General features: G+C 64.8%; 54 protein-coding genes (1 of these 54 running past the window's edge). 27 read left to right on the top strand and 27 right to left on the bottom strand.

Annotated elements, in window-relative coordinates; genetic code table 11:
- From HH308_RS24445 to HH308_RS24435, 3 genes are all read left to right on the top strand, one after another.
- Positions 1–545, top strand: the 3' portion of a protein-coding gene (locus HH308_RS24445; RefSeq protein WP_376767270.1) for a glycerophosphodiester phosphodiesterase family protein. The gene continues 259 nt to the left of window position 1, outside the view; 545 of the gene's 804 nt are visible here — the last part of the coding sequence; the start codon falls outside the window, past its left edge; its stop codon occupies positions 543–545.
- Between the two features lie 51 nt (positions 546–596).
- Positions 597–1,535 (top strand): DUF5926 family protein, encoded by a 939-nt coding sequence (locus HH308_RS24440; protein ID WP_170196873.1) that lies wholly within the window; start codon positions 597–599, stop codon positions 1,533–1,535.
- Between the two features lie 94 nt (positions 1,536–1,629).
- On the top strand, positions 1,630–2,166 hold the full coding sequence (locus tag HH308_RS24435) for a ferritin (protein WP_170196872.1): 537 nt from the start codon (positions 1,630–1,632) through the stop codon (positions 2,164–2,166).
- Positions 2,167–2,755: 589 nt separating this feature from the next.
- Here the strand turns inward: HH308_RS24435 and HH308_RS24430 are convergent.
- Positions 2,756–4,045 (bottom strand): LCP family protein, encoded by a 1,290-nt coding sequence (locus HH308_RS24430; protein ID WP_312870840.1) that lies wholly within the window; start codon positions 4,043–4,045, stop codon positions 2,756–2,758.
- Positions 4,046–4,308: 263 nt separating this feature from the next.
- Between HH308_RS24430 and HH308_RS24425 the strand changes: the two genes are divergently transcribed.
- Both HH308_RS24425 and HH308_RS24420 read left to right on the top strand, forming a co-directional pair.
- Complete coding sequence (locus HH308_RS24425) at positions 4,309–5,211, top strand: AurF N-oxygenase family protein (RefSeq protein WP_170196871.1); 903 nt, start codon at positions 4,309–4,311, stop codon at positions 5,209–5,211.
- Complete coding sequence (locus HH308_RS24420; protein ID WP_170196870.1) at positions 5,208–5,894, top strand: DUF4873 domain-containing protein; 687 nt, start codon at positions 5,208–5,210, stop codon at positions 5,892–5,894. The genes HH308_RS24425 and HH308_RS24420 overlap by 4 nt, the downstream gene beginning before the upstream one ends.
- A 364-nt stretch (positions 5,895–6,258) precedes the next feature.
- Here HH308_RS24420 and HH308_RS24415 read toward each other — a convergent pair whose 3' ends face one another.
- The 4 genes from HH308_RS24415 to crcB (HH308_RS24400) form a co-directional block, all read right to left on the bottom strand.
- Positions 6,259–7,011, bottom strand: coding sequence for a CPBP family intramembrane glutamic endopeptidase (locus tag HH308_RS24415; RefSeq protein WP_312870839.1), 753 nt, complete (start codon positions 7,009–7,011; stop codon positions 6,259–6,261).
- 71 nt (positions 7,012–7,082) lie between these two features.
- Positions 7,083–7,835, bottom strand: coding sequence for a DUF2470 domain-containing protein (locus HH308_RS24410; RefSeq protein WP_170196868.1), 753 nt, complete (start codon positions 7,833–7,835; stop codon positions 7,083–7,085).
- A gap of 106 nt (positions 7,836–7,941) precedes the next feature.
- The gene (gene crcB / locus HH308_RS24405; RefSeq protein ID WP_170196867.1) at positions 7,942–8,295 is read right to left on the bottom strand and encodes a fluoride efflux transporter CrcB; all 354 of its coding nucleotides are present in this window, start codon (positions 8,293–8,295) and stop codon (positions 7,942–7,944) included.
- A complete protein-coding gene (gene crcB / locus HH308_RS24400) occupies positions 8,292–8,720 on the bottom strand; it encodes a fluoride efflux transporter CrcB (protein ID WP_170196866.1) in 429 nt (142 codons plus the stop codon). The genes crcB (HH308_RS24405) and crcB (HH308_RS24400) overlap by 4 nt, the downstream gene beginning before the upstream one ends.
- 54 nt (positions 8,721–8,774) lie before the next feature.
- On the opposite strand from crcB (HH308_RS24400), the gene pheA reads away from it, so the two are divergent.
- Positions 8,775–9,758, top strand: coding sequence for a prephenate dehydratase (gene pheA / locus HH308_RS24395; protein WP_170196865.1), 984 nt, complete (start codon positions 8,775–8,777; stop codon positions 9,756–9,758).
- The gene (locus tag HH308_RS24390) at positions 9,758–10,423 is read left to right on the top strand and encodes a histidine phosphatase family protein (RefSeq protein ID WP_170196864.1); all 666 of its coding nucleotides are present in this window, start codon (positions 9,758–9,760) and stop codon (positions 10,421–10,423) included. Before pheA ends, HH308_RS24390 begins: the two co-directional genes overlap by 1 nt.
- Before the next feature lie 1,064 nt (positions 10,424–11,487).
- Here the strand turns inward: HH308_RS24390 and HH308_RS24385 are convergent.
- From HH308_RS24385 to HH308_RS24370, 4 genes are all read right to left on the bottom strand, one after another.
- Complete coding sequence (locus tag HH308_RS24385) at positions 11,488–14,349, bottom strand: hypothetical protein (protein ID WP_170196863.1); 2,862 nt, start codon at positions 14,347–14,349, stop codon at positions 11,488–11,490.
- A gap of 94 nt (positions 14,350–14,443) precedes the next feature.
- A complete protein-coding gene (locus HH308_RS24380) occupies positions 14,444–15,475 on the bottom strand; it encodes a DNA polymerase III subunit beta family protein (RefSeq protein WP_170196862.1) in 1,032 nt (343 codons plus the stop codon).
- 34 nt (positions 15,476–15,509) lie between these two features.
- The gene (locus HH308_RS24375) at positions 15,510–15,860 is read right to left on the bottom strand and encodes a metallopeptidase family protein (RefSeq protein WP_170196861.1); all 351 of its coding nucleotides are present in this window, start codon (positions 15,858–15,860) and stop codon (positions 15,510–15,512) included.
- Positions 15,861–15,868: 8 nt separating this feature from the next.
- Complete coding sequence (locus HH308_RS24370) at positions 15,869–17,029, bottom strand: septum formation family protein (RefSeq protein WP_170196860.1); 1,161 nt, start codon at positions 17,027–17,029, stop codon at positions 15,869–15,871.
- A gap of 100 nt (positions 17,030–17,129) precedes the next feature.
- Between HH308_RS24370 and serS the strand changes: the two genes are divergently transcribed.
- Together serS and HH308_RS24360 are read left to right on the top strand one after the other, a co-directional pair.
- A complete protein-coding gene (gene serS, locus HH308_RS24365; RefSeq protein WP_170196859.1) occupies positions 17,130–18,392 on the top strand; it encodes a serine--tRNA ligase in 1,263 nt (420 codons plus the stop codon).
- Positions 18,393–18,535: 143 nt separating this feature from the next.
- Positions 18,536–19,381 carry a DMT family protein gene (locus HH308_RS24360; protein ID WP_170196858.1) on the top strand — a complete coding sequence of 282 codons (846 nt, stop codon included), beginning with the start codon at positions 18,536–18,538 and terminating at the stop codon, positions 19,379–19,381.
- A gap of 12 nt (positions 19,382–19,393) precedes the next feature.
- Here HH308_RS24360 and HH308_RS24355 read toward each other — a convergent pair whose 3' ends face one another.
- From HH308_RS24355 to HH308_RS24345, 3 genes are read right to left on the bottom strand one after another with little or no spacing between them, the layout of a single operon-like run.
- Complete coding sequence (locus HH308_RS24355; RefSeq protein ID WP_170196857.1) at positions 19,394–21,058, bottom strand: tetratricopeptide repeat protein; 1,665 nt, start codon at positions 21,056–21,058, stop codon at positions 19,394–19,396.
- Positions 21,059–21,076: 18 nt separating this feature from the next.
- Positions 21,077–21,499, bottom strand: coding sequence for a PaaI family thioesterase (locus tag HH308_RS24350; protein WP_170196856.1), 423 nt, complete (start codon positions 21,497–21,499; stop codon positions 21,077–21,079).
- A 60-nt stretch (positions 21,500–21,559) separates the two neighbouring features.
- On the bottom strand, positions 21,560–22,327 hold the full coding sequence (locus tag HH308_RS24345; RefSeq protein ID WP_170196855.1) for a helix-turn-helix transcriptional regulator: 768 nt from the start codon (positions 22,325–22,327) through the stop codon (positions 21,560–21,562).
- Between the two features lie 217 nt (positions 22,328–22,544).
- On the opposite strand from HH308_RS24345, the gene HH308_RS24340 reads away from it, so the two are divergent.
- From HH308_RS24340 to HH308_RS24320, 5 genes are all read left to right on the top strand, one after another.
- Positions 22,545–23,711, top strand: a complete 1,167-nt coding sequence (locus tag HH308_RS24340; protein WP_170196854.1) for an LLM class flavin-dependent oxidoreductase — start codon at positions 22,545–22,547, stop codon at positions 23,709–23,711.
- A 5-nt stretch (positions 23,712–23,716) separates the two neighbouring features.
- Positions 23,717–24,223, top strand: a complete 507-nt coding sequence (locus HH308_RS24335) for a flavin reductase family protein (protein WP_246284813.1) — start codon at positions 23,717–23,719, stop codon at positions 24,221–24,223.
- 84 nt (positions 24,224–24,307) lie between these two features.
- Positions 24,308–25,864, top strand: coding sequence for an AMP-binding protein (locus HH308_RS24330; RefSeq protein WP_170196853.1), 1,557 nt, complete (start codon positions 24,308–24,310; stop codon positions 25,862–25,864).
- Between the two features lie 25 nt (positions 25,865–25,889).
- Positions 25,890–26,981 carry a helix-turn-helix domain-containing protein gene (locus HH308_RS30560; RefSeq protein ID WP_312870838.1) on the top strand — a complete coding sequence of 364 codons (1,092 nt, stop codon included), beginning with the start codon at positions 25,890–25,892 and terminating at the stop codon, positions 26,979–26,981.
- A 94-nt stretch (positions 26,982–27,075) separates the two neighbouring features.
- Positions 27,076–27,861 (top strand): SDR family NAD(P)-dependent oxidoreductase, encoded by a 786-nt coding sequence (locus tag HH308_RS24320; protein ID WP_170196851.1) that lies wholly within the window; start codon positions 27,076–27,078, stop codon positions 27,859–27,861.
- Positions 27,862–27,951: 90 nt separating this feature from the next.
- Here HH308_RS24320 and lipP1 read toward each other — a convergent pair whose 3' ends face one another.
- Genes lipP1 through HH308_RS24295 form a run of 5 tightly spaced genes read right to left on the bottom strand, consistent with a single transcriptional unit; the run spans position 27,952 to position 34,830 of the window.
- On the bottom strand, positions 27,952–28,890 hold the full coding sequence (gene lipP1 / locus HH308_RS24315; protein ID WP_170196850.1) for a LipP1 family hormone-sensitive lipase: 939 nt from the start codon (positions 28,888–28,890) through the stop codon (positions 27,952–27,954).
- Positions 28,891–28,929: 39 nt separating this feature from the next.
- Entirely contained in the window at positions 28,930–30,543 is a 1,614-nt protein-coding gene (locus HH308_RS24310) for a flavin-containing monooxygenase (RefSeq protein WP_312870837.1), read from the bottom strand.
- 58 nt (positions 30,544–30,601) lie between these two features.
- Entirely contained in the window at positions 30,602–32,083 is a 1,482-nt protein-coding gene (locus HH308_RS24305) for an aldehyde dehydrogenase family protein (protein ID WP_170196849.1), read from the bottom strand.
- Between the two features lie 52 nt (positions 32,084–32,135).
- Entirely contained in the window at positions 32,136–33,671 is a 1,536-nt protein-coding gene (locus HH308_RS24300) for a class I adenylate-forming enzyme family protein (RefSeq protein ID WP_170196848.1), read from the bottom strand.
- Between the two features lie 34 nt (positions 33,672–33,705).
- Entirely contained in the window at positions 33,706–34,830 is a 1,125-nt protein-coding gene (locus HH308_RS24295; RefSeq protein ID WP_170196847.1) for an NDMA-dependent alcohol dehydrogenase, read from the bottom strand.
- Between the two features lie 287 nt (positions 34,831–35,117).
- On the opposite strand from HH308_RS24295, the gene HH308_RS24290 reads away from it, so the two are divergent.
- Positions 35,118–35,885 (top strand): SDR family NAD(P)-dependent oxidoreductase, encoded by a 768-nt coding sequence (locus HH308_RS24290; protein WP_170196846.1) that lies wholly within the window; start codon positions 35,118–35,120, stop codon positions 35,883–35,885.
- Positions 35,886–35,932: 47 nt separating this feature from the next.
- Complete coding sequence (locus HH308_RS24285; protein ID WP_170196845.1) at positions 35,933–36,274, top strand: DUF4286 family protein; 342 nt, start codon at positions 35,933–35,935, stop codon at positions 36,272–36,274.
- Here the strand turns inward: HH308_RS24285 and HH308_RS24280 are convergent.
- From HH308_RS24280 to HH308_RS24270, 3 genes are read right to left on the bottom strand one after another with little or no spacing between them, the layout of a single operon-like run.
- Positions 36,256–37,650 (bottom strand): phosphotransferase family protein, encoded by a 1,395-nt coding sequence (locus HH308_RS24280; RefSeq protein WP_312870836.1) that lies wholly within the window; start codon positions 37,648–37,650, stop codon positions 36,256–36,258. The genes HH308_RS24285 and HH308_RS24280 overlap by 19 nt on opposite strands.
- Entirely contained in the window at positions 37,641–38,825 is a 1,185-nt protein-coding gene (locus HH308_RS24275; protein WP_312870835.1) for an acyl-CoA dehydrogenase family protein, read from the bottom strand. Before HH308_RS24275 ends, HH308_RS24280 begins: the two co-directional genes overlap by 10 nt.
- A 47-nt stretch (positions 38,826–38,872) precedes the next feature.
- On the bottom strand, positions 38,873–39,496 hold the full coding sequence (locus tag HH308_RS24270; protein WP_170196844.1) for a TetR/AcrR family transcriptional regulator: 624 nt from the start codon (positions 39,494–39,496) through the stop codon (positions 38,873–38,875).
- An 87-nt stretch (positions 39,497–39,583) separates the two neighbouring features.
- Here HH308_RS24270 and HH308_RS24265 point away from each other — a divergent pair, with 87 nt between their 5' ends.
- Both HH308_RS24265 and HH308_RS24260 read left to right on the top strand, forming a co-directional pair.
- Positions 39,584–40,147 carry a VOC family protein gene (locus HH308_RS24265; RefSeq protein WP_170196843.1) on the top strand — a complete coding sequence of 188 codons (564 nt, stop codon included), beginning with the start codon at positions 39,584–39,586 and terminating at the stop codon, positions 40,145–40,147.
- A gap of 14 nt (positions 40,148–40,161) precedes the next feature.
- Positions 40,162–40,800, top strand: a complete 639-nt coding sequence (locus HH308_RS24260) for a carboxymuconolactone decarboxylase family protein (protein WP_170196842.1) — start codon at positions 40,162–40,164, stop codon at positions 40,798–40,800.
- Between the two features lie 11 nt (positions 40,801–40,811).
- On the opposite strand, the gene HH308_RS24255 is transcribed toward HH308_RS24260, so the two are convergent.
- From HH308_RS24255 to HH308_RS30555, 6 genes are all read right to left on the bottom strand, one after another.
- The gene (locus HH308_RS24255; RefSeq protein WP_246284812.1) at positions 40,812–42,185 is read right to left on the bottom strand and encodes a lipase family protein; all 1,374 of its coding nucleotides are present in this window, start codon (positions 42,183–42,185) and stop codon (positions 40,812–40,814) included.
- Between the two features lie 441 nt (positions 42,186–42,626).
- Complete coding sequence (locus HH308_RS24250) at positions 42,627–43,244, bottom strand: TetR/AcrR family transcriptional regulator (RefSeq protein ID WP_170196841.1); 618 nt, start codon at positions 43,242–43,244, stop codon at positions 42,627–42,629.
- 13 nt (positions 43,245–43,257) lie between these two features.
- On the bottom strand, positions 43,258–44,835 hold the full coding sequence (locus HH308_RS24245; RefSeq protein WP_170196840.1) for a Rieske 2Fe-2S domain-containing protein: 1,578 nt from the start codon (positions 44,833–44,835) through the stop codon (positions 43,258–43,260).
- Positions 44,836–44,948: 113 nt separating this feature from the next.
- Entirely contained in the window at positions 44,949–45,950 is a 1,002-nt protein-coding gene (locus HH308_RS24240) for an NADP-dependent oxidoreductase (RefSeq protein WP_211188801.1), read from the bottom strand.
- Positions 45,941–46,885: a polysaccharide deacetylase family protein gene (locus HH308_RS24235; protein ID WP_170196839.1), complete on the bottom strand. Its 945-nt coding sequence runs from the start codon at positions 46,883–46,885 to the stop codon at positions 45,941–45,943. The genes HH308_RS24240 and HH308_RS24235 overlap by 10 nt, the downstream gene beginning before the upstream one ends.
- A gap of 74 nt (positions 46,886–46,959) precedes the next feature.
- Positions 46,960–47,910, bottom strand: a complete 951-nt coding sequence (locus tag HH308_RS30555; RefSeq protein ID WP_170196838.1) for an AraC family transcriptional regulator — start codon at positions 47,908–47,910, stop codon at positions 46,960–46,962.
- An 87-nt stretch (positions 47,911–47,997) separates the two neighbouring features.
- Here HH308_RS30555 and HH308_RS24225 point away from each other — a divergent pair, with 87 nt between their 5' ends.
- The 7 genes from HH308_RS24225 to HH308_RS24195 all read left to right on the top strand — a co-directional run bounded on the left by HH308_RS24225 (position 47,998) and on the right by HH308_RS24195 (position 55,499).
- Positions 47,998–48,777, top strand: a complete 780-nt coding sequence (locus HH308_RS24225; RefSeq protein WP_170196837.1) for a lysophospholipid acyltransferase family protein — start codon at positions 47,998–48,000, stop codon at positions 48,775–48,777.
- 5 nt (positions 48,778–48,782) lie between these two features.
- Positions 48,783–49,553, top strand: coding sequence for a lysophospholipid acyltransferase family protein (locus tag HH308_RS24220; RefSeq protein ID WP_170196836.1), 771 nt, complete (start codon positions 48,783–48,785; stop codon positions 49,551–49,553).
- Positions 49,550–50,413: an HAD family hydrolase gene (locus tag HH308_RS24215; RefSeq protein ID WP_170196835.1), complete on the top strand. Its 864-nt coding sequence runs from the start codon at positions 49,550–49,552 to the stop codon at positions 50,411–50,413. The genes HH308_RS24220 and HH308_RS24215 overlap by 4 nt, the downstream gene beginning before the upstream one ends.
- Before the next feature lie 137 nt (positions 50,414–50,550).
- Positions 50,551–51,423 carry a TIGR03560 family F420-dependent LLM class oxidoreductase gene (locus HH308_RS24210; RefSeq protein ID WP_170196834.1) on the top strand — a complete coding sequence of 291 codons (873 nt, stop codon included), beginning with the start codon at positions 50,551–50,553 and terminating at the stop codon, positions 51,421–51,423.
- A 614-nt stretch (positions 51,424–52,037) separates the two neighbouring features.
- The gene (locus tag HH308_RS24205) at positions 52,038–53,540 is read left to right on the top strand and encodes a SpoIID/LytB domain-containing protein (RefSeq protein ID WP_211188800.1); all 1,503 of its coding nucleotides are present in this window, start codon (positions 52,038–52,040) and stop codon (positions 53,538–53,540) included.
- A 116-nt stretch (positions 53,541–53,656) separates the two neighbouring features.
- On the top strand, positions 53,657–53,806 hold the full coding sequence (locus tag HH308_RS24200; RefSeq protein ID WP_170196833.1) for a hypothetical protein: 150 nt from the start codon (positions 53,657–53,659) through the stop codon (positions 53,804–53,806).
- A 64-nt stretch (positions 53,807–53,870) separates the two neighbouring features.
- Positions 53,871–55,499, top strand: a complete 1,629-nt coding sequence (locus tag HH308_RS24195; protein WP_170196832.1) for an FMN-binding glutamate synthase family protein — start codon at positions 53,871–53,873, stop codon at positions 55,497–55,499.
- 3 nt (positions 55,500–55,502) lie between these two features.
- Here HH308_RS24195 and HH308_RS24190 read toward each other — a convergent pair whose 3' ends face one another.
- Positions 55,503–55,946, bottom strand: a complete 444-nt coding sequence (locus HH308_RS24190; protein WP_170196831.1) for a MarR family winged helix-turn-helix transcriptional regulator — start codon at positions 55,944–55,946, stop codon at positions 55,503–55,505.
- Positions 55,947–56,010: 64 nt separating this feature from the next.
- On the opposite strand from HH308_RS24190, the gene HH308_RS24185 reads away from it, so the two are divergent.
- Together HH308_RS24185 and HH308_RS24180 are read left to right on the top strand one after the other, a co-directional pair.
- Positions 56,011–56,850: an alpha/beta fold hydrolase gene (locus HH308_RS24185; protein WP_170196830.1), complete on the top strand. Its 840-nt coding sequence runs from the start codon at positions 56,011–56,013 to the stop codon at positions 56,848–56,850.
- Between the two features lie 69 nt (positions 56,851–56,919).
- Entirely contained in the window at positions 56,920–57,123 is a 204-nt protein-coding gene (locus HH308_RS24180) for a hypothetical protein (RefSeq protein ID WP_170196829.1), read from the top strand.
- Positions 57,124–57,359 lie beyond the last annotated feature (236 nt).

Genomic DNA, 57,359 nt, shown 5'->3' with positions numbered 1-57,359 from the left:
TTCGCGAATTCGACTTCGGGTCGTGGCACTCCGGTGAACCGGCGTCGGTGCTCACCCTGGACGAACTGCTGACCCTCACCCTCGATTGGCGCCGGCCGGTCCGGCTGTTCATCGAGACCAAACATCCCGTCCGCTACGGCAGCCTCGTCGAGACGCTGCTTCTCGAAGAGCTGCAACGGTTTTCCGTGGCCAGCCCACCGTCGGCCGATCACAGTCGTGCGGTCGTGATCTCGTTCTCGTCGGCCGGTGTGTGGCGCATCCGTCGCAACGCTCCGCTGCTGCCGACCATCCTGCTCGGCGATACCGCCCGAGTCCTCGGCGGCAGTGCGGCCACCGCCGTCGGCGCCACGGGAATCGGGCCGTCGGTGCAGACGCTGCGCACCCATCCCGAACTCGTCGACCGGGCCGCGGCGTCGGGTCGGGTCACCTACTGCTGGACCGTCGACGAGCAGGCCGACATGCAACTGTGCGCCGACCTCGGGGTCCGTTGGCTCGCCACCAATTATCCCGCCCGCGTGCGTGACTGGCTGGTCACCGTCGACTGACGGCCCGCGCCCGGCGCCGGTGCCGGCGCAACGCCATGAGAAGGTGTAACGATGGCGAAGAAGAGCAAGCGCGGCAGCGGCCCACGTCCCGGAAGCAACCGATCCGAGCGAGTCGCGGCGCGCAAAGCTCGAGCGTTGGCGGCCGTCGCCGCACCGCCGCGGCCGTTCGCCGGACTCGCCGCAGAGTGCGACCTCGTCGCCCTGCGCGCCTTCGTCGCATCGGCCACCGCCGAACTCGACCTCACGTCGGACCCCACCAACCGCGTCACCCTCGCGACCATCCTGCCCGGAGCCGTGTCGGCGATCGTCCGGGAGATCGATGCCTCGTCCGACGCCGACGGCCGCACCGTCGAAGGGCTCGTCGCGATGCAGACGACCAGCGAACTCAGCGTCGCCGACGCCGCGACGAATCTCGCCAACGCCATCGCCTGGGCGACCGACGCCGAGGTCGGCGACGAGTACGAGCTCTCCGGTGACGAGAACGTGCTGACCGACCTACTCAAGGCCGACGAACCGCTGAAAATCATTGTCCACGAAGACTTTTCGTGGTGGTTCCCGGACGGTTCCGCGCTGCCGCCGGAGATCGCCCAGATGCTCGGGCGAGCCAACGACACCATCATGCCCACCGCGCGTCTCACCGCTACCAGCGGGATCGGTGCGCCCTGGTGGGTCGACGCCGGGGACCGCGCCCATCTGCGTTGGGTTCGCCCCGAAGACGAGGACGACGTGATGCGCGCACTGGCCCGACTGCACGCCGCCGGCCACCTGACCCTCGGTGAGGGATCGCGCTTCGCCGGCTCATTCCGCACCCACGGACTGCTCGTCCCGGTCTTCGACCTCGACAACGAGAAACACCATGAAGAGTGGTACGACGCCGTGAATGAATTCGACGAGCGCCTGGTCGAGGCGCTGGGCAATACGGCCGAGTTGACCGCTGATGAACGCCGCTCGCGTGACGGCATCCGCGGGCGACAGATCACCTTGCGGTAGCGCGGGTTCGACGCCGGTCACAGTTGCCGACCCTCACCTTAGTTAGGCGTCGCTGGGGCGAACAGTGTCTGACGTGCCCATTACCATGAGATGCATGACTGAACTGACCAAATTTCAGCAATTGCTCCTCGACCAGATCAGCAATGAGTTCTCGTCGTCGCAGCAGTACATCGGCATCGCGGTCTATTACGACAACCACGACATGCCGCAGTTGGCCAAGCACTTCTATCAGCAGGCCGTCGAAGAACGTAATCACGCGATGATGATCGTGCAGTACTTCCTCGACCGCGACATCGCCGTGCAGATTCCGGGTGTGACGACGCCGCTGAACAATTTCGCCGGGTACATGGAGCCCATCGACCTGGCTCTGCAGCAAGAGCAGACCGTCACCCAGCAGATCATCGACCTCGCCAAGGCCGCTCGGGACGAGGGCGACTACCTCGGCGAACAGTTCATGCAGTGGTTCCTCAAGGAGCAGGTGGAGGAGGTCGCGACCATCTCGACCCTCCAGACCATCGCGGTGCGCGCCAAGGGGAACCTCTTCGACCTGGAGAACTTCGTCGAACGCGAACTCAACGGTGTCACCGAAGGCGACACGACGTCGCCCGCCGCCGCAGGCGGCAACTTGTAGGACGCTCTCCGCTGGGTGGATGCGGCCGCGGCTAGCGCCGCGGGCGGGCAACCTCCCGCTCCCCGAGTGCCGAAGCGAGGAGCGAGCCGCGGCACCCCTCGCTCCCCGAGTGCCGAAGCGAGGAGCGAGTGGGTGGGGACCTCCGCTCCGCGAGTGCCGAAGCGAGGAGCGAGTGGGTGGGGCCTCCGCTCCGCGAGTGCCGAAGCGAGGAGCGAGTGGGTGGGGCCTCCGCTCCGCGAGTGCCGAAGCGAGGAGCGAGTGGGTGGGGCCTCCGCTCCGCGAGTGCCGAAGCGAGGAGCGAGCGGGTGGGGCCTCCGCTCCGCGAGTGCCGAAGCGAGGAGCGAGTGGGTGGGCAACCCCTCGCTCCCCGAGTGCCGAAGCGAGGAACGAGCTTCGGTGTAACGAGGGGTTTGGTGAGACGAAGAACCCAACTCGCCCCGAATCGCCCTACAGGAGTACGGCTTTCGCGCCATCAGACCGAAATCACCATCAATCGAGTCCTGCTCACCGCACCTCAGAATCCAGTCGACGCTCGACGCTCGACGCTCGACGCTCGACGCTCGACGCGCGGGGCCCAGCGTAGCGTCGCCTACTTCACCACGCCGCTCTGATCGCTGATCAGGTCGTTGTCGACGCCGTGACCGGCGGCGAGTGCGGCGAAGAATTGCTTGGTCTTCGTCCCGACGGCGAGTGAATCGCCGTCGTCGGTGGATACCGGGCCGCCGGTGGGCAGGGTGGTGGTGATCGGGTCGCTGTGCAACGCCCAGGCGAGGCTCATGAGATCCCAGATGTGGTCGTTCTGATCGACGGTCAGCGCGTCGATCGCGCCGTTGATGAACGGGAACAGCTTGAACGGATTGAGGAGTACGCCGGGGCTGATTGCCTTGGACATCAAAGCGCTCAAGAACTTTCGCTGATTCACCACCCGCTCGAGGTCGGCGTTGGGGAACGCGCGGGTGCGCACGAGACCCAGTGCCTGCTGACCGTTGAGGTCGTGGCAGCCGGCCGACAGACGCAGGCCCGCTTTCGGATCGTTCAACGCCTGGGTGATGCAGATGTGTACCCCGCCGATAGCGTCGACCAGCGTGTCGAAACCGCCGAATCCGATCTCGCCGAAGTGATCGATGTGTACCCCGGACAGCGTCTCCACGGTCTGCACCAGCAGGTGGGGGCCGCCGAAGTTGAAGGCCGAGTTGATCTTGTGCGAGCCCTGCCCCGGAATCGGGACGTAGAGGTCGCGCGGAATGCTGATGATCATCGCCTTGCCGCTGGTCGGCTTGTGCACCAGCATGATCGTGTCGGTGCGTGAACCGTCGCTGTCGCCGGTGGCGAGCTCGTTCTTCTGCGCTTGCGACAGATCGGCACGCGAGTCCGTGCCGACGATCAACCAGTTGGTGCCGGGCGTATCGGCGACGCGGCCGGCGTAGTCGCTCAGCGCCGACACGCGGTGCAGCTTGTGGTCGTAGTAGAACACCGCTCCTACGCTCGTACCGACCAGCAGAACGACGAGCACCAGCGCGATCTTGCCGAAGGGGAATCGTCGACGCCGCTTGGTGCGCGCGGGCTTACCCGGTGCCGGTGCGGGTGCCGCCGACTGCCGACCGCGGTTCGGGCCGTTGCCACCGGGACCGTGCGGTCCGTTTCCGTTCGACGGCGGGCGCGGCGACGGTTCTCGGCGTGGCCCGCCGGGGACCGGTTCCGGACGCTGGGTGGGGGCATAGCGGCTCACACCGGGCCCTTGCGCACGCACATCCGGCTGCGCGGGTCGCGTCGACGCGGGCCGCGGCGACCGCTGGACGTTCGGTTGCTCCGACCACGCCTGCGGAGGCTGGTAGGCGTTCGGGCGCGGTCCGCGCGGCGCAGGGCCCCCAGGTGCCATTCGGGGCATAGGACCCGGAGGGAACTGCTGCCGCGGACCACCTTGGCGTGGCGGCGGGTTCTGGGGCTGCCCGGCGGGCCGCCGGCGCGGCGGCATCGGCTGGTCAGTCATGACAGTCAATTTACGTTGGCACGACTGAAATTCCGATGAGTCCGCCCAAAAGTACTACGGTCCCACCAGTCAATGTAACAGTGATCGTTGACACTATTCGGGCGTCGGAATAGTGTCGGAAGTCATACCCGTAGCAACACCCGGAGGTTGGAATGACTGCCCTGGCCTACGACGCCGACGGTCGTGCGGCGATCGCCACACGCCTTATCAACGGATCTGCCAAACGCTCCTACGACCCCATCGTCGACCTCGACTGGGACGCCCCGCTCGACCCCGACAAATACTTCCTACCGCCCCGGTTGCTCACGCTGTACGGCACCGACCTGTGGGAGTCGATGACCGAGACACAGCGCATCGAGCTGTCCCGCCAAGAGATGGCGAACATACTCTCCACCGGAATCTGGTTCGAGAACCTGCTGAACCGCGCTCTGCTGCAACGACTCATGAAGCAGGACCCAGCCGCCGCGACCACCCACTACGCCCTCACTGAGATGGGTGACGAGTGCCGGCACATGCTGATGTTCGGCCGGGCCATCGAACGCAGCGGCGCGCGGGCCTACGGGATGAAGTGGTGGCAGCGGATCACCATGTACTGGCTGGCCGACGCCCTGCGCGGCAGTGTGCTGTGGGTGGCGGCCCTCGTCGGCGAGGAGATCTTCGACGCCCTGCAGCGCGAGATGCTCGACGATCCGCAGCTTCAACCGCTGGTGTCGCGGTTGATGCAGGTCCACGTCGCCGAGGAGGCACGGCACATCGGCTTCGCCCGTGATGGAGTGATGCGCCGCAAGGCGACTCGGTCTCGCACAGAGACGCTGATCGCGTCCACGGTGCACGGCTTCGCCGCGACGCCGTTCCGCATAGTCTTCACCAATCCGGCGATGTACAAGCGTGCCGGACTCGACCCGCGTGAGTCCGCGCGAGTCGCGCGGCGAAATCCGCATTTCCGTGAGGCGCAGATCGCCGGGTTCGCGTCGCTGGCGGAATTCCTCGAAGAGGCCGGACTGATGAATCGATTCTCCCGGATGTGTTGGCGTCGAGCAGGTTTCCTCGCGTGACTGCAATCTCGGAAGCCCGGTCCGGCCAAGACCTCCGGCCGACCATCGCAATCGACGGTCGCAGTGGCGTCCTCGATCAATTGCGACGTCGCGCGTCTCGTCTGGGAATCCACGTCGACAGTGGAGAGTCAACGCGGGGACAGTTGGTTGTCGTCGAAGGTGTTGCACCGCAACCGAACTACCTCGGTGTGATCGCACAGTCCGAGCCGGGCCGGATCTACTGCTCCGACGACACTCTCGACTACGTCGTCGCCCTCGTCGCGGAGTACACGGCGTCGGGAGCTACCGGTGTGCGCGTTCGTGGGCCGGTGCTCAACGAGTGGGCGGCGATCGGGACCGAGCGCAAGCGCAGGCGCCGCCTGCGGAAGTTCGACTCCGTCGATTTCGACTGGGACACCGGCGAATCCACCGATTCCGATGTCTTCGACGAGACCGTGACGCTGCTCGCCGACGGCGAGCAGGTCTCCGGACGTATCCGGGTGCAGGGTTACCTCAACCCCAGTGACGGTCAATTCCACTGGGCGGGAACGGCTTACGGTGACGACGTGCGTCGCTGGCGAGACGAGCGGATCCGCAACGTCGAGGTCGTCACCTCGTCGGGTCAGGTCTGCGAAGCGCGACTCACGGACGTAACCCCCTGGGGCACAGTTCGACTAGTGGGGGAGGGCATGCCGCCGAGGTGACTGTCGGCGGCCCTCGTTTCGCTGATTGAGGAGTCGGCGGCGCCGGCCGTCTCTCCGAAGGTTGAGTGGGTGCGGAGCGTCAGCGAGCGCAGCTCTTTCCGCTGGTTGAGCGAGCGCAGCTCTTTCCGCTGGTTGAGCGAGCGCAGCGAGTCGAAACCAAGCAACTGACGCCGACAATCCACGACGATGCGACAACCGGCCCGATGTGCGAAACCGATTGTGTCACCGTGATTTCGACACGGACCGCGGCTAGCTGTAGCGCTCGGACCGGCTCAACCAGCCAGATGGGTCCACCATCGGAGGGTCCAGCTGAACCAGCGATATGAGCCACCGCCAGAAGCCCACAAGCCGAAAAGTCACTACCTCACTTCAAGAACCCGAGGTGATCGGCGAGCAATGCGTAACCCACGAACGCGACGACGTCGATTGTCGCGTGCGCGATCACCAACGGCCAGGTGCGATCGGTTCGCTGGAAGTAGCGGCCGAAGATCAAGCCCATCAACAGATTTCCCACACCGGCGCCCACGCCCTGATACAGGTGGTAGCCACCTCGCAGCACCGCACTCGCGGCCAGCGCCGAGTTCTCGCCAGCGCCCAGCTGACGCAGCCGCGTGATGAAGTATGCGACGACGACGACTTCTTCGGCGACGGCATTGCCGATTGCGATCAGAATGAGCACCGGCAGCTGCCACCACGGACCGTCGGTCGGGCTGGCAATCAATTGTGCGTTGATTCCCAGCAGCCGGGACAGTGCCAGCAGGCCGATTCCGGGTAGTCCGATGACGGCCGCGAGAATCAATCCGGGCGGAACGTCGGCGCCCGCCGGCCGCCGCGCCAGACCTACCCGATTGAGGCGGATCCCGCTGCGCCACAACAGGTATATGCCGAGCGACGCGATGGCGCCGAGTCGAATCGCACTCATCACCTGGCGAGTGAAGTCGATTGCGCCGTTGGTCGACCGGGTTGGATTGAGCGCGACGGTGGTGTGGGCGATCCCGGCGCCGAGTTGCGCTTCGATCAGTGACAGGATCGCGTAGACAGCAGAGAAGCCGAACGTCAATATTCCGACGATGACCAGTTCGATGACGAGCCCACGACGCTGGGTCGGATCCCGCACGACGTCGACTGTGGTTTGGGGCGGAGGGACGAGCAGGGCGCGCAGCACCGTGCCAGCCTAAGCCCCAGGGCTCACATGAAGCTGTTGATGTAGGGGCATCCGGCGAGTGCGCGCAGTGCCGTCGACAGCTCCCACACGGTCTCGACCGGCTGCGGGAAGGACATCCGGACGTCGGAGTCGCCGTCGGGCCCTTCGATGCGGAACCGAAGGCCGAAGCGGTCGAGGCCGAGGGGGCGTACCCGCCCGGTTCGCAACTCGGTGGGAAGCTTACGGGCCAGCTGGCCCACGAGATCACCGTGATCACTGTCCAGATGAGCGATCCAGCCGCTCTCGTACTCCCAGAACGGGTCGGGCTCGGCGTCGGCGAGTACCGGCGCCGGGACCGACGCCGCACCGCTGCTGTTGGCGATGACGGCGCTGTCGACCTGCAGGCGCAGCAGCGAGTAGCCGTGGCCGATATCGAGGAGTCCGTCGTCGGGGTGGTCGGTGGCGATCTCGACGGCGAGGTCGCGCTGCAGTTCGTCGGGCACGGGGTAGAGGGTGCCGCTCAGCCAAATCAGCGCGCGTACTTGTTCGCGCAGGTCGATGGGCGCGTGATCGGTGATCTCCAGTAGTGCCGCGACACCGTTGGGGTCGTCACCGGCGACGACGGCGGCAGCGCGGTCGGACGGCACGAGAACGAATGCCTGCGACTCGAAGAGATGTACGACGTTGACGGTGAACGGTCCGGAAGCGCCGACGGCGAGGGTGGCGCTGCTGACTCGACGGCACGCGGTCTGGATTGCCTCGGCATCGGAGGGCTGGGAATGCGCGACGTGGGTCATGGGCTCCTCATTCGATGAACTCGTGCGGCGGATCCGCTAGGAAGGTAACCCTAACCTAAACGCGAATGAAGCGCGCGTCAATGTTCCCGTTCAGCGCGAACCTAACTCACACCAGCAACATGCCCGCCGCGCACGCCAGGACCGACCCGACGACGGAGACGACCGCATACGCGACCGACCGCCATTGGCGACGCTCCCGCGCGAGAGTCATCGTCTCCAGGCTCGCGGTACTGAAAGTCGTGTAACCGCCGCAGAATCCGGTTCCGATGATCGTCGTCACCGCGCTCGGGGCGCCGTGGAACATGACCAATCCCGCCAGCACGCCGAGCAGGGCGGAACCGGTGATGTTGATGAAGAGTGTCGCGAGCGGAAAGATGACCCGCGGGCGGACCGCGGCGTCGACGATGAATCGCGTCACTGCGCCGAGCGCGCCGCACAGGATCGCGGCGACGGCGATCACTGCTCGCTCCAGGCGCTCACGACGTTGCCCAGGGAGAAGCCGGCCCAGGCGGCCAGCACACCGCCGGCGACCGACACCGCCGCATACGTCACCGCGACCACCGGAGCGCCGTGTCGCCACAGATTGGTCTGTTCGAGGGCGAAGGTGCTGTAGGTGGTGAAGGCGCCGCAGCAGCCGGTTGCGGCGAAGAGTCGTAGCCGCTGCCGGACCGGCGAGTCGTCGGCTCCGGCAACCAGAATCGCTGAGATGAGTCCGAGCAGTGCGGCTCCGCCGAGATTGATGCAGAACGTGGCCCACGGCCAGCCACCCTGTGCCGGCGGAAACGCCAACTCGAGGAAGTAGCGGGCGGCGGTGCCGACGACTCCGCCGGCGAAGACCGCAGCCAGCGCGGTGGGCTGCCGATGTAATGGACGGGTTGACGGCATAGCCGAAGCCTAAGCCACGACCCTGGCAGTTGGTGACCGGCTACCCTGAACGTCGTGCCTGTCATCGCCTATTTCGGTCCCGCTCGAACCTTCACCGAGATGGCACTCGACGCGATCCTGGCGGGTCGTCGACCGGTCGCGTTGCTCGACGCCGCCGACGCGGACATCGAGCGGGTCGCCGCGCCCAATCCGCCCGCGGCCATCGCGATGGTGCGCTCGGGGGCCGCGGATTTCGCCTGCGTGCCGATCGAGAGTTCCCTCGAAGGATCAGTTCCGGCGACGATGGATGCGCTCGTGCCGGTCGACGGCGTACGTGTCCAGGTATTCGCCGAGGTGATCCTCGACATCGCCTTCACCATCGCCGCCGCGACGCCGTTGCAGCCCGACGCCGTGCGAACCGTCGCCGCGTACCCGGTGGCATCAGCGCAGGTCCGCGAGACGGTCGCTCGGCTGTTCCCGAATGCCGATTTCATCGTCGCATCATCGAATGCCGCTGCGGCACAAGATGTCTCGAACGGCCTCGCTGACGCCGGGGTCACCACCAGACCGGCGGCACAGGCATTGGGGCTGGTCGCGCTCGCCGACGGCGTCGCCGACGCGGACGACGCCGCTACCCGCTTCCTTCTCGTCGGCAGACCCGCTCCGCCGGACCCGCCGTCGGGCGCCGACCGCACCGCGGTCATCCTCAACCTTCCGAACGAGCCGGGCAGCCTGATGTCGGCGATGAACGAATTCGCCACGCGCGGAGTGGATCTCACCCGAATCGAGTCGCGGCCCCGACGCGGCGGCGTCGTCGAGCGCTCAGTCGACGGACGGGCGATGCCGTCGCGCTCGGCGCACTACCGGTTCTTCCTCGACGCCGTCGGTCATCTCGACGACGACGCCGTCGGCGAGACGCTGCGCGCACTGCACCGCGGATCGGACAGCGTGGTGTTTCTGGGATCCTGGCCCGCCGACCGAGGGCAACTCGGTGCGCAGCCGCCCGACCACAGCGAGAGCGTGCAGTGGTACGAGTCGCTACGACGAGGAGAGAATTAGTGTCGCGATTGTTCTTGGTCCGCCATGGTGAGACGACGTCGAATGTCATGCGCCGCTTGGACACCCGCCTCCCCGGCGCTGGGCTCACCGACTTCGGTGCACGGCAGGCCGCACAATTCGCGCTGCGGACGCCGATCACCTCCGCGGCGGTGTTGCTGAGTTCGCACGCGCGCCGCGCGCAGCAGACGGCGGAGATCGCCGCCATGGTGTGGGGCATCGACCGCGGCTTGGTCGACGGTGTCTTCGAAGTGCAGGCCGGCGATCTGGAGGACAACTTCGACCGGGCGTCGCACGAGGTGTTCGCGGGGACGGTCAAACGGTGGCTGGACGGCGAAATCGACGTCGCCGTGCCCGGCGGTGAATCGCTACGCGAGGTCTACGACCGCTATCTCGCCGCGATTGACGGTGTGGCACAACAGTATTTCACCGACGGCGCCGACCGTGACGTCTATCTGGTGAGCCATGGCGCCGCGATCAGGTTGGCGGCAGCGAAACTCGCCGGCATCGACGCCGACTTCGCGATGCGGAACCATCTGGAGAACACCCAGTCGATCGAGTTGGAATACGCCGAAGGTGCGTGGATCTGTCGGCGGTGGGGTACGCGGGTCGCCCCGTTCCAGACTGAGGGAGAAGAGGATTCGCCCGAAGGCGACCCGATGGGATAGCAGACCGATCTCCGAGTGCCGAATCCCCGTTCCCCGAGCGCCGTAGCGAGCTTGCGAGCTATGGTGACCCCGAGTGCCGACGTGAGCTTGCGAGCTTGGGTAACCCCCCGCTCCCCGAGTGCCGTAGCGAGCTTGCGAGCTTCGGTGTAACCCCCGCTCCCCGAGTGCCGAAGCGAGGAACGAGCTTCGGTGTAACGAGGGGTTTGGTGAGATGACGGATCAGCCAGGCCAAGGAGTTTCGGAATGAAATTCTCGTGGTCCGTGGGCGTTTGCGTCGGGTCTGTAGTCTCGGCTGCTCTTCGCGAGATACCGAAGTTCGTTCCCTAGTTGGGCTTTTTCGGCTCGCCGACCCCTCGTTACACCGAAGCTCGTTCCTCGCTTCGGCACTCGGGGAGCGAGGGGGCCCGACGGAAAGGCCAGTCGGCGGGGTCGACGCCATGGGATAGCAGACCGATCTCTGAGCGCCGAATCCCCGTTCCCCGAGTGCCGACGTGAGCTCGCGAGCTTCGGTGACCCCGTTCCCCGAGTGCCGACGTGAGCTCGCGAGCTTGGGTAACCCCCCGTTCCCCGAGTGCCGTAGCGAGCTTGCGAGCTTCGGTGTAACGAGGGGTTTGGTGAGGTGACGGATCAGCCAGGCCAAGGAGTTTTGGAATGAAATTCTTGCGGTCCGTGGGGTTGCGTCGGGTCTGCAAAGTCTCGGCTGCTCTTCGCGAGACACCGAAGTTCGTTCTCCAGTTGGGTTTTTCGGCTCGCCGACCCCTCGTTACACCGAAGCTCGTTCCTCGCTTCGGCACTCGGGGAGCGAGGGGGTATCGAATCTTCCTCGCTTCGGCACTCGGGGAGCGAGGTGGTGCCGAATCTTCCTCGCTTCGGCACTCGGGGAGCGAGGGGTATCGAATCTTCCTCGCTTCGGCACTCGGGGAGCGAGGGGGTATCGAATCTTCTTCGCTTCGGCACTCGGGGAGCGCGGGGGTATCGAATCTTCCTCGCTTCGGCACTCGGGGAGCGAGGTGGTGCCGAATTTTCCTCGCTTCGGCACCCCCCGCTCTCCGAGTTCCCCCGACTCATCCCCGCCCCACGACCTGATCCTCCGCCAGCATGGCGCAGAGCAGCTGGCCGGCGTGTCGGCCCGCCTGGATCAGTCGCGCGAACTGTTCGTCGGACAGGAACTGATTCAGCGTCGAATAGCTGGGGAAGCGGCGGTCTTCTTTCGCGAAGAGGCGCAGGGCTGCCGGCATGTCGGCGGACAGCTGCAGCTTCGCGTAGTAGATCCGGCCGTGGATCTTCGGCCGGTCGGGTGTCACCTCGACGGTGAAGTCGATGCGGGTGGCGAGGGTGCCCGGGAGCCGTCCGTTCGTCGGAAGTAGTTGTGTCAGTGCACCTTCGAGGTCGTCGACGGTGACTTTGTAGTTCAACTCGAGCGTGGCGAGATCGAGCGCTTCGCGCAATGCCGTGAATGACCCCGGCGGATCTGCACCGGAATCGATGCAGACGATGGTGCGCCGCGACGCACGCAACTGCTCGATCAGCCCCAGGTTCTCCCAGTGCCCGCCGTCGGTGGCGAAGATGTACCGATCGGTGGGGTTGTACCACCCGAGGACCTCTTTGAGGATGTAGGAGATCCTGGGCCGCGAACCTATCGGCAAGGCGGGGTTTCCCGGCGGCTGCAGGTTGGGGATCCAGATCCCCAGATTGGCGTGAAAGGCCGCGAGTACCGCATTGGTGCTGCCGAGGTTCTTGCGGCCCATCGCCGACGACACCGCGGCGCCGGAGACCGCGAGCCACGGGGCGACCAGATCGAGCTTGTACTCGTGCAGTTTCCCGAGATAGCGGACCGACGCCGTGCGAGCGAGATAGTCCGCGGTCGGCTCCCGCTCATATCCACGGGTTACCTGATACTGCGAAATCGTCAACGACTCCGCCGGCAGCCCGCCCGGCGCGACGCCGTTGCGTTGCTGCGAGCAGCAGAGCACCAATTCGGGGATCCGGGGCGAATCGTCGTCGGAAACAGTCTGCGCGACGTTACGCAACCAGGCCCAACTCCCTTGCCATTCCGCCGTATTCGCGGGTCTGAGTCGACCGCGGAACGCGGCGGTTATGTCGAAACTTCGGCCGAGTCTCTTGCTGAAGATCTGATTGAGGGAGGGACGACTGGGGCCGGCGAACAAGTACAGCGCACCTAGCAAACCGGCGAAGACCACCATGGTTATCGAGGTCTTCGACGGTGGCGGAACCGACGACACCGCGGTGAAATAGAGCACCGATACTCCACCGATCGTCGTCACGACAGCGAGCACGATGCCGAGCAGACGAGGAAGATATCTCGTGACGGCCTCGGAGAGACGACCGGTGATCTCGCCCCCGAACGTCCGCCACAATTGGGTGCCCACCGTACTCAGTCCGACGGTCGCCAGGAGGTAGGTCCACGCTATGCGGAAGCTCCCGGAGACACCGCCACGCTGAACGAGAGAAAAGAACGCAGGCATGAGTGCGGTGTAGAAGAAGATCGCCAGGCCGAAGAAGGCGAGGATCAGACTCGGCTTCCAGGTGACCGCAATCCAGCGGGAAAGACTCGTTCCCAGCAGAACAAGAATGGCGATCACGGCGAGGTATATCCCCGGGTTATGCCAGTCGACCGGAATAGCGGTGCAGGTGTCCCGCATATCGTGTGCGATGCGATCACACGGGTGAAAAGTGTCGCCGAAAAGGAAGGTGCGGCCGAGCGTGTAACCCGGTAGCCAGGCGATGAGGTAGGTCAGCCCGACGATGAGCAACACTGTCGACAGCGTGCAGAGTCCCACCCAGAGGATGGGGCCGAGGACTCCGCCGCGTCCGTTGAACAGGTAGCGCAGGCGAGACATCCACGGCTCGTCGGAACCTGCGGAACCGCCGCCGGCCACCGTCGGGGTCGCTAGCAGCCGGTCTATGACGGACTCGGCGACGGTGTGGCGGTCGATGCCGTCCGCGGACGCCGTCGTCGACGATGTGAGTGGCGTCTCGCCCGATCCCCTCTCCCGTGCCGGGTCGGCGTCGGCGGCCTTCGCCAATACCCAGGCCGCGGCGCCCCACGATCCGCCGGACACCGCGGTGATCCGCGTCACCGACTTCATTACGCCGTGAGATTCGAGTTCGGCGATCACTCCCAAGGTGAATGCGGTCGCGCGGATTCCGCCGCCGCTCGCCGACAATCCGATATCCCTTCTCGTGGGCGGATCGGCGTCCAGCGTGGCATTGAGTTCGACGGCGGGCGCGAGTCGTTCCCTGTCGGATTCGGTGAGTGGTGATTGCGCGGTCGCAGCGCCGAGATAGAGCGGAGCCGACCCACGCGTGCATGGGCGTTCATCGATGGTCTCGTCGCGTCGTGAGATCCAGACGAGCCCCGACATTATCGTGACGATCACCAGAATCAATGCGAGGAACCATTTCGCCGACGCCGCGGTGGTTATCACCGACCGCGCAATGGGGTGCGCTCCGAGCCGCGCGAATGTGCCCCCGCCGATAGTGAGTGCGGTGACCGCGTTCTCGATGAGATCGAGTGCCGCGACGGCCAGCGGCAACAATGGGATGTACTTGGCAGTCGCGACGAGTCGGGGTGCGTCGTAGCGCCACCACCCGCCGAGTACGACGGCGGTGCTCAACAGCCAGCAACCGAAGACGAACACGAGGTCGGCCAGCAATGCGGTTTGCAGCGGGGCGTCGGCGCAATCCCATCCGGTGGTGAGCGTTTGCCGAAGCTTCGCCGCGGAACCGGAATTCGGCAGTCCGGTGAACTGTGCGAACAATGTGACATCGCGGCAGCCTTTTCCCGATACCAGCCAAACCAGGTACACGCCGACGACGGCGACGATTGCGCCGACGACGGCTAGCGCGGCGAGTACCTTGTTTCCCCGGCGGATCAGTGCGGCGAGGCGCGCATTGATTCTCATAGCGGTGCCCCGAGCCGTGCGCGCCATTTCTCGATTTAACACCCGGGCGCGGCAATTGACGAGAGTTTCCCGGCGCGAAGTCGACGACGCCGGGTCAGTCGGGCAACCGGATCGGCATCGCCAAGGTGATCAGATCTCCGGCGTCAGCCGAACGGACTTGCAGCGGTTGATCATTCGCGGAGAAGTCGAGCATGACGTCGTCGCCGATGGCATTGCACACGGTCGGATACAGGACAGTGACGTCGAAGCCGACGGTGATCGGCGGGCCGGTGAGAGTCGCTGCGATGGCGTCGTCGTCGACCGACAACGTGTCCGACGACACGACCATCCGGATCGTTCGCGGACTGCGTTCGAGCAGGTGCAGCAAGGCATCTCGGGAGACCACGGCGCGCGTCGTCGGAGTGGGTAGCGAGCGGAGCATCAGCCGGTAGTCGGGGAATGTGGCGTCGACGATCGGAACGCGGCGGACGTCGCTGTCGCCGGTGACGATGACATCAGTGCCGTTGCGGCTCAATGTGATTCGGTGCTGGCGGCGTGACCAGTCGGCGAGCGTTCGCGCCGCCGCCGCAGCAACGACAGCCGCGAAATCCGCACCGACACTTCGCGATTGCAGGGTGCGCGACGTCAGTCGAAAGCGATCGGTCGCGGTCAGTGTGAGGGTGTTGCCGTCGGCCTCCACCAGAACCGAATCAAGAACCGGCAGTTCGGGATTCGCGACAGTTGCCGGCAGGACCTGATCGCACGACGCCGCGAACAGCGGCCCCGGCACCGACAGACCGCCGCACGGTGGCACGTGGCGCTCCACCGAACCACGCACCCGCTCGGCGGCTGCGGTGGCGTCGGCGAGTCGCTGCGTCAGGTCGGCGAGATGGCGATCGATGCGACGCGTCGTCGACGCCGGATCGTCGAGGATGGCACGGATGTCTCCCAACGACATTCCCGCCTCGCGCAGTTGCCGGAGGAGCACGGCGGTCGGCACTTGGTCGGGCAGGTAGTAGCGATAGCCGCTGGAGTCGTCGACGTCGGCGGGTGCGAGCACTCGCGCGTCGTCGTAGAAGCGCAGTGCGCTCGGGGTAAGGCCGCACAGTCGTGCGAAGGTACCGATCGTCAGGTGCTCTGGTGTCATACGCACGACGATGGTCCTTCGACCAGGTCGAAGGTCAACCCCAACCGTTGGCGTGCAGCCACGCGTCGCTGATGCCGAAGTGGTGCGCCACCTCGTGAACGACTGTCACCTTCACCTCGTGGACCACCTGTTCGCGGGTGCGGCACATGGTGAGAATGGGGTCGCGGTAGATGGTGATCGTGTCGGGCAGAAATCCGCCGTACTCGGTGGTGCGTTCGGTGAGCGCGACGCCGTGGTACAGACCCAAGATGTGAAAATAGGTCTCGTGATGCGGTTCGACGAGAATGACCACGTTCGACATCTGGTCGGTCAGCTCGGTGGGAATCTCGTCGAGAGCGTCGCCGACGAGGTTCTCGAAGTCCTTGTCGGACATGGTAACTGGCACGTGGTGACCTATCCGCCGCCGGCCGGCGCCGGGACTTCCTGGGGGTTCGGAGCGATCCCGGGGGCCTGCGGCACCGGCGTCGGGAGTGCGCGGCCGGGCGGCGCTGCCGGTGGGGGCACGGGCAGCTTGCCGTTGATCAGCAACGTCGAGCGGGCATCGCCGACGAGGGTGGCGAATCCACCGTCGTCGGGCAGGCCGATGTAGCAGACGACGCGACGGCTGCCGGCGAGCCAGCTGACTTCGCTGACCGTCGACCACTGCACGTTGAGCGTCGTCTTGTCGAACTTGTCCTTGCCGCCCAGGAATCGATTCGTCTGGCCCGGGCAGATGGAGCCGAGAAACTTGTTCTGCTCGTCGATGCCGGGCCACGGCTTGCCCGACAGTCGCGGGCCGAAGCGTGCGCCGAGGTCGATCACGCCGGTGGTCTGGAAGGAGTGCTTCTCGGTGCAGTTGACCACCGTCGACGTCGGTTTGCGGGTCGCGGTGTCGATGCCGATGCAGGTGCCCGGCGGCCAGTCGAAGGATTGGTCTACGTTGCTCACCTTGCCGGAGAACTGCGTCTGAACGCCGTCCCGGCCGGGCTGTTCCAGGCCGCAGCGCAGTTGACGCGCGCCCTTGTCCCATTGGACCTGCGACGGAAACATCAGCCCCACCGAGAAACGGCCCTGCGGGTCGAGCTTGCCGCCGAGGTACTCCGACACCATCACCGGGCATTGCTCGTCACGGATCGCGGCGAACCGCGCGACCCCGGGCCAGGCCGCTTTGGTGCCGAACTCGGCGCCGGGCAGTACCGTCCCGTCGATCGGTCCGGCCACCTCGAACCGGTGCTGGGCGGTGCAGTCCACCTTCTCCGGGCTGCCCGGGTTGCCATCGGGCCAGTTGAGGCAGTCACCGGCAACGGACTCGGTGAAGGCGTTCTGTGCCAGCCGCTCGTTCTCGCCGATGTTGGTGCCGCCGACGTCGCCCGCGGTGGAGAACCATCCCAGCGACACCGCCGTGACGGCCATGGCGACCGCCCCGATCACGACGCCGATCAGGACGACGCGGATCGGATGTTCCCGGAGAACGTGACCTCGTCCGGAGCCCGACGGCGCGGTCCGCCGCTGCGCGGTTTCATGTGTCCCGCCCGCGTCATTCCCGGCGTCGGGCGCAGAATTCTGCTCAGTCATCGTCCTCCATCATGCCTGGTGTATCGGCCCGTCGGTCGCAACCCGCGCCACGACGATGTCGAATGTCGTGCTCGACGCCGTGACCAGTAGGCTTCTAACCGTGATCGACCTGAAGATTCTGCGCGACAATCCTGATCTCGTTCGGCAGTCGCAGCGCACACGCGGCGAGGACCCCGGCCTGGTCGACGTGCTGCTCGACGCCGACGCCGCCCGGCGCTCGGCCATCGTCGAGGCCGATTCGCTCCGCTCGGAGCAGAAGGCACTCGGCAAGCAGGTCGGCAAGGCAGGCGGCGACGAGAAGACCGCGCTGCTCGCCAAAGGCAAGGAACTCGCCGAGCAGGTGAAAGCGGCCGTCGCGCGGCAGAACCAGGCCGATGCCGACGCGGCCCAGGCGCATCGAGCCATCTCCAACATCGTGCAGGACGGCGCTCCGGCCGGTGGTGAGGACGACTACGTCGTGCTCGAGCACGTCGGCGAACCGCGCGACATCCCCGATGCCAAGGATCATCTGGAACTCGGTGAGGCGCTGGGGCTGATCGACATGGAGCGGGGCGCCAAGGTGTCCGGCTCGCGGTTCTACTTCTTGACCGGGCAGGGCGCTCTGCTGCAGCTCGGGCTGTTGAACATGGCCGCGCAGAAGGCCACCGCCAACGGCTTCACGCTGATGATCCCGCCGGTCCTGGTACGTCCGGAGATCATGTCGGGCACCGGTTTCCTCGGCGCGCACTCCGACGAGATCTACCACCTGCCCGACGACGATCTCTACCTCGTCGGGACGTCGGAGGTGCCGCTTGCCGGCTACCACTCCGACGAGATCCTGGACCTGTCCGAGGGGCCCAAGCGGTATGCGGGGTGGTCGAGCTGTTTCCGTCGTGAGGCGGGCAGCTACGGCAAAGACACCCGCGGCATCATCCGGGTGCATCAGTTCGACAAGGTCGAGGGCTTCATCTACTGCAAGCCCGAGGACGCCGACGCCGAGCACCTCAAGCTCCTCAACTGGGAGAAGGACATGCTCGCCGCGATCGACGTGCCGTACCGCGTCATCGACGTCGCCGGCGGCGACCTCGGCAGCTCGGCGGCGCGCAAATTCGACTGCGAAGCGTGGGTGCCGACGCAGAACGCCTACCGCGAACTGACCTCGACGTCGAACTGTACGACCTTCCAGGCCCGACGCCTGCAGGTCCGCTACCGCGACGACGACGGCAAACCGCAGATCGCGGCGACGCTGAACGGCACACTTGCGACGACGCGATGGATCGTTGCGATCCTGGAGAACCATCAGCAGTCCGACGGCAGTGTCGAACTCCCGCCGGAACTCGCACGGTTCGTCGGGACCGACGTGCTCGCGCCAAAGGCCGGTTGAGCCGGGAACCATCGATGGCGGGCCCTCCGCTGGTTGAGTCTGGATTCACCGACTGCAAGCCTTCTCTGCTGGTTGAGCCGTGAGGAGCGGAAGTGACGAGCGTGTCGAAACCACGCTGATTGGTGAGGTAGTAGGTTGACCCGATGATCGTCGGCGTACTTTTCGCGGTTCTGGCCGCACTGGCCTATGGGACTGCTTCGGTACTGCAGGCGCGTGGCGCGCAGCAAGTCTCGGACGACTCGTCGTCGGCGCCGACGTTGCGTTCGACGCTCGCCGCAGTCTTGACCGTCTCCTATCTCAGCGGGATGGCTCTCGACGGGCTCGGGTTTGTGGGAACGTTGGTGTCCGCCAGGCTGATTCCGCTGTTTCTGTCGCAGACCATCATGAGCGCGAACCTCATCGTGACCGCGTTGCTGGGCATCGTCGTACTGGGGACGCGGTTGCGCCCGCGCGATTGGACAGCGATCGCCGTCGTAGTCGCCGCACTCGTCCTACTGGGGCTGGCGGCGGGCGGTGAAGGGCACAAAGCTGTTGGCACACATACTCATTGGGGTGTGCTGATCATCGGAATCGTGGTGCTCGGGGCCGGTCTCGGAGTGGTCTTGTGGCTCGGCGCACGAGTGGCGGTACTCGCCGGACTGGGAGCCGGCGCCCTCTTCGGTCTGATGGCGATTGCGGTGCGGATTCTCGACGGAGTGGATCCGTTCGACGCCGGGCATCTGCTGAGTGACCCGGCCGCCTACGCGCTGTTGATCGGCGGAATCGGCGGCTTCTACCTGTTCACCGTTGCATTGCAGACTGGCTCGGTCAACGGTGCCGCGGCCGCGCTCGTGGTGGGCGAGACCGTGATTCCCGGCATCGTCGGAATCGCGCTGCTCGGCGACACGGTGCGCACCGGATGGGGCTGGGTCGCGGCGATCGCCTTCGTCGCGGCCGTTGCCGGTGCGGTGGCGGTCGCGGTCTCGGGAGCGGTGGAGCACACGGGGTAGCGGCGACCTACCTCAACAACACCCGCCCGACGACAGCCGACACGCACATGACGCTTCGATCGGGACATCTGCCCGTGCCAGCGCCAACTTCAGCTGCTGCCCGACGATCACCGCCTCGTCGTCGCGGCCGAGGCGTTGCAGACATTCGTGATAGCCGTGCAGGCTCCACACATTGTTCGGGTGGTGACTCGAGCGGCTGACCGCGGGATCGTAGCCGAGGTCGGCGGCATATACCGATGCCGCCTCCGCGACGCGACCCTGCTCGAGCAACAGCGCACCATAGGCATGGCGCGTCGGCTGCATCCAGCCCCACGGCTCGTCGTAGGGAAGAGCATCGTCCAGCTCGACGGCCCGCTGCAGATATCTCAACGCGGCGTCGAAATCGCCTTCCCGATAGGCGATTTCGCCGTCGAGCATTGCCGCGGCCACCGCCAGGATGTCACGGCAGGAATTGTTGAACAGATAGCGCGACGCCGGGATCGCGGCGTGGGCGGCGACGAACGCCGACCGCGCGGTCTTCGCCGCCTCGATGTCGCCGGTCGCCGCAAGGGCGATGCCGCGGCCGTAATGCACTGTCGCGCACGTGGTCGCATACAGCGCGACGTCGTCGGGCAGCGGGCAGGCGATCAATTCGGCCCATCGGCCGAATCGAATGAGCACGTGAACCCGAAGTGGCACAAAGGCTTCCAGCCAGTCTGCCATCGGCGGCGAGGTCACCGACAACAACTCGGGTGTCAGCTGTGCCCGCAATTCGTCGGCTGCTTCGAGCGCAATCGCCGAATCGCCCGCGAACATAGCGCAGTAGACGATGAAGTGCAGATCGTGTGCGCGGTACAGCGCATAGAAGTCGATCGCGCCCCGATCCGCGAGATACTTTCGATCTGCTTGTACCGCAGCCTGATTCGCGACGATGCCGTCGTGGTAGTTGCCGCACAGCACGTCGATGTGGCTGGGCATGTGCTGCAGATGTCCGGCGTCGGGGACCAGTCCGCGCAGAAGATCTGCGGCCGGCAGCGCTGCCTCCGGCGTCGCGGACATCTCCATCGCGTGGAGGTAGAGATGCAGAACGCCGGGGTGGGACCGACCGGCAGGAGTGGACAGCGCGGACTCGAGCAGGCCGATCGCGTCGGCGACCCGTGATCCGTTGGCGGCCAGTCCCGTTCGCCCGTCCCACAATGCCCACGCGGTGACGTTGAGCTGGGCGTCGGCGGCCAGCGCGACGACGTCGAGGTCGCCGGGATAGGCGGCGGCAAGACCGGTCATCGCGTCGGCGTAGGCGGCGTGCCCTGCGGTCAGCGCGTTGTCGTCGCTCGGAAAGCGTTGGCGCAGGCTGGAAATCAGCCCGCGCTCGATGTCGTTGGCGCGTCCGGTGGCGGCGAGATCGAGCTCGGCCCGCGCGCGATGCAGTGACTCGGCGAGATCGACGGGATCGAAGGCGTCCCAGCCCTTGTTGTAGTTCGGTCCGACCGCGTAGGCGATGCCCCAATGGGCGATCGCCAAGCCGGGATCGTAGGTGAGAGCGTGCTCAAAACAGCGAATCGCTTCTTCATGATTGAATGCGTACGCCCAGACAAGGCCGCGGCCGAACCATACCTGGGCGTCGGGCGACGTCGTGTCGATGTCGCGGCGATAGGTTCCCAGGTCGTAATAGTTGTCGGTGCTGGCGGGGCCGGCCACCGTTCGAGTGTACGACTCCTACTGGTTCAGCAGCAGCAGAGTCGACGTCGCGCTCGCGACCAGGCGCCCGGTGCCGTCGTGCACCTGCGCGCGGACCGTCCCGGTCGTCCGGCCCGCGTGCTCCACTTCCGCGCGCACCGACACCGTTCCGGTTCCGGGTTTGATTCCGCGGATGTAGCGGCACGACAGATCCAGCGTCACGAAACGCTGACCGGGCTCGGTCACCGTACGCAGCGCCGACCCCAGCGCGGAGTCGATGACCGCGGCGATCACGCCGCCCTGCACATTCCCGCTGAGGTTGCCGTGTAGCTCGCTCTGCGGCTCCATCTCGACGACGGCCCATCCCGGGCCGGCATCGGCGAGATAATACTGCAGTGTCTTCGCGGCCCCGCTGGCCGATTGCTCACTCGTCATCAGCGCACGCACTTCGTCCAGGCTCACGGGGTAGACGCTACCGCGACGTGAGCACTCGCCAAGCGGGAGACGACCGGATAGCAGAATCTATTGCGTCGTGAACGAAATCTTCTCCTGGAACACCAGCTTCACGAGTTCGGTCCGATTTCGAACTCCGGTGGCGGCGAAGATTCGGGTGACGTATTTCTTGACCGTGTCCGTCGTGATCGAGAGGATGATCGCGATCTCTTCGGTGGTGTGGCCGTCGCAGATCAATTCGGTGAGTTCTTGCTGGCGCGCGGTGAGGCTATCGCGCCAGGGCCGCACCGGAGGACCGGGAAGTGTGCGTGCCAGTTCGGAGATGCCGTTCGATACGCGGGTCAGACCGGCGAGCTTGTGCGGCGACATATCGTGGCCGGCGGAATCGAAGAGCCCGACGACCGCGTGCGCGTCGTTGGCGAGCGTGAAGTGCAAAGCGGTTGCACTGTGGAAGTCCTTGCGAAACAAGAAGCGGTCCACATAGTCGACGGCTTGCGCCGGCGGTTGGCGAAGCTGCGTGTAACTGATCGCGGAATGTCTGCGGAGCGCGGCGAAAGCCTGCGGTGTGGCGAAGATGTCGGAGTGATGCCAACGGTCGTGGTACTCGTCGATAACCGTGGTCACCCGCCCGGTCGTCACGGTGTCCGGGTCGGTGAAGGCGGTCCGGAAGGTATGTCCGACAAGGAATGTCGTGTTGGGACAGTGGTAGTGCTCGTGCAGAACCGTCATCAGAGTCGACTTGAGATCGGGCAGTGAGCGCGCAGCCCGGCATGCATCGATCACGGCCTCCGCTCGGTCGATCTCGACGGTGGGCACGGGCCCGGTCTGGTCTGGCATCCGCACCTCCTGGGCGACTCGCGCTCTCATCGAACACGACTGACGAAGTCTTCGGCAAGGGCTACTCGGTGGCCACGGTCAATCGTCCACCTTTGTGGACTGTAGTCCCCGTCACACCGACGATACGCTCGGCACTACGCGATTCAGCGAAGTTCTGACCGACCATCACCCCGCCCGTGCTGCCCCTGAGGCAGCCTCGACTATCCAGGAGAAGACGATGAGCAGGCTACGTTTCGGATACTTCAACGCCCCGTACCATCTGCCCGGAACGAACCCCTCGCTGGCGTTGAACCGAGACCTCGACCTCGTGGATGCCCTTGACCGGATGGGGTACGACGAGGCATGGTTCGGCGAGCACCACTCGGCGGGATTCGAGATCATCGCCTCGCCGGAGATGATGATCGCGGCGTCGGCTCAGCGAACCCGGCAGATCCGATATGGGACGGGTGTCGTGTCGCTGGCCTATCACAATCCGCTGTGGGTCGCCGATCGCATCATGATGCTCGACCAGTTGACTCGGGGACGTGCGATCTTCGGAATGGGGCCCGGGTCGTTGCCCACCGACTCGCAGATGATCGGATTGAATCCGACACAGTGCCGCGAGCTGCTCGAGGTCAACTTGGATATCGTGGCTCGGTTGCTGCGTGGCGAGACCGTCTCGGCAAAGACGCAGACTCATGAATTGATCGATGCGAAGCTGCAGCTTGGGGCCTATTCCACCGAAGGAATCCAATTGGCGGTCGCCGCGGTGGCGTCACCGACCGGCCCGCGGCTGGCGGGCATGCACGGCATCGGACTGCTCTCGCTCGGCGCGACGCTGACCGCGGACGGATTCGACGCACTGGCCCACCATTGGAATGTCGTAGAGGAGCGGGCAGCAGCGACCGGGCATGTCGCCGATCGGTCGAACTGGTGGCTGACCGGGCCGTTCCACATCGCCGAGACCCGCGAGGAAGCCTACCGCCAGGTCGCCTTCGGCATCGAAGCCTGGTTCGACTACTTCAAGCACGTCGCTGCATTCCCTCAGTTCTCCTTGTCGGGTGAACACATCAACGAGATGATCGACTTCATCAACGACAGTGGCGTCGGAGTGATCGGTACGCCAGAGCAGGCCCGCAACCAGGTGCAGCGGCTATGGGACCAGTCGGGTGGGTTCGGTTGCATGCTGCTTATGGGCCATGATTGGGCTAATCCGCAAGACACCCTGAGGTCATGTGAGCTCTTCGCTCAGGAAGTGTTCCCGCATTTTCAGCAGCAGGCCGCCAAGCCGCTCGAGGCCGCCGCACTCGCGCGTTCGTTGCGCGAAGAATATGCGGCTCGGCAGATGGCAGCCGTCGAACACATGACCAAGAAGTACGAGTCGGAACTCGCAGCGAAGAGCTGAGCGGAATGGCGCACATCTCTGGCAGTACCTCGGACACTCTCGCCGGGGAGTTTCGGAATGCGATGGCGCACGTTTGCTCGCCGGTCGTTGTCGTCACCGCGTTCGACGGCGACCGGCCCCATGGCACCACCGTGAGCGCGTTCATGTCGCTTTCGATGACTCCGCCGATGGTCGCCGTCGCGTTGGACCAGAAGTCCGATCTGCTCACGATTCTGGACGAGGGCAAGCGAATCGGAATCAACGTTCTCGCGGCTGATCAGCCCGACCTGGCTTCGCAGTTCGCGAAGAAGGGGCTGAACAAGTTCGACCAGGTCGACTGGGATGCGGAACGTGGGCTGCCACGAATTTCAGGTTCTTCGATCTGGATCGAGTGTTCCCTGGCGCAAGTGGTCGCCGGAGGTGACCATTCTATTCTGCTCGGTTCGGTAGAGCAGGTGGGCCACACGGTGAGTGAGCCGTTGACCTACCACGCGAGAGCCTTTGGTACGCATCGGTCATTGCCGCCGATCTGATCGTGCCCGCGCCCATTCGCGGATGTCCGCCGAATCGTGTTCCTCTTCAGTACCTTCGACTACCACAAGAATAGAAGCAGGTAAATGGTTATCTCAGTTCCTGCCGACGTCGCGGACATCGTCGACCGCGAGTTGAGCATTTTCGGAGCACCGGACGCGAACGCGGCCTATCTCCTGGTTGATCGACATGACCCGCATGCGATCGCGTTCACGCAGGTGGACGTCGAGGATTCGGTACTGCGTCCGGTTGATGTGACGTATGGAGAACTCGCCGACAAATCGCGGCGGCTTGCGACGGCGCTCGCCGCGCGGGGCGTCGGCGAGGGTGACCGGGTCGGTGTACTGATGGGAAAGCGCGTCGAATTGGCCGTTTCCTTTCTCGCGCTCATGCGGTTGGGTGCCGTCTACATTCCGCTCTTCACCGCATTTGCCGAGCCGGCGATTGAAATGAGGCTGACCAGCGCAGCAGCTCGACTGGTGTTGACCGAGTCGAGTCAAGCCGCGAAGGTGGCAGGTATCGAGGGCATCGAAGTCATCGTCGTCGAGAACGAGTTCGATGCATTGATCTCGGACAACGACCCGACCGACAGAGAAGTAGCGGTCGGTGGTGACGGAATGATCATCCTCATTTTCACTAGTGGAACCACCGGGCCGCCAAAAGGGGTGCCGGTGCCGCTACGGGCGGTCGCGTCGATTGTCTGCTATCTGGATTTCGGGCTGGATGTCCAAGCCGGCGATGTGTTCTGGAACGCCGCGGACCCCGGATGGGCGTATGGACTGTACTACGGAATCGTCGGTGTTCTGGCGCGTGGATACCGAAACATCCTTCTTCATTCAGGATTCAATGCGGAGGTCACGGCTCGCCTTCTCGCCGACCTCGCCGTGACCAATTTCGCCGCGGCGCCGACGGTGTACCGCAGTCTCAAGTCGGATTCGGCATTCGGCGGTTATCAGTTACGCCGTGCATCGTCGGCCGGCGAGCCGCTGACCCCCGATGTGATCGAGTGGGCTCCACCGGCGCTGGGCAGCCAGGTGCGGGATCACTACGGGCAGACCGAGCAAGGCATGTTCGTCAACAATCACTGGCGTGACGGATTGCGCCAGGAAATACTTCCCGGATCGATGGGCATCGCCATGCCCGGCTTCACGACCGCGATCATCGATGATCAGATCGCCGTCGACACCACCGCAAGTCCGCTCATGTGGTTTCTTGGCTATCTCGACGCCGCTGACAAGACTGCGTCTCGCTATACGGCTGACGGCCGCTGGTATCTGACCGGTGACACGGCTCGGGTAGATGACGAGGGACACTACTTCTTCACCGCACGAGACGACGACATCATTCTGATGGCGGGCTATCGGATCGGACCGTTCGACGTCGAGAGCGTGTTGATCACCCATCCGTCGGTCGTCGATGTCGCGGTGGTCGGACGCCGGGATGAGCTCCGCGGCGAAGTGGTCGAAGCATTCGTCGTCTTGGACGACGCGACGGACCCGAGCGATGCACTCGAAGCAGAACTGCAGGATCTGGTGAAGACCGGCTTCGCGGCACATGCCTATCCGAGGCGCGTGCACTTCGTCGATGCTCTTCCGAAGACCCCCAGCGGGAAGATTCAACGTTTCCTGCTTCGGCGAGGTTAGCGACGGTGGTCCAGTAGCGAGGTGCGTGGCGATCGAACACAATCGGGCAGTCCAAATGAACGATAAGCGAAACGCGGTAAGTCACGGTTCCATCGTCGAGAATGCCTGGCGCCGCTCGCGGCGCTCCGGTATCAGTGAAGCCGTCGAGCCCGGTGCCATCGCATTGACGGCAATCAACGAGGATTCTCGGCTGCAGCGTACGGCCGATAGGATTCTTCACGATGTAGTCGAAGACCTAGATGGAGAATCTCTGGGTGTGATGATCACCGATACACATGGCGTCATCCTCCAGGCCGTGGCGGGGAATTACAGCTTTGCGGACGCGCTGCGTCATGCACGTGCAGAGCCCGGCATGACCTTTGCGGAGGACGTGCTGGGCGCAAATGCAGTCGGCACCGTGATCGAATCGGGTCTTGGAGTCCACTTCAGCGGTCAGGAACATTTCAACGAATCCATGCGAGAGTTTGCATGCATGGCGATTCCGATCCATGAACAGCACTGTCATCGTGCGCTCGGCGTCGTCAACATGTGCGCTCATGTTTCTGATGAACAGCGACTCAGCGCGCCGTTCATCCGGTCCATCCTACGGCAAGTGCTCCAAGGATACGCTGATATTGTAGACGGCGATCGAAAGCGTCTGTTTAGCAGATATGAGACGGCCTGTGAGCGATATGGGTCTGTCGTTGCGGTATCCGCGGACTCATTGTTTGTCAGCAATGAGGCCATGAGAACGCTGACCGCAGACGATATCCGCTGCCTTCAAGACTGGGTTGACCTGCCCGATACCCGTGGCGATGATTGTCAGAATATTCTTGCGCGTGGGATTCGAATTGTCGATATGCCCGGCGACGCCGCGAGATTCGGGGCGCTGTTCTGGGTTCCGCAACGAAGGCCGCCCGTAGTCGATGAGATGGAAACGAAGGCGCTCATCTCTTCCGCGCGAAACCGGCAGCGGATCGACGTGATAGAACGAGATGCCGTGGTTCAGGCGTTGCGAGTCAACAATGGAAACAAGATGATGGCTGCTCGCTGGCTGGGGGTCAGCCGGCGAACCATCTACAACAAAATATCCCGCTTTCGAATATCGACGCTGGAGTACTCCGGCGAACTCGACTGATCCGGTGCACTTTCTGCACACCTGCTTGCGGACAAAATGTTTCACACTCGACTGGGTATGCGGGTTCCGTGTATCAGTCGAAGGGAGAACATCCATGTCACGAATGCGGGATAGGGTTGCTATCGTCACCGGCGCCGGCGGGCTCATCGGTGCAACGACGGCAGCGCGAATAGTCGAAGAGGGTGGTGCCGTACTACTCGTCGACAGCGATGAAGAGCGCTTGCGCGACGTAGCGGCCGGACTGCAGACTGATTCGGCCGATTATGTCGCGGCGGACGTCACCGATAGCGCCGCAGTCTCGGAGTACACGAACCGTGCCGTAGAGAAATTCGGTGGGCTTGACGCCGTGGTTCTGAATGCGGGGATATTCGGCGACGGTTCGATGATCGACGCCTACGACGAGACGGTCTTCGATCGGGTTCTCGAGGTGAATATGAAGGGTACGTGGCACGGCATCCGCGCAGCCGTGCCTCACCTTCGATCCCGGGGCCGGGGCAGCATCGTGATTACTTCGTCCACACAGGGAATCAGCGCGTACTTCGCCTCCGCGGCGTATACAACGAGCAAGCACGCGGTGCTGGGAATGGCGCGTAGCGCAGCGATGGATCTCGCCGCCGACAAGATCCGGGTCAACGCGGTTCATCCCGGCATCACCGATACCGCGATGATGGCGTACTTCCACGAACTCGGCAATCCGGATGATCCGGCATCGGTCCAGACGGCGTGGGAGGCGAACATTCCGATGAAGCGGTATGCGGATCCACGGGAGATTGCCAATGTCATGCTGTTTCTCGTCAGTGACGAATCGTCGTATTGCACCGGCAGTAGCTTTGTCGTCGACGGCGGGCTCAGTGCGTTCCATGGAGGCCCGATGGCCTGACGGGTCGACCCGAGCGATCGAACAGTGGGCGCCCGTCTCCGCGGAGACGGGCGCCCACTGCCCGTGGCCGGGCGTTTGCCGGGGACAGACTCAGTTGATCGCTGACCGAAGGAATTCTGCAGCGTCGTCGAGAATCGATGCGCCGCTCGGGGTGGCGCCCAGAGTCCAGAAGAAGCCATGAAGCAGACCGTCATACTGGATTAGCTCGGTATGCGTTCCGGCCTCGCCGAGTCGCTTCGCGTAGCGCTCCCCGTCGTTGCGGAGTGGGTCATACTCGGCGACTGCGATGAAGGCGGGCGCAGAGCCCGACAGATCCTCGGCGCTACCGGGACAGGCGCGAGGATCGGTGGGGGGCTCCCCCTGGTTGCCGAAATAGTGGGCGTAGAACCACTGCATGCTGGCCCGCTGAAGCAGGTAACCTTCAGCGTTTTCGCGATACGAGTCGGTGTTGAAATCGAACTCCACGCAGGGATAGAACAGCAGCTGTGCGGTGATGTTCGGCGTGTCCGGCCCGCGAACGGCTAGGGCGACCGCCGCGGCGAGGTTGCCGCCCGCGCTGTCTCCGGCAACCGCGATGGCACCGGCGTCGACGTTGAGGTAGTCCGCGTTGGTACTGACCCATTGCAACGCGGCCAAGCTGTCGTCGAAGGCAGCTGGAAACGGGTGCTCAGGAGCGAGCCGGTAGTCGACGGAAACGATGACCGAGCCGAGCGCATTGGCGAGTCGACGCATGGGGTTGTCGACGATGTCAAGCGTGCCGATCACCCACCCGCCGCCGTGGTAATAGACAACGGCGGGTAGGGGCTCCGGACCTGCTCCGGCCGGCCGGTAGATGCGGACCGGGACGTCACCGGCCGGACCGGGAGCTGATGTGTCGGTGACCGAAGACACCTCCTCGGTGGGACCCTGCAGATCTTTGAAAGCGTTCGCGACTTCGCGTGCCTGGGGCACGGTCATGCATTCGAAGGGCGGGACTCCGCCGGCGGCGAGGCCGTCGAGTAATGCTCGAGCGTCTGGATGAATAGCCATGGGTGATCTCTCGGTTGGTTGGAATGACTGACGAGGGGATTACGCGTTCGCCGGGGACGGCACTGAGATCTCGAATCCGTCGTAGCCGTTCTCGGCGATCTCGGCGGCAATTCTCTGGTACTCGCCGAATCCCCCGGGGTAGGGAATGAACACCTTCGGTTTGCCTTCGATATTCGATCCGCTGTACCACGAGGCATATTTTCCGAAGAGAGTCGCGTTTGCGATCTCGTTGATACCGTCGCCCCACGCCTGCTCGGATTCAACAGTGGGTTCGATGGACGCGCCTGAAGCTCGCAACGTCTCGATGAGATCGCCTATCCATTCAACATTCTGTTCGATAGTTACCGGCATATTGCCGAGGACCGACGGGCTCCCCGGTCCGGTAACCATGAACAGGTTCGGGAAGCCCCTGGTCATCAGACCCAAGTTTGTCTGCGGCCCGTCCGCCCATTTGTCATTCAGTTTCAGACCATCGCGACCGGTGATGTTCAGCCGGGTGAGCGGCCCCGTCATCGCATCGAATCCGGTGGCGAACACCAGCACATCGAGTTCGATCAACCGCGACGCGGTGCGAATGCCTTCGGGCACGATCTCCACGATCGGTTCATTCCGCAGCGACACCAGATCAACGTTGCCGCGGTTGAATGCGGGGTAGAACTCTTCGGCGTAGAGCGGCAGCCTCTTGGTGCCGAATGGATAGTCCGGGGTCAGCCGGGCTGCGAGTTGAGGATCGTCGACCAGCTCGGCGATTTTCTCGCGCACGAATGACGCCATGGTTTCGTTCGCTGCTTCGTCGACGATCAGGTCGCCGTAGCTGCCGAACAGGAAGTCGAAACCTCCGCGGTCCCAGTCTGCCTGGTAGCGCGCAGTGCGTTCCACAGGCGATGCGGCAAGGGCCGACTGTTCCGACGGCCAGTAGGGGTGGCCGAACGGGGATGACTTGCAGGTGTCCCGAATCGTGCGGATATCGCGCTTGAGTTCGGCGCGTTCGGCGTCGGAGAGCAGGCGATTGCGAGCGGGGGCCGCCCACTGCGGGGTCCGTTGGAAGACCGTGAGGTGCTTGGACATCTCAGCCAGCTTCGGCGTGGCCTGAATACCGGTGGAGCCGGTGCCAATGATTCCGACGCGAGCGTCGGCCAAGTCGAGGGGCTCAGCCGGCCATTGCGAGGTGTGCAACACCAACCCGGCGAACGAATCGCGGCCCGGGATATCCGGAGCCTGTGCTGCCGAGAGGCAACCGACGGCAGTCACCACATAGTCCGCGGTCAGAGCATCACCGGCATCGGTGGTGAGCGTCCAGTCGCGGGCGGCATCGTCATAGCTGATCGAGTCGATCGAGGTGTCGAAGTCGAAGTCGACGCGCAGGTCGAGCTTGTCGGCGACGAACTGCAGGTACGCCAGAATCTCAGGCTGCTGTGGAAACACGCACGACCAGTCCCATTCCTGCTCGATCTCCTCGTTGAACGAATACTGATAGACCCAGCTCTGCGAGTCCGAACTGGCCCCGGGGTACTTGTTCCAATACCAGGTGCCACCGACGTCGCTGCCGCGTTCGATGCCGCGCACAGCCAATCCCTGTTCGCGCAGTTTGTGAACCATGTAGAGGCCTGAGAAGCCGGCGCCTATGACGACGGCGTCGTATCGAGTTGTCACGATTACTTTCCTTTGGGATCGGCGGGAAGCTGTAGAGGATGGGCCGGGGAATGGTCGGTCACGAGAACATCAGGCCCCAGGCGGCGCGGGCCTCGCGGCCTGAGTAGTCGATGCAGATCGACTTCTCATTTGTGAATTCCTCGATCGCGTGTGGCCCCATCTCTCGTCCGAAGCCACTCTGTTTGACGCCGCCGAACGGCAGCGGGCCCGGCAGGTTATGCCAGTCATTGATCCACACGGTGCCCGCTTGCAGACGGTTCGCGATCTCGGTTGCGCGTGCGTAGTCGGTGGTCCACACCCCAGCCGAGAGCCCGTACTCGCTGGCGTTCGCGGCTGCGATCACCGCGTCGACGTCATCGAACTCGATTACCGAAACGACCGGTCCGAAGATCTCGTCGGTGGCGATCGACATGTCTGCGGTGACGTCGGTGAACACCGTCGGGGCCACCCACTGGCCGTCGGGGTGGAGGGAATCCGGCAGTGGAGCCTGGAATGCCACCGTGGCACCTGCAGCGATGGCGCCGGCGACGAAGCCGGTCACCCGGTCGTATTGCGAGCAGTTCATCAGCGGTCCGATGTCGGTACCGGGGTCGGTTGGATCACCGACGGTGAGCCCTTCGGCGCGGGCGACGAGGCGCTTGACGAAGTCACCGTAGATGTCCTTATGCACATAAAGTCGGGTGCCCGACTCGCACGCCTGCCCGGCGTGTACGAGGAAGGCCCACAGTGAACCGTCCACGGCGAGATCGAGATCGGCGTCGGCCAACACGATGTTGGCGCCCTTGCCGCCCAGTTCGAGTGTTACCTGCTTGACGTTGTCTGCGGCGTTGCGCATGACGGTGCGACCGGTAGCAGTCGATCCGGTGAAGGACACCTTGCGAACGCGGGGATGGGCGGTCAGGTATCCCCCGACCTCGGGTCCGTCGCCGGTGATGATGTTGAAGACCCCGTCCGGTAGGCCCGATTCCCGTAACAATTCTGCGAGTATCAACCCGGTAGCAGGGGTCTTCTCGTCCACCTTGAGGACGATGCTGTTGCCCGCCGCTATCGCCGGAATCGACTTCCACACGGCGAGGAGCAATGGAAAGTTCCACGGCACGATGCCGGCGACGACGCCGATCGGCTCACGGCGGATCATGCCGACGACGGTCCCGGCAACCATCGTGGGATGGTCTTGAACGTACTTGCGAGCGAGGTCGGCGTAGTACCGCATGTGCGCGACCGGGAATCCGACCGAGAGACCTTGAGCCAAGCGCACCGGAGTGCCGTTCTCGCGTGCGGACAGCATGCTGATTTCTTCCCCGCGTGCTTCGAGGGCTGCGGCAGCCCGTTCGATGACTGCGGCCCGTTCGTGCATCGGGGTGTCGCGCCAGCCGCTGTTTTCAAATGCGGCCTCGGCCGCCGCGACTGCGGCGTCGACTTCGGCGGGCGAGCCCTTGGCGACGGTGGCGATGACTTCGCCGGTCCCCGGGCTGATCACATCGTATGTCTCGCCGGTGTCGACCTTTTTGCCGCCGATGAGAAGGGAGTAGTGAATCATGAAGTCAACTCCTCGTTGATTGAGTCGGATTGTGATTGCATTTGCGGGCAGTTCACGAGCCGGAAGATGCAGAGATGTCGGCGAGAAGCTTCTTCTTGTCGACTTTTCCGTAATTGGTCAGCGGCAGTCGGGCTACCCGGACGTACTTCTTGGGCCGCTTGTATTTCGATAGGTGCAGCCGGCAGAAGTCGTCTACCTCGTTTTCGGAGAAGGGCGAAGCCGAACTCGCCACGACGACCGCGCACACCTTTTCGCCCCAGTCTGAGTCGGGCAGCCCGATCACCGCGACTTCGGCCACACCGGGTGCGTCAACCAGGACTTGCTCCACTTCGGACGTGTAGACATTCATTCCGCCGGTGATGACCATGTCTTTCAACCGGTCGACGATGTACAGGTAGTGATCGGCGTCGAGATATCCGACGTCGCCGGTGTGCAGCCAGCCTTCACGCAGGGTCGTTGCGGTTATATCCGGTAGTCCGAGGTAACCCGACATGGTGAAGCCGGAGCGCACCACCACCTCGCCGACCGCTCCGGGCGGTTGAGTCTCGCCGGTGGGAGGATCGACGATTCGAATTTCAACCGTGCTGCACGCGCGGCCGCAACTCCCCGATCGACCCGCGGCCGTGCGATGATCGCCTTTACTCAACCGAGTGAGGAAATTGGGCACTTCCGATTGCCCGTAGAGTTGTACGAACACCTCACCGAACCGGTCGATTCCCTCGCTGAGCCTCGACGGCGACATCGGGGCGGCTCCGTAGAGAATTGTGCGAATCGACGAGACATCGGACTCGGTGGCTCGAAGCGTGTCCAGCAGCCGGTAGAGCATCGTCGGCACTAGAAACAGATAACTGATCGAGTCGCGTTCGATGAGCTCGAGGACCTCGCCTGGCTCGAACCGCTTCCGCAGGTGGACGACACCGCCGGCGAGCAGCATTGTCTGAAGCAGAAAACCCGCACTGTGCGGCAAGGGCGAAGTAAGCAGCAGCCGATCAGTTTGGTCGAGACCCGTTTCGATCCGGTGCACGAGCAGATTGGTTGTCAGGCTGCGCTGGGAGTGAACCACTCCTTTGGAGCGTCCGGTCGTTCCGCCGGTGTACAGAATCAGTCCGGGGCAGTCCTCGTCGATGACACGCGCGTCGAGCTCAGCGAGAGTCATCGGCGGCGTGGCCGTTACCGCCGACCACGGTGTAGTGCCCCGGTGCATCTCGTGCGTGCAGACGATGTGGAGGATCTGATGTCCGTCCGTGCGACCGACGAGGAATGCTGCGCGTCGGTCGTCGGCAACACATGCGGCAGGCTGGGCGTCATCGACGATGAAGGCGATGTCATCGTCGGAGAGCAGATCGTTCAGCGGAACCTTGACCGCTCCGAGGAGATTGACGGCGATGTCGGTGACGATGTACTCGATCGAGTTCGGCACCATGATCGCAACGGGCGAGCCCGCAGTGACCCCGATCGAGACGAACCATGACGCGACTCGGCGCGCAGAATCCAGCAACTGCGCGTAGGTCGTCGTCTGCTCCGGGGTGACGATCGCCGGCTGGTCTCCGGGCAGGCTCGCTAATCCGCGGCCGAGGAGGCTGCGCATGGTCAGATCCATCTTCATCGTCGATGGCAGGCGTTCAGAAGACGACGATGCCGCGGAGGTTCTTGCCCGCTTCCATGTCGTCGTAGCCCTGCTGGACCTCGTCGAGGGTGTATCGGTGCGTGATGAGCTCTTCGAGCTTCAGTTGCCCGTGGCGGAACAGATCGACTTGACGTGGAATCGCGTAGTTCGGGCTGGCACCGCCGAACAATGAGCCCTGGATCCGCTTCTGGAACAGCGTCAATTCGGCCAGCGACACGGGAATTCCATCGGTGTCCGCGAATGACGCGACCCCGGTGACCACGACGGTTCCGGCTTTACGAATCGCGTTGAAGGCAGCTGCCACATGCTCGCCTTTCACCACGCCGATGGTGATCACTGCCTTGTCTGCGCCTTGCCCGTTGGTCAGTGACGCCGCGATCTCGGCTGCCGCCTCGATCGACTCTGCCGTGTGCGTCGCACCGATCTTCTTGGCCTCGTCAAGTTTGAACGGCACGGGATCGACGGCGATGATATTGGTCGCACCGGCCGAAACGGCACCCTGGACGGCGTTGATGCCGACCCCGCCGATCCCGGCGATGATCACAGTCTCGCCGATCTCGATCTCGGCGGAGTTGACTGCGGAGCCCCAACCGGTGCCGACGCCACAGCCGAGGAGACACAGCACGTCAAGAGGTAGTTCCTTGTCCACCTTCACGCATGACCCGACCGATACGACGGTGTGTTCGGCGAAGGTGCCGAGTCCGGCGATCTGGCCGCAGCGGGTGCCGTCTGGCATCGAGAAGCGATATCGCTCGACGTCTTCCAAGGTGGAACCGTGCAGCATGAGCGCGCCGAGGTGGCAGAGGTTCTGCATACCTCGGGCGCAGAATTCGCACTTCCCGCACGCGGTGATGAACGAGAAGATGACGTGGTCACCGACCTCGAGATCCGACTGCGTATCGGGTCCGATTTCTTCGATGATGCCGGAACCTTCGTGACCGCACAGCATCGGGATGGTGCCGACCTCCATGTCCCCGGTTGTGTAGTGCAGATCGGAGTGGCACAAACCCGAGGCCACCATCTTGACGAGTACCTCGCCCTGCTGGGGCGGCGCGAGTTCGAGTTCGGCAACGTGAAGTCTGCCGGGAACTTCGGTGATGATCGCTCCGCGAGTCTTCATTTGAATGTCCTCCATGACGGTTCGGCCGGACGATTTCTGAGTCTCGGCCACGGATAGCTCTTTCCGAGTCGAAAGTAGCCAGGGCCATCGGACGGGTGCTGTGCAACTTTTGCACGCTGATCAGCATCGGGTCTGCGGCGTCGACGCCCAGGTTCGATGTGAAAAATGTGCACAACGTCGACGGCCGCCGGGCAGGCAACGTGGTCAGCGATGCGTTTTGATTCAGAGGCCTCCGGAAGGCCCGGCGCAGTGAGAGCCCCGGCCGGGGCATGAACAGGAGGCCCCGAATGGCAAGACTCGATGGCAAGGTGGCGCTGATTTCCGGTGCCGGTGCCGGTATCGGACGGGCAAGCGCGATTCGCCTCGCCGCTGACGGTGCCGCGGTTGTAGCGACCGACCTCGACGGCGAACGCGCCGCGTCGACCGCACAAGCGGTGACCGACGCCGGCGGGCGCGCACTGGCGCTACCTCTCGACGTCTCCGACGAACAACAATGGGTTGACGTCGTGGCTCGAACCGTGGAGCAGTTCGGCGGCATCGACGTACTTTTCAACAGTGCCGGCATATATGTCATCTCGGCGCTGGAGGAAACGAGTGTCGAACTGTGGAACCGCATGATGTCGATCAACGTGACCGGCACATTCCTCGGAATGAAGCATTCCGTCGCTCACCTCGTGGAGCGCGGGGGAGGCTCGATCATCAACATGTCGTCGGCCGCGGGATTGATCGGGCTGGCCGGTCATACCGCCTATGGCGCTACCAAAGGCGCGGTACGGCTCATGACCAAGGACGTCGCCGCTGAGTACGCCGCGCACAACGTGCGCGTGAATTCCGTTCATCCGACGTATGTGAAGACCGCGATGGCCGACTACGGGGCCGAGGTCGCGGGTGCGTCGCTGGACGATCTCGGCAACAAGATGATCCCGCTGGGCCGCCTCGCAGAAGCAGAGGAAGTCGCCAACTGCGTCGCATTTCTTGCTTCCGACGAGTCTTCGTATATGACCGCCGGGGAGTTCGTTCTCGACGGCGGGGCGATAGGAATACTCGCGCTCTGATCTCGAATCGACTCGCTCAACGAACGCCCAGAACGATAGGAGACTTCATGGCCAAGGCACTTCTCGCCGGGTACGTCAACCCGGCCGATGTGGAACAGGAAGCAGAGTTCAACCGCTGGTACGACCAGACACACATCCCCCAGGTACTGGAGCGGATAGCCGGCGTTGTCGGAGCTCGCCGGTACCGGCTGGCGGCGGTGCAGGTAGTCGATGCCGACGCTCTACCGGCGCACAGATATCTCAGTCTCTACGAGCTCGACACCGAGGACCTGCCGGCGACCGCGAATCGACTGTTGACTGCGATGGGTGATGGCACCCTGGACATGACCGACGCCCTGGACACATCGTCTACGCCGCCGGTACTCCACTTCTATGACGTCGTGCGATAGCGGATCCGGCCCGGGTTGCTGACCCGCAGCCGCAGCAGCACCGTCGACGACACCGCCCGCTGTGTGCCAGCTGCCGACCAATCGAGTTCGCCCGATTGAACCCGTTGGGCCAGTTGATGTTCCGACTCGCATCCGACGCTGTGCAACGCATCGGTCAACGCTGTTGCCGCCGTAGAGCCCGCCAGCACCTCACGTTCGGCGATTCGTAACAGATTCGCCGCGATGCGCAACTGGTACTGCTGTTGTAGGTCGCCGTCGAGAAGCGGTCGGGCGTCGGTGATCGCCTCCGATACGAGGGCGAGGATCTCGGTCAATGTCGGCCCCCGGTAGGGGGATTCGCTCGCGGCCGAGTCGGACTCGGATTCCGGCAGCGGCACGTCGACCAGCATCCCCAGCGATTCCAGCAGGTCGTACTCGAACTCGCAGACCCGGCGCCCGATGGCGGCGAGTTCCAGTGAGTGTTCCTCACCCGAGAGATGGCGTTGGGATTGAAAGATGCTCAGTACCAACCACTTCAGCGTTCCGAAGATCTCCCACCAGCGCAGCTCGTCATCCGATGGTCGCCAGCCGGCTTCGGATTCATAGCCGTCGAGCAACGTTTCGCGAGTTCCGAGTCCGCCGACCGGTTGCCCGCCACCGAACCGCCACGCTGGTACGCACAGCCAACCCAGGTCCTCGACCGGATTGCCCAGATGCGACAGTTCCCAGTCGAGAACGGCCTGCACTCCGTCGGCGTCGACGATCAGGTTCCCGACGCGGAAGTCGCCGTGTACCAACGTCATCGGCCGGGCGGGCACCGGGGTCGCACGCAGCCAACGCAAGCCCAGTTCGACGGTGGGATTGGGCAGGCCCAGGTTTCGGAACGTCGATTCGAGTGCCTCCAGCGCCGGAGTGTCGTCGAGAATCTCCATGCCCGCCAACGGAGTTCGATGCACTCTGGCCAATATGCGGCCGAACTCTGCGGCCAGATTCGGCCGTACCGCTGCCAGCGCGGGACCGTGTTGTAGCTTGCGCGGCAACGTTTCTCCGCTGACGTGCTCGACGATGAGGAAGGGCGCGTCGATGCCGGGGGAGTCGTCGCCGGAACACCACACCCGCGGCACCCGGACACCGGATTCCGATACAGCGCGCAAGCAGACCGCCTCGGCATGCATGCGCGCCGGGTCCCCGCGGCCTGGCGGATCGCGCCGCAACACCGCACGACCGACGGTACCGTCGGCGTCGAGCAGGTCGATGAGGTAGGTTTCCCGGCTCGCGCCCGCTGTCAGTCGTCGCGTGCCGGTGACGGTGACCCGAATGCCCGCCGACGCCAGCACATCCTGCACGCCGCGGTCGAGATCAGTTGACGCAGAGGCGCTTTCCCCGGTCACTGCCACGGCACCGCCGTCGGATCCTTCAGTATGCGCCGCGCTACGGACATCCGATGGACCTCGTCGGGGCCGTCGTAGACGCGCGCGTAGCGGGCCTGTCGGTACATCCGCTCGAGTGGCGTGTCAGCGGTGAGTCCGAGTGCGCCGTGCACTTGAATCGCCCGGTCGACGACGTTGTGCAGCATCCGCGCGGACCAGAATTTCACCAGCCCGACGTGGACCCGGAAGTCCTCGCCGGAATCGATCTGCCGGGCGGCGTCGAGCGTCATCAGCCGTGCGGCGTGGATCTCCGCGGCGGACTCGGCGATGTAGCGATGGATTTCGCCCTTCTCGGCAAGCAGCGACCCGTGTGCGAATCGTGTGTTAGCGCGTTCGCACATCAGTTCGAACGCGCGCTGCGCCTGTCCCAGCCAGCGCATGCCGTGGAAGATTCGCCCAGCACCGAGCCGGTCCTGCGCGACGATGAACCCCTTGCCGCGTTCGCCGAGGATGTTCGACGCCGGGACTCGGACATCGGTGAGTCGGATCTCGTAGTGATCGCTCGGATCGTGACCCATCGTCGGGATGGACCGGACGATCTCGAATCCCGGTGTGTCGGTGGGAACGATGAATGCGGTGACGCGGGAATGTCGTGGTGCGTCATCGGATTCGGTCCGGGCGAAGACCGAGCAGTAGGCCGCTTGGGCCGCGCCGGTGGTAAACCACTTGTGTCCGTTGATGATCCAGTCCGCGCCGGCCTGCTCGGCGCGAGTGGCGATCAACGTCGGATCGGAGCCCGCCACTTCGGGTTCGGTCAGGCCGACCGACGGGAAGATGTCACCGGCGACCATCGGCGGGATCCAACGTCGCTGTTGTTCTCGCGTCCCGTGCTTGTAGAACATCAGCGTGTCCTGCATCGACGCCGACCCGACCGCGAGTTGCCCGAACTCCGACCGCCCGATGATCTCGTTGAGATAGACGAAGTCGAGGAATCCGAGGCCCCCGCCGCCGAGTTCGGCGGGATGCCCGAGCGCCCACAGGCCGAGGTCTTTCGCCCGGCGTCGAAGATCGTCCAAAGTTGTTCCGCCGGAATGCTCTTCGGCGATCAGGGTCGGCTCGGCCGGTATCACGTCGTCGTCGATGAAGGCGCGCATGCGGTTGGTGAGTTCGATGAGGTCGGTGGTGGGGTCGAGGGCGCTCACGCGGTGGTGTCCTTTCGAATTTCAGTTGGGCTGGACGGACGCACTCGTCAACGCAGGCCGAGCGCGCCGACGCACATCTGGTCGAGTGTGGTCAGCAGAGCCTCCTTGTCGGCTTCCTCGCCTTGAACCAGCCACAGGTACAAGGTGTGATCGACCATCGCCGACATGGTTCGCGCGGCGAGAATCGGGTCGATGTCGGGGCTGGCCAGACCGTCGCGCTGCCAGCGTCCGATGGCATGCGCGGTACGCGCGGTGAGTTGTTCGCGATGCTCGTGACGAAGCGCGCGGAACTCGGCGTTGAAGGTGGCGACCTGCTCGACGATCGCCATCAATGCTGCATTGCGGTGATACGCCTCGTAGTACGCGTGATTGGCGGCGATGAGCCTCTCCCGTGGCGTGGCACTGAAACTTGGCTCGCCGCTGTGCATTTCGGTGAACAGCTGATTGCTGAGCTCGAAGAAGACATCTTCCTTCGACTCGAAATAGCGATAGAACGTGCCATAGGAGACGCCGGCCGCCTGAGCGATGAGCTCGACCCTGGCGTCGAGAAAGCCGACGTCCTCGAAGACCGTGCGCGCGGCGGCGAGCACCGAGTCGCGAGTCTTGCGGCCCCGGGCCGTGAGTGTCGATGGACCGGCCGCGGGTGCGGTATTGACAGAGCTCTCGGGCACGGACAAACTATCCCCACTACATGACATGACTGTCAAGTCATCTATTGGTACCCGACGACGCGGGTGTTTCACTCGGAAGGACTGGCCATGAGTGCAAACGAGAAGTATCAACTACAAGGAATCAACCACCTCGCGCTCGTCTGTGCGGACATGCAGCGCACCATCGACTTCTACTCCGGCGTGCTCGGCATGCCGCTGATCAAGACGATCGAACTGCCCGGCGACATGGGGCAGCATTTCTTCTTCGACTGCGGCGGCGGCAACTGCATCGCCTTCTTCTGGCTGGCCACCGCGCCCGACGGCGTGCCGGGCGTATCCGCCCCGGCCGGACTGCCCGACGAAGGAGAGCTCAACAGTGCCACCGGCTCGATGAATCACGTCGCATTCTCCGTCCCGCCGGAGAAGTTCGACGAGTACTACGCTCGCTTCAAGGCCGAGGGCGTCAAGGTCAGTCACATCCTCAACCACGACGACAGCAAGTACGGGGTGTCCCGTGAGCCGCACGAAGGCACCTTCGTACGGTCGTTCTACTTCACCGGGCCCGACGGCGAATTGCTCGAATTCGCCTGCTGGACGAAGACATTCACCGAAGCCGACGTCGTGCACGAGCCGCGGACGGCCGCGGATCGCAAAGTGCCGGTGAGCAGCTGAGAGGATCGTCGACGATGCCACGCCTGCGTGAGATCCCCCGCGCCGAAGTCACCGACGAGCGCATCCTGTTCTTCTACGACCGGCTCTTCGGTCCCGACCGCGACCCCGCCGTCGACCACGGCACCGTACACGGGACGCCGGGTAACTGGTGGACCGTATTCGCGGGATCGCCGAACGTCTTTCGGCATGCCGTCGCGGGATTCAAGGTGTACCGCGGCGTCAAACTCGATCCGCTGCTGCGTGAGCTGGGTCAGGCGCGTGCCGGCTACACCCGTGGCAGTCAATTCGTCTACTCGCAACACCGCAAGCAGATGCGTTCGCTCGGCATGCCGGAAGCGAAGATCGAGGCGCTCCCGCACTGGCAGATCAGCGACGAGTTCAGCGAACTGGAACGAGCCGTCCTCGCCTACACCGACGCATTGGTCTACGACGGCGGGCGCGTCCCGGACGCGGTCTTCGATGTCCTCAAGGCCCATCTCCCGGACGAAGAGATCCTCGAATTAACTTATGTGACAGCGCTTTACGACATGCATGCGACGATGAGCCGGGCGCTGCGGTTGGAATACGACGACCGCCCGGAGCCGGTCGAGGAGGTCGAGGAGCCCGACAACGCGCAGGTGCGCGACCTGTCTGCGGATCTGTCGGGGGAGTAGGGGCCGCGCCCCTACCGCCGCCCCGGATTTCCGATCTGCATCCCGACGATCGCGGCCAGATTGTCGCCGACGAGGTTTGCATAGGCCGGCCAGTTCTTCTGGTTCAGGGTGATCGACCCGGCGTCGAATGTGCTGCAGCCCTTGGCAACCGGCTTACCGTTGAAGCGATCGTCGAGCCACACCATGGCGGCCGGGAAGCTTGCCGCGGCAAGGGTGATGTGCTCGCTGAAGTGATCGCGGGTGTAGGCGACGCGTGCGCCGGGCGTCCTGCAGTAGGTCTTGACGAGCGTGTTGACCGGCCCGACCGGCGCGATCCAGTCGGGATTGGACTGCATGATGGAGATCGGGAATTCGGGCGTGACCTTGCCCATCTTCAACTGTCCCAGTACTTTTCGTGGCGTCGGATATTTCATCGGGTCGCCCGGCAGGTCGATCAGGCCCTTGATGTTGAGGAACGGCGCCAACGCCGCCTGATAGGTCAGGCAGAGCGGATTCTTGCCGGCCAGCAGCGCGTGACCGAGCGTATTCATGTGCTTGTTCAGAAACGCTGCCAGCTCGGGGTATTCGCGGCTCACGCCGATGACGCCGGCCAAGATCAGTCCCGACGCCGCGTTGTTGTTCGCGAGGTCGACGAGTGCGCCGATGTCCGCGGGCACGCCGCCGTAGGCCGCACCGACGATGTTCAATTCCGGTGCGTAGGACGCCTTCAACTCAGCGGCGTGACCCGTCGCAATCGCGCCACCCGAGTAGCCGGTCATGCCGATGCGGACGTCGTCGCTGAGGCCGAGCGGCCGGAAGTTCCTGGCGGCGCGAATGCCGTCGAGCGTGATGCGGCCATGCAGCGGTCCGGCGGCGAATGCCGAATCCGGTCCTTCATGGTCGGGAATCACGACGGTCCACCCGGCGGCGACCGCCGAGTTGATCAGCAAGCCCTCGTAGGTGGAATCGGCTGAGCCGGTGAGATTTCCGGGAATCGAGGCGAGCTGCAACTGGTACGTCGGCGCGCAGTACTGCGCGGTCGAATCTTCGGCGACCTGGTAGCTGAGCAGCCGGCTCGGCCCTCGCTTGGCCTTGCCCCGCGGCTTGATGACCGTGGCGACCGCGGGGATCGCCTCGCCGCGCGTATTCGTCGATCGATAGGACACCTGCCACGAGTCGACGTTGAGCGGCAGCACCGACAACGTCGCGAGGTTGACCCGACGGGCGGCGATCAACTGTCCCGGCTTGAGATCCCGGTACTTCGCCTTGGCGGGAAGGTAAAAGCTGCGATCGAATTCCGGGATGGCCGGTGGAACCGGAAAGGGAAGTGCCGGTGCGACTTTCGGCTGCGGACCGGTCTGGCTGCTCGGCGCTGCCGAAGCGACCGCGGGCAGTCCGATCGCCATCACCAGCGTAACGAAGAGTGCAACAACTATCCGGACTGTCCGGCGTCGAACCATCTTGTCTTCCCCTTGCCCAAAAGTGAGACTGGTTAGTCTCAGCATTGGCGACGACGCTAGCATGATGTGGTCACGACCACAATCGGCGTCACCTCGGATGGAGGAAGGCTGCGCCCGCAGGATGTTCTTAGCGTCGGGCTGGGTTGGGTTCGTCGTCTCGCCTACCCCTCGCTACACCGAAGCTCGTTCCTCGCTTCGGCACTCGGGGAGCGAGGGGGTGGCGTAGGAGCGGGCTCGCTTCGGCAGTCGGGGGCGAGGGGGTGGCGTAGGAGCGGGCTCGCTTCGGCAGTCGGGGGCGAGGGGGTTGCGTAGGTGCGGGCTTGCTTCGGCACTCGGGGAGCGAGGGGTGATGCCTCGGTGACACGGCTCGGCGAGCGCCGCTGCGCCTCAGTGACCCTCGGCGAGGTTGAGCAGCATGCTGCTCAGGAGCGCGACGACGTCGGCGCGGTCCGGCCGCGGCGAACTGGTGCCCCACCGATGCACGACGGCGGTCAGCGCGCCGATGAAAGCCGTTGCGGCGTAGTCGAAGTCAGCCGGGCTGGAATCGGGAACCACCGCTGCCAGGGTGGTTCGGAAGAACTCGGTCCACGCGAGCCGTCCGTCGATGCGATGCTGCTCGACGCGGTCGCTGACTCCACCCACCTCTATGAACCCGACGCGGGTGCGGCGCGGATCGCTCCCCACGGCGTCGACGTAGGCGGTCATCGCCGCGGTGGCGAGTGCGCGCAGTTCGGGTGGCTCGACGACGGAGATCGCCTCGACGACGGCGGTTCGTGCCCCACCTTGCACGGCGTCGTAGACCTCGATCAGCAGGTCCTCGCGCGAGGCGAATTCCTCGTAGAACTGCCGTCGTGACAAGCCCGCCTGCGCGCACAACGCCGAGATCGAGGCCTTCGCGTAGCCGACGGTGCCGAAGACCTCCAGCCCGGCGTCGAGAAACCGTTGTCGCCGTTGGGCTTTCCGCTCGGCCATCGACAGACCGGCGTACGAGCGGGTGGAGGTCATTCGACGACGTGGCTCACGATCGGAGCTTCTCGGCGCGCAGTTCGTGACCCTTCGACGTCAGGCAGCGGCCGGTCGGCAGATCCCACTGCCAGCCGTGCAGATTGCAGGTCAGCTTCTCGCCTTCGATGACGCCGAACTTCGACAGGTCCGCCTTCAGGTGCGGGCACCGACGCTGAAGCTCCCAGCCGTCCTTCTCGATCGACGCGGAGTCGTCGTGCGCCTCGGAGAACCAGCCGTCGGCGTACGCGATCCGCTCGTCGGTCAGACATTTGAAGAATGTGTACAGGAATTCGTTGTAGCCACCGATGCGCCAGGTGGTGAAACGCGTCGAGAGGAAGATCGTGTTGACCCAGTCCGGCTCGTCGTCGCGCAGCACGGTGCGAACCAGCTCGGGTGGGATGCGGAAGCCGTAGCGGTACTTGCCGTCGCCCTCCTTCGGTTCGCGCACAACACGATTCGGGAAGTCGAGGACGACGGTCTCGTCGCCCATCACCAGTCCGACGGGGTAGCCGATGCCGTCGCAGATCAGGTCGGACTGCTTCATGATCGGTTCGAACTTGGCGCGCAGCGGCTCCAACAGCGGCTCGCCGTCGGCGGGCGCCCAGGTGGCCTTGTCGGCGGCGATGACCGGCGCGAACTTCTCCGCCATCCGAGTCAGGTAGGCGCGCTTGTCTTTCCAGATCTCGTCCGGAGGGAACGGGTGCGACAGCTCGTTGAGCGTCGAACCGGTGAGATCGGCGGTGGACCCCGAAATCATCATCAGGCCACGATGTTTGACGCCGTCGTCGGTGCCGTGGATCTTCATCTGGTCCAGGAAGGTCTCCTGGTCGGGGAAGATCGACGTCTCGTCGGGCTTGCCGTCGGCGTCGGGAATGTCGTTGAGCGAGAACAACTCCGGGTCGAGGAACATCGGCGGACCGGCCGACGGGACCACCCACGTCGCGCCGACCTGCTCGATGTAGGAGCGTGCCCGGTCCATGCCGCGCTGCCGCTTCTGCGCGGCGAAGTTGGCCTTGGAACGCTTGGGGATGTCGTAGACCATCGGGTACCAGATGGCCCCGGAGTACTGCAGCAGATGGATGTCGACGTGGCCGAAGGACTCGTCGATGACGTCGAGGTCGATCGGGCGGGCGTCGTTCATGTTGAAACAGACGGTCTCGCCGTCGGAGACGATCAGTCCGCTGTCTCCGATGGGACCGTCGGCCGGCGCCCGCAGCGCGATGATCATGACGTCGAGCGAGCCCTTGTCATTGGTGACGGTGGTTTTCACCGAGTCCTCGGTCTCGACGAACTTCGTGAAGCCCAGTTTCTCCAGTTCTCGTTTGAGATCCGGGACCGGATAGTCGGGGAGGAGGACCGTCGCGTCCTTGTTGACGTGCGCGGCGAGGTTCTTGGCGTCGAAGTGGTCGCGGTGCAGGTGCGAGACGTAGAGATAGTCGCAGTCACCGAGCGTGTCCCAGTCGAGTTCGGAGTTGTCGGGGAACGGGACCCAGGAGGCGAAGTAGGTGGGGTTCACCCAGGGGTCGCAGAGGATCGACCCCGCCGCGGTCTGGATGTGGAACCCCGCGTGTCCGACGCTGGTGATCTGCAAGTCTCGGCCTTCCTGTGTACGCACGCATCGTCGACGACGCCCGGGCTGGCTGCTTGAAGCGACGATGAACCGCCTACCAGGGTACGGCCTGGCGTCGGGGAGTTGTCGAATCGTCAGGTTAGATCGATCACCGCTTTGCCGAGCTTTGCGGCGTCGCCGAGCAGTGCGGACATGGCGTTCGCCGCGCTGTCCAGGCCGTCGTACTTCGTGATCGACGACGTCAGGCGCCCCGATGCCACCAGGTCCACGGCCTCGGCGAGGAAGGCCGGACGTTTGTCGAGGTGGTCGGTGACCAGCAAGCCGGACATGGTCAGCCGTTTGGTGATGATCTCGGTGAGATTGTGCGGCGCGGGCAGACCGGCGGTGCCGTAGCCTTCGACCATCCCACAGGCCGCGATCCGGCCGCCGACGTTGAGTGTTGCCAGCGCCGCCTGAAGATGACTGCCTCCGACATTGTCGAAATAGAGGTCGATGCCGCCCGTCACATCGAGGATGGCCGCGGCGAGATCGTCGGAGCGATAGTCCAGCGCGACGTCGACGCCGAGAACCTCGGTGAGATAGCGGCACTTCTCGCGACCGCCCGCCGACCCGACGACGATGCGTGCGCCCCGCGCCTTTGCCAGTTGGACGGCAACCGAGCCGACCGCACCCGCGGCCCCGGACACCCACACGACGTCGTCGGGCGTGAACCGTGCGACATCGAGTCCGACGAAGGCCGTCAGACCGGGCGCGCCGAGTACTCCGAGCCAGGTCTCGGCGGGAACGTCGGGGGTCGGTTCGATGCGGGTGACGGTCGCGGCGTCGACGACGGCGAACTCACGCCACCCACCGGAGTGCACGACCCAATCGCCGTGCGCCCATCGATCATCGGCCGACGAGACCACTCGGCCGACGGCCCGTGACTCGATGACTCGGCCCAGCGTGAACTTCGGGGCATAGGTGTCGGCGGTCAGCCGTGGAATCATCGACGGGTCGACGCTGAGCGCCGTCGACGCGATGACCACCTGCCCGGGCAGCGGATCGGGCACCCGACGCTCGACGACGTCGAAACAATCGAAATCGCCGCGACGCGCGGGACGGCGTTCGAGGACGACTTCGCGGCCGATCACGCCCACGACCAGTGCTCGATCGTGCCGCCCGCCCGGGCGGCCATCCGATGAATCAGGTCGTCATACACGCCGAACGGGTCGTCGCCGTCGGGGAGTGCGGCGGTCAGAATCTGCGCCATCTGTTCGGGAGTGGCCGTCGCCGGGATCTCGTCGCCCACCGCGGCGGCGAGGCGCTGCAGGTGATTGCGAAACAGCGGTGAGACCGGCGACATCACGCGATTCACCGGGCTGGCCATCGCCTGCTCGAGACTGACGAACTCGGCACCCAGCTCTGCGAAACGCCCGAGGATCTCCCCGACGCAGTCCTGGGCGATGGCCGTGCCGTGGATCAGCCAGATCAACGGCACGTCGGATCGGTAGAGGCGCCGCTCGGTCTCGTGTGCGGCGACCAGCTGCCCCACCGCCGCACCGATGTACGACTCGCGCAGCATCCGTGCAGCATCGCGGTCGCCGGATTTCAGCGCTCGACAATAGGGCGCGATCCACGCGAAATCGCCGAACCACGCGGTGATCGGCGCATTGACGTAGCCTTCGGCCCGCAGGTGATCTTCGACCACGCCGCGTTTGCACTCCGACTCCCCGGACATGTCCATCGCGTACCGGAAGTACTTCGTCGGCGCCTTCTCGACGTAGCCGCCGACGTACTCCTCGGACCGTTTGATGTCGTCGACATACTGCTGCCCGGTCACCCAATTCAGGCACGCGTGGCAGTGCGTGTGATTGCCGAGATGGTGGCCGGCGTCGACCCACCGATCCAAGATGTCGCGGTTGGCCGGGTCGTCCTCGATCGGCGCGGTGTGGGCGAAGCCGTAGGCACCCGCGACGTCGTGCTCGGACAGAGCTCCGAGCAGTGAATCCATGACGCTGTGCGGGGTATAGCCGGACGGCATCGGGGTGCCGTCCCAGAGTAGAAGTTCGTCGACGGTGATTGCGATTTCCATGTACCGACAGTGCCTCGCCGACGGCTGAGCGATTTGTCGTGGCGCGCACGGTTCTTGATCGATTGCGCGCCGTTTCAGGCGCGCATGGATCGTCGCAGATCGGTGGGCGACGCTCCGTAGCGCTCGCGTACGGCACGGCAGAACACCGAATGGGAGGTGAACCCGCAGGCCGCGGCGATGGCCGCGAGTGACGTGCCGGCGAGGCGTGGATCGGTCAGTTTCTCCTGTGCGAGTTCCAGCCGCCGTGCGCGGATGAGGTCGCTGACGCTGGTGCCGTCGTCGCGCAGGGCGGCCTGAACGTGGCGCAACGACCACCCGACCGCGGCTGCCACGGCTGCCGCGGAAAGGTCGGGGTCGACGGCGTGGTCGTGGACGAAGCGCCGCACCGCCTGCGCGGTGACGTCTCGGTGGCCGCCGGGCGTCATCGACTCGGCAGCGGCGACCGCGCACATGTCGATGACGCGCTCGCAGGCGAGCTCGAATCCTCGCGCGGAAAGTGAATCACGTTGTTCGGTAATAGATTTGAGCATCGACAAGGCGACATTGCCGAGGCCGGTGCGGCCGTCGACGGCGAGTGAATCCGCTTGCCGGGCAAGGTGGCCCGCGACGCTCGACGACGGTGTGAGCAATCCGATCGCTGCGCTGGCGCCGACGTGCTCGCACACGATCGGCCGATCGAGAGGCACGATCACCATGTCGCCGGGCAGCAGTGAAATCCTCCGGCCGGCCTGTTCGACGACCAAGCATCCCGACGTCGGGGCCACCAGCTCGTAATTGTCACGTTCGTCGCGCCGGATCTCCGCGCGATCGCGAACGAGTCGTTCGGGTTGGCCGCGCCATCGGACCAGCCGATGGCGTGCGGTCGCCTGCCAGTCGAGCGTGCCGCGATACGCGCTCTCGAACGGTGTGGAGATGGTGAAGGCCCCGTGCAACCGCGAGACCTCGGACTGCCAACCGCCGATCTCGGCGCTCTCGAACGCGCCGACACGGTAGTTGACCGAGGTGCTCGATCTCTCAGCAGTCACGGCGGCCTCCTCGGGCTGAGTTTACGACGAGTGCCCTCACCTCGGCCGATAACCAGTGCGGTCGCGCGCCCCGGCTAAGCTCTCCCCATGGAACCCGTCTATGACACGGTCATCAGCACTGCCCGTTTGCTCTGGCTGGCGCAGGGCCTCAAGTTCAAGATCTCGGGAGTCGAGAACGTGCCCAAGGACGGGCCCGGCGTGATCGCGATCAACCACACCGGCTACCTGGACTTCACCCTGGCCGGAATCCCCGCCTTTCTGCAGGGCAAGCGCAAGGTCCGGTTCATGGCGAAGAAGGAAGTCTTCGACAACGGCATCTCCGGTCCCATCATGCGGTCGCTTCGACACATTCCCGTCGACCGCGGCGCAGGTGCGCAGAGTTACAAGGCCGCCGTCGACTACCTCAAGCGCGGCGAACTCGTCGGGGTGTACCCGGAGGCGACGATCAGTCGTAGCTTCGAGATCAAGGAATTCAAATCCGGCGCGGCCCGGATGGCCATCGAGTCCGGCGCACCGATCATCCCGACGGTCATCTGGGGCGCGCAGCGGATCTGGACCAAGGGACACCCGAAGAATCTCGGACGGCACGGCTACAAGGTGATGATCGGCGTCGCCGACCCCATCGAACCGATCGGCACCCCCGAGCAGATCACCGCGAAGCTGCACGACGTCATGAGCGCGAAACTCCATGAGCTGCAAGACGATTACGTTCAGTTGTACGGTCCGTACCCGGCCGGTGCGTATTGGGTTCCGGCGCGGCTGGGCGGTGGCGCGCCGACGCTCGACGAGGCCAACGCGATGGACGCCGCCGAACAAGCCGAGAAGGCGGCCAAGCGCGCCGAGCGCGAGGCCACGGGCGAGGCCTAGTCGTCATGGAACCGGTGTATCGGATCCTGGAAGGTGTGGCGCACTCGATCGCCGCTGTGCAGGGTGTCCGACGCACTTACCGGGGGCTGGAGAACATCCCGGCGTCGGGCGGCGCGGTACTCGCGATCAACCACACCGGGTACTTCGACTTCCTGCCGATGGCGCTGGGCATCTACCGCGCCGGGCGTCGGACCCGGTTCATGATCAAGTCCGAGGTGATGGACAACCCGATCATGCGGTTCCTGGTCAACCACACCGGCACGGTACCGGTGGATCGCTCGGCCGGGCACGAAGCGTACGAGCGGGCCGTCGACTCGTTGCGCCACGGCGAGCTGGTCGCGGTGTATCCGGAGGCGACGATCAGTCGTAGCTTCGAGCTCAAAGAGTTCAAATCCGGAGCGGTCCGGATGGCCGTCGAAGCCGATGTGCCGATCATCCCGACGATCATCTGGGGTGCTCAGCGGCAGTGGACGAAGGGCGGACACCGCAACATGGGCCGCGCTCGCCTGCCGATCATCGTCCGGTACGGTGTGCCACTGCATGTCAGCCGCGACGACGATCCGGAGGCGGCGACCGCCGCGCTCCGAGCGACGATGACGGCGCTGTTGCACGAAGTGCAAGACGACTACGGGCAGCATCCGGCGGGGGAGTTCTGGGTTCCGGCCCGGCTCGGTGGCGGTGCGCCGACGCCGGAGGCCGCGAAAGTGATCGAAGACGCCGAAGCGGCGCAGAAGGCTGCCGCACGCGCGGCGAAACGCGAAGGGAAGTCCCGGTGAGTTCGGTTACCACCGATTCGACGTTCGGTCCGCCGACGCTGATCGCCTCCGACGTCGACGGGACATTGATCGACGATTCCAACCGCGTCAGCGAGTACACGCACGACGTTCTGCGCCGTGCCCGCGACGCCGGCGCCGAGGTGGTGCTCGCCACCGGGCGCCCGCCGCGGTGGATCGCCGAGGTGACCGACCAGTTTGCCGACACCCCGCCCGGCAGCATCCCGATCATCCGATACGCCGTGTGCGCCAACGGCGCGATCATCTACGACGTCGAATCCGACCGAGTGCTCAGTGCCGCGACGCTGCAACCGGAGGCACTCGCGAAACTCGGGGCGATGGCCGTCGAACTGATCCCCGATGCCGGGCTCGCCGCCGAACGGGTCGGGGCGTCGGCGCATGACGCGGCGACGCCGCCCTTCGTCGCATCCGCCGGGTATCGGCACGCGTGGCTCAATCCTGACCACATCGTCGTCGACGATCACGACGTGTATTCCGAACCGTCGGTGAAACTTCTTGTGCGGCAACCAGATTTGCCCAGCGCGGAGATTGCGGCGCGGTTGCGCCCCGCGGTCGGGGACCTTGCCGAGGTGACCTTCTCGACCGACAACGGGCTCGTCGAATTGTCGGTCCCCGCAACGCATAAGGCGACCGGACTGCGAAAGTTGGCGCAGCTCAAGGGATTACCGACGGATGCGGTCATCGCGTTCGGTGACATGCCCAACGACGTCGAGATGCTGCGCTGGGCGACGCACGGCGTCGCAATGGGGCATGGTCACCAATCCGCGCTGGCCGCGGCCGATGAGGTGTCGTCGTCGAACGACGACGACGGTGTGGCGCGGGTCTTGGCGCGGTGGTTCTAGTGCCCCGCCACGAGACACTCGTGCTGCGGGACCTCAACATCTGACGTAGTCCGATCTCCACGATGAGCCGATGTCGTGTGCCGGTGAGCGTGCAACCGTGGTTGCTCACCGACGCACGGCCATTCGGAGGAGACGTCATGAAGATCAGCATCAGCATCACCGACTACCGCGCGGCACCTCAATTCGACGGTCTGCGAACACAACTCGCTGCAATCGCGCGCATCGTCGACGACTCCGACATCGACACGCTCTGGGTCGCCGACCACCTCCTTCAGGCCGACCCGACGGCCACCTTCGACGACCCGATGCTGGAGGCCTACACCGCTCTCGGATTCCTCGCCGCCCGAACCGAACGAGTCAGGTTGGGCACGATGGTCACCGCGGCGACGTTCCGCCCGCCGGCACTCACCGTCAAAGCGGTGACGACACTCGACGTCCTGTCCGGCGGCCGCGCGTGGCTCGGCGTCGGGGCCGGCTATCAACAGGCGGAGGCCGATGCGATGGGGCTGCCGTTGCCGCCGACCGCGCAACGATTCGAGGAGTTGGAGGATCTGCTCCGACTGGCATTGCAGATGTGGTCGGGCGACGACTCGCCGTTCGACGGGGCGCGTCATCGCCTCGGGCGACCGATCAACAGCCCGCAGGCAGTGCGGCGGCCGCACCCACCGATCCTCATCGGCGGTACCGGCGAGCAGAAAACGCTGCGTCTCGCCGCGCGGTACGGCGACGCGTGCAACCTGTTCGACATCCCCGACGGCGGAGCGACGATACGGCGCAAACTGGCAGTGCTTGCGCAGCACTGCGCCGACGTCGGGCGACCCTACGGGGACATCACGAAGACCGTCACCACGGCCCTCGGCCCCGGTGAGTCGTCGGCTGAATTCCTCGCCCGGACAGAGTATTTCGCCGAGTTGGGCCTCGATCATGTGTGCGTGATCCGCCGGGGATCGGCGTGGAACGCCGAGACGCTGGGGGTCGTCGAGCAGGCCGCGTCGCTTGCCTCCGTGTAGTCGTAGCGCGGTACCGAGGAGGCGCGAACCGCACCTGACCGCTGGTTGAGCCTGGTTTCACCCGCCGAAGCGTCCCTCTGCTGGTTGAGCCGGTCCGAGCGCCTCGCTCAGTACGGCGCGCTAGCGCTCCTCGCGGCTCATCCAGCAGATAGGGCCCGTCGTCGGTGGATCCAGGTTGAGCGAGGCGAAGCCGAGTCGAAACCCCGTGACGACATCGGGTATGGCGGACGTCCGTGTCGGACCGACCGAAATCCGTCGTGTCACTGTGATTTCGACTCGCTACGCTCGCTCAATCAACGGGTTTGGCGACGTTCCTCGGGCGTCGCTGTTTGTGACTCGCTGTGCTCGCTCAATCCACGGGTTTGGCGACGTTCCTCGGTCGTCGCTGTTTTCGATTCGCTGCGCTCGCCCAACCGGATTGGAACTCACGCTCCTCGGCTGAGGAGGGCGACGCACGCGTGCCGGAGCACTGCTCAGCGCCCGTCGCCGCAGACTGATACCCGGTTGTGACCTCCCCGGCTTGTTGTCTCTGCAGTAGCTTCACTACAGTCACAGAAGTCTCATTTGTCACACGGGTCTCATATGTAACAGGGCTCGCGATCGTGGAGGGCTGCATGGCACGGCGCATCAGAGCGCGAAACAAGCGAACGATCTCGTTCGCCGTTCTCGGGCTCGCACCGGCGCTCGTCATCGGCGGAATCATGATCGCGGGATCGCCGACAGAATCAGGACCGGTGTCACTTTCGGCCGGGTCGGAGATCACGCTCATCGGGCATGGTCACGGTCACGGCCGGGGGATGGGGCAATGGGGTGCGTTCGGCTACGCCAAGCGTGGCTGGTCGGCAGCCCAGATTCTGGGTCACTACTACGGCGGCACCACCGCGGGGAAGGCGAGCAATCCCGAGGTCTCGGTGACTCTCACCAAGCAGGGCTCGGTCAATGTTCGTGCGGATGCCGGAATGCGAGTAGGCGGCCAGGCGGTCGCTCCCGGACAGGCGGTCAGCCTGTCCGGGACCACGGCCACCATCACCAACGGGTGCGGCGGCGCGGTAGTGCGCAGCGTGGCCGCGCAATTCGTCGAACCGGTCAACATGGCCGCGAGTCGGCCCGCCAACGAACTCCTCACCATGTGCGGCTCCAACACCGCCTACCGTGGCGCACTCGGGCTCGACGGTGGGCGAGTGGTCAACAAACTCAACGTCGACGACTACGTCAAGGGCGTCATCCCGAAGGAGAGCTCGCCCGGCTGGGGCGACCAGGGCGGCATGGAAGCGCTCAAAGCGCAGGCCATCGCGGCCCGGACCTACGCACTCGCCGCCATCGCGGGGGGAAAGAAGCTCGACGACACGCAGAACTCCCAGGTGTACGGCGCCGTGGCAGGCGAGGACCCGCGGACCAATGCGGCCGCCGACGCCACCGCCGGTCAGATACGACTGTCCGGCGGCAAACCGGCGTTCACCGAATTCTCGGCGTCGACGGGCGGCTTCACCGCGGGTGGCAACTTTCCCGCCGTCGTCGACGACGGTGATTCGGTTGCGCCAGACCATAATTGGACCGCAACGGTGAGTGCGGGCAGCATCGGTTCGGCATTCGGCGTCGGAGCGCTGCAGAGCCTGCAGGTCATCGAGGCCAATGGCCTCGGTGCCGAAGACGGGCGTGCGGTGAAAGTGCGCGCGGTCGGCAGCGGCGGAACCAAGGAGGTCACCGGCGAAGAAGCGCGCACCTTGCTGCAGCTGAAGTCGGCGTGGTTCACGGTCAAGGGGCAGACCACCCGACCCAAGATCGTCAAGCCGCAGGTGGGATCGTCGACGATGGGCGGCGACTTCGGCAGCGTCGATCTCGGCTCCTTGGCCGACACGTTGCTGTCTTCGGCGCAGAGCATCTTCGCGGGCCGGTACACGGAGTTGGGGGGAGTGCTTGGACCGCTGGGCAACGCGGTCGGGTTGCCGACGTTGACGCCCGACGGTGCGGGAGTGATCCAGATGTTCGATCGGGGCATGATGCTGTTCAGTCAGAAGACTGGTGCACATGTGTTGGCGGGCAACGGGTTCGAGCGCTACAAGGCTGCCGGCGGACTGCCGGTCCTGGGCTTTCCGCGGGTCGATTCCCTGAACTGAATGGCTAATTGTGCGTATGTCTTGACATGAGTTGCGTTGTCTGATTACCTGTGAGCCGCACGAAGTGAGGCGCATCACGTGCTTCACCCACCGAGTGATCACAAGGGAGTGACAACATGTTCGAGAACGTATTCAAGGCAGCACTGGTCGGACTGCAGACCGTTGTCACCGCCGTGGCGCTGGTCGTGGGGATCGTCGTGCTGGCCGGCGCGTCGCTGGTGGCGTTGGCGCCGAGCGTCGGCGAGCAGGTGCGCTCGCTGCGATAGGGCCAGCAGAACGGCATTTGTGATTTAGAACACTCCGTTTCGCCGACGGTGCCATGATGACCGCATGAGGTGGCTAGCCGTTCTGTCCGTGTTCGTAGTGGCTCTCGCCGTCGCCGGTCTCGGCTTGCTGACCGGCGCTTGGGCCTGGTGGGTCATCGCGGCCATCATTGCCGCGATCGCCTGCCTCGGCGTCTACGACCTCATTCAGACGCACCACTCGGTGACCCGCAACTACCCGATCATCGGGCATATGCGCTTCCTCCTCGAAGAGATCCGGCCCGAGGTACGCCAGTACTTCGTCGAATCGAATATCGAGGGGCGCCCGTTCGACCGGGAACTGCGTGACCTCGTCTACGACCGCGCCAAAGGCAATCACGGCGAGGAGCCGTTCGGTACCCAGCGCGACGTCAACGCCGTCGGGTACGAGTTCGTCGCACACTCGTTGCGGGCGAAGCCCAAGCCCGACGGCCCGCAACCGCGGGTGCGGCTGGGCGGTCCGCACTGCACCAAGCCCTACGACATCGCCCTGCTCAACGTCTCGGCGATGAGTTTCGGGTCGATGTCGGGCAACGCGATCGAAGCGCTCAACGGTGGTGCGGCCCTCGGCGGCTTCGCCCACGACACCGGTGAGGGGTCGATCAGCAAGCACCACCGAGTTCGCGGCGGCGATCTGATCATGGAGGTGGCGTCGGGCTACTTCGGCTGCCGGACCGAGGACGGTCATTTCGATCCGGACAAATTCGCCGAACGCGCGCAAACGGACCAGGTCAAGGCCATCAACATCAAGATCTCGCAGGGTGCCAAACCGGGGCTGGGCGGGCTGCTGCCAGGCGCTAAGGTCAACGCCGAGGTGGCCGCCGCGCGCGGTGTTCCGATCGGCACGACGGTGGTGTCGCCGCCGGCGCACAACGCCTTCCACACACCGATCGAGTTGATGGAATTCATCGCCGAGCTGCGTGAACTCTCCGGCGGCAAACCGGTCGGCTTCAAGATCTGCATCGGCTCCAAACGCGAATTCCTCGCCCTCTGCAAAGGCATGCTCGCGACCGGAAACGCGCCCGACTTCATCATCGTCGACGGTTCGGAAGGCGGTACCGGTGCCGGCCCGGTGGAGTTCGAAGACCACGTCGGCATGCCGCTGACCGAGGGGCTGATGTTCGTGCACAACGCACTCGTCGGCGTCGGGCTGCGCGATCAGATCAAGATCGGCGCCAGCGGCAAGGTCGCGACCGGCATCGACATCGTCAAACGCATCTGCCAGGGCGCCGACTTCACCTTGGCCGCCCGCGCGATGATGTTCGCGGTTGGGTGTATCCAAGCGCAGAAATGCCACACCAACGCATGTCCGGTCGGCGTTGCGACGCAGGATCCGGCGCGGGCCCGCGCCCTGGTGGTCACCGATAAGATCCAGCGCGTCTACCAGTACCAGGACAAGACGGTGAACTCTGCGTTGCAGATCATCTCCTCGATGGGCCTCGACTCCTTCGACCAACTGACGCCGCGCAAGCTGTTCCGCCGCGTCGACCCGCAGGTGACGATGACCTACCACGACCTCTTCGAATGGCTGGAGCATCGTCAACTGCTCACGCATCCGCCCGTCGCGTGGCATCGAGACTGGGTCACGGCGTCGGCCGAGACACTCGACCCGGTCGAGGTCGCCGAGATGGCAGAAGCGGAGCCGTTCCGGCGGTAGACATCACCGCTCGCGTACCGCGGCGACAGCGTCGCCGACGAAGCGCGCCACCGCATCGGCGTCGCGTCGCGGGTAGCCGTCGAGGATCGTTGTCAGTCGGTCGATGGTCGGGCCGAAGAAGTCTCGGCCGACCGCGACGGCATGATCGGTGACGCTCACCACGACCCTGCGACGATCAGTCGGGTGACGTTCGCGCCGCACAAAGCCGCGAGTTTCCAAGCGATCGAGCAATGCCGTCGTCGACGCCGTGTTGAGCCCAAGCCGTGAACCGAGAGTTCCTGGGCTGCTTGATCTTTCGCCGCGCTGATCATCGAGGAGGAGGATCAGCGCGCGGATGTCGGTGGTGTGCAGGCCGCTGGACCCGCTGAAGTCGGCGGCCATCAGGTGCATGTGTAAGACGAGTTCGCGCAACAGATGCACGGTTGACTCGGAATCGTGCGGCGGCATCGGTGAACTGTAGCAAGATAACTCGACGCTTCCATTATCTCGATGTATCGAGTTAAATGTCGGCATGCTCGAAGAGTTCCACGTCGCGTACGACGCTCTGTTGGCGCGCTGGCCAGTCGCCGTCGAGGAGACGACCTTCGACGCCGAGCACGCGCGGATTCGGATGAACGTCTGCGGGCCGCCTGACGCGCCGCCGGTGGTGCTGCTCGCCGGAGCAGGCGCGTCGTCGACCGTATGGTTCGCCAACGTCGGCGCACTGTCGAAGACCCGTCGTGTCATCGCCGTCGACATGCCGGGCGACGCCGGGTACAGCGTCGTACACCGCCGGCTGTCGGTCGCGGAACTCGTCGACTGCCTCGACGACGCTGTGTTGTCGGTCGTCGGCGAGCGAGCGGTGAGTTTGGTGGGGCATTCGTACGGTGCGCAGGTTGCGCTGACGTATGCGTTGCGACGACCCGACCGCGTAGCCGGGCTGGTGCTGCTCGATCCCAACGGATGTTTCGCGGGGACATCTGCCGGCTATCTGCTTCGTGCGGTGCCGGTATTGGTGAGACCCACGGGGCGTCGTATCACCCGGCTGATCGACTGGGAGTCGGCGCAGGTCGGAGCAGTCGACGCCGGCTGGTTGCGGGTGGCACGAGCCGCCTCGACGCTCTTTCCGGTGCGCGGCTTGACGATTCCGCCGCGCCCGAGCGACGTCGAGGTCGGAGCGTTGACGATGTCGGTGACGGTAGCGTTCGCGGCGCAGAGCCGAGTGCACGACGCCCCGCGGGTCGCCGAGCGGCTGCGACGTGCCCATCCGGGATTCACCGTCGTGCTGATCGATGCGGCGTCGCACCACAGTCTGCCTGCGGTGCCGTCGACGGGAGTAGATGCGGTGATTGCGCAAGCGCTGAACCGATAACTCCCCCGAGCGGGCATTGTTGGCACCGCAGTCGGTTGCCGGGAGTGAGTCGGGATCCACGATCGGCCAATGACGAACAATGTTGCAGTACAAGACAAGACAGAAACGGGCGCCGCGGTGCGCACCAAGCGGATCCTCGTGATCGGCGGCGCGGGGGAGATGGGCGCGTACGCGTGTCGGGTGCTCGTCGACTCGAAGGCCGTCGAAGCGGGTTTCGAGATGAAGATTTCTCTGCTCCCCGAGTGCCGAAGTGAGGGACGAGCTTCGGTGTAACCGCCGTGCTGAGTGACCGCGAGGAACGAGCGGTTGTATCGAAGTAGAGGGGGCCGGTGAGGCGAAAGGCCCAACGGGGGAAGGGGATTCGGGGATGGAGAGCGTGCACCGTTTCCCGAATGCTGGCGACGTCGGTCGCGTCGCAACCCTCTGCTCCGCGAGTGCCGTCGTCGTTGTCGGTCGCGTCGCAACTTTCTGCTCCCCGAGTGCTGTTGTTGTCGGTCGCATCGCAACCC

Source organism: Gordonia asplenii, from assembly GCF_012933505.1.
Taxonomy (GTDB): Bacteria; Actinomycetota; Actinomycetes; order Mycobacteriales; family Mycobacteriaceae; genus Gordonia; species Gordonia asplenii.
This window is presented reverse-complemented; position numbering and strand designations above follow the sequence as displayed.

Bases quoted from the DNA above. Each gene is read 5' to 3' on its own strand.
- HH308_RS24440 (WP_170196873.1), top strand. From the start codon at position 597: ATGGCGAAGAAGAGCAAGCGCGGCAGCGGCCCACGTCCCGGAAGCAAC.
- HH308_RS24435 (WP_170196872.1), top strand. From the start codon at position 1,630: ATGACTGAACTGACCAAATTTCAGCAATTGCTCCTCGACCAGATCAGC.
- HH308_RS24430 (WP_312870840.1), bottom strand. From the start codon at position 4,045: ATGGCACCTGGGGGCCCTGCGCCGCGCGGACCGCGCCCGAACGCCTAC.
- HH308_RS24425 (WP_170196871.1), top strand. From the start codon at position 4,309: ATGACTGCCCTGGCCTACGACGCCGACGGTCGTGCGGCGATCGCCACA.
- HH308_RS24410 (WP_170196868.1), bottom strand. From the start codon at position 7,835: ATGACCCACGTCGCGCATTCCCAGCCCTCCGATGCCGAGGCAATCCAG.
- crcB (WP_170196866.1), bottom strand. From the start codon at position 8,720: ATGCCGTCAACCCGTCCATTACATCGGCAGCCCACCGCGCTGGCTGCG.
- HH308_RS24385 (WP_170196863.1), bottom strand. From the start codon at position 14,349: ATGAGAATCAATGCGCGCCTCGCCGCACTGATCCGCCGGGGAAACAAG.
- HH308_RS24380 (WP_170196862.1), bottom strand. From the start codon at position 15,475: ATGACACCAGAGCACCTGACGATCGGTACCTTCGCACGACTGTGCGGC.
- HH308_RS24370 (WP_170196860.1), bottom strand. From the start codon at position 17,029: ATGACTGAGCAGAATTCTGCGCCCGACGCCGGGAATGACGCGGGCGGG.
- HH308_RS24360 (WP_170196858.1), top strand. From the start codon at position 18,536: ATGATCGTCGGCGTACTTTTCGCGGTTCTGGCCGCACTGGCCTATGGG.
- HH308_RS24345 (WP_170196855.1), bottom strand. From the start codon at position 22,327: ATGCCAGACCAGACCGGGCCCGTGCCCACCGTCGAGATCGACCGAGCG.
- HH308_RS24340 (WP_170196854.1), top strand. From the start codon at position 22,545: ATGAGCAGGCTACGTTTCGGATACTTCAACGCCCCGTACCATCTGCCC.
- HH308_RS24335 (WP_246284813.1), top strand. From the start codon at position 23,717: ATGGCGCACATCTCTGGCAGTACCTCGGACACTCTCGCCGGGGAGTTT.
- HH308_RS24330 (WP_170196853.1), top strand. From the start codon at position 24,308: ATGGTTATCTCAGTTCCTGCCGACGTCGCGGACATCGTCGACCGCGAG.
- HH308_RS24320 (WP_170196851.1), top strand. From the start codon at position 27,076: ATGTCACGAATGCGGGATAGGGTTGCTATCGTCACCGGCGCCGGCGGG.
- lipP1 (WP_170196850.1), bottom strand. From the start codon at position 28,890: ATGGCTATTCATCCAGACGCTCGAGCATTACTCGACGGCCTCGCCGCC.
- HH308_RS24305 (WP_170196849.1), bottom strand. From the start codon at position 32,083: ATGATTCACTACTCCCTTCTCATCGGCGGCAAAAAGGTCGACACCGGC.
- HH308_RS24300 (WP_170196848.1), bottom strand. From the start codon at position 33,671: ATGCGCAGCCTCCTCGGCCGCGGATTAGCGAGCCTGCCCGGAGACCAG.
- HH308_RS24295 (WP_170196847.1), bottom strand. From the start codon at position 34,830: ATGAAGACTCGCGGAGCGATCATCACCGAAGTTCCCGGCAGACTTCAC.
- HH308_RS24290 (WP_170196846.1), top strand. From the start codon at position 35,118: ATGGCAAGACTCGATGGCAAGGTGGCGCTGATTTCCGGTGCCGGTGCC.
- HH308_RS24285 (WP_170196845.1), top strand. From the start codon at position 35,933: ATGGCCAAGGCACTTCTCGCCGGGTACGTCAACCCGGCCGATGTGGAA.
- HH308_RS24265 (WP_170196843.1), top strand. From the start codon at position 39,584: ATGAGTGCAAACGAGAAGTATCAACTACAAGGAATCAACCACCTCGCG.
- HH308_RS24260 (WP_170196842.1), top strand. From the start codon at position 40,162: ATGCCACGCCTGCGTGAGATCCCCCGCGCCGAAGTCACCGACGAGCGC.
- HH308_RS24255 (WP_246284812.1), bottom strand. From the start codon at position 42,185: ATGGCGATCGGACTGCCCGCGGTCGCTTCGGCAGCGCCGAGCAGCCAG.
- HH308_RS24250 (WP_170196841.1), bottom strand. From the start codon at position 43,244: ATGACCTCCACCCGCTCGTACGCCGGTCTGTCGATGGCCGAGCGGAAA.
- HH308_RS24235 (WP_170196839.1), bottom strand. From the start codon at position 46,885: ATGGAAATCGCAATCACCGTCGACGAACTTCTACTCTGGGACGGCACC.
- HH308_RS24225 (WP_170196837.1), top strand. From the start codon at position 47,998: ATGGAACCCGTCTATGACACGGTCATCAGCACTGCCCGTTTGCTCTGG.
- HH308_RS24220 (WP_170196836.1), top strand. From the start codon at position 48,783: ATGGAACCGGTGTATCGGATCCTGGAAGGTGTGGCGCACTCGATCGCC.
- HH308_RS24210 (WP_170196834.1), top strand. From the start codon at position 50,551: ATGAAGATCAGCATCAGCATCACCGACTACCGCGCGGCACCTCAATTC.
- HH308_RS24205 (WP_211188800.1), top strand. From the start codon at position 52,038: ATGGCACGGCGCATCAGAGCGCGAAACAAGCGAACGATCTCGTTCGCC.
- HH308_RS24200 (WP_170196833.1), top strand. From the start codon at position 53,657: ATGTTCGAGAACGTATTCAAGGCAGCACTGGTCGGACTGCAGACCGTT.
- HH308_RS24195 (WP_170196832.1), top strand. From the start codon at position 53,871: ATGAGGTGGCTAGCCGTTCTGTCCGTGTTCGTAGTGGCTCTCGCCGTC.
- HH308_RS24190 (WP_170196831.1), bottom strand. From the start codon at position 55,946: ATGCCGCCGCACGATTCCGAGTCAACCGTGCATCTGTTGCGCGAACTC.
- HH308_RS24185 (WP_170196830.1), top strand. From the start codon at position 56,011: ATGCTCGAAGAGTTCCACGTCGCGTACGACGCTCTGTTGGCGCGCTGG.
- HH308_RS24180 (WP_170196829.1), top strand. From the start codon at position 56,920: ATGACGAACAATGTTGCAGTACAAGACAAGACAGAAACGGGCGCCGCG.